The 57,671-nt window shown below is 59.6% G+C and carries 52 protein-coding genes and 2 tRNA genes (1 of these 54 running past the window's edge); 48 read left to right on the top strand and 6 right to left on the bottom strand.

What is annotated here, in order from left to right; genetic code table 11:
• The first annotated feature begins 4 nt into the window (after positions 1 to 4).
• The 3 genes from clpX to GGQ85_RS00295 all read left to right on the top strand — a co-directional run bounded on the left by clpX (position 5) and on the right by GGQ85_RS00295 (position 4,316).
• A complete protein-coding gene (clpX, locus tag GGQ85_RS00285) occupies positions 5 to 1,279 on the top strand; it encodes an ATP-dependent Clp protease ATP-binding subunit ClpX (RefSeq protein WP_040675983.1) in 1,275 nt (424 codons plus the stop codon).
• Positions 1,280 to 1,603: 324 nt separating this feature from the next.
• Positions 1,604 to 4,030, top strand: a complete 2,427-nt coding sequence (lon, locus tag GGQ85_RS00290) for an endopeptidase La (RefSeq protein ID WP_079446755.1) — start codon at positions 1,604 to 1,606, stop codon at positions 4,028 to 4,030.
• 209 nt (positions 4,031 to 4,239) lie between these two features.
• Positions 4,240 to 4,316 (top strand) — tRNA-Val (locus GGQ85_RS00295).
• Between the two features lie 57 nt (positions 4,317 to 4,373).
• On the opposite strand, the gene GGQ85_RS00300 is transcribed toward GGQ85_RS00295, so the two are convergent.
• Positions 4,374 to 4,592 carry a hypothetical protein gene (locus tag GGQ85_RS00300; RefSeq protein WP_079446691.1) on the bottom strand — a complete coding sequence of 73 codons (219 nt, stop codon included), beginning with the start codon at positions 4,590 to 4,592 and terminating at the stop codon, positions 4,374 to 4,376.
• Positions 4,593 to 4,785: 193 nt separating this feature from the next.
• Between GGQ85_RS00300 and GGQ85_RS00305 the strand changes: the two genes are divergently transcribed.
• Complete coding sequence (locus tag GGQ85_RS00305) at positions 4,786 to 5,643, top strand: class I SAM-dependent methyltransferase (RefSeq protein WP_309772625.1); 858 nt, start codon at positions 4,786 to 4,788, stop codon at positions 5,641 to 5,643.
• Positions 5,644 to 5,708: 65 nt separating this feature from the next.
• Here GGQ85_RS00305 and GGQ85_RS00310 read toward each other — a convergent pair whose 3' ends face one another.
• The 3 genes from GGQ85_RS00310 to GGQ85_RS00320 form a co-directional block, all read right to left on the bottom strand.
• Positions 5,709 to 6,020: a hypothetical protein gene (locus tag GGQ85_RS00310; RefSeq protein WP_309772629.1), complete on the bottom strand. Its 312-nt coding sequence runs from the start codon at positions 6,018 to 6,020 to the stop codon at positions 5,709 to 5,711.
• Between the two features lie 133 nt (positions 6,021 to 6,153).
• Positions 6,154 to 7,407 (bottom strand): peptidase T, encoded by a 1,254-nt coding sequence (gene pepT, locus GGQ85_RS00315; protein WP_309772631.1) that lies wholly within the window; start codon positions 7,405 to 7,407, stop codon positions 6,154 to 6,156.
• Positions 7,408 to 7,542: 135 nt separating this feature from the next.
• Complete coding sequence (locus tag GGQ85_RS00320) at positions 7,543 to 7,842, bottom strand: HU family DNA-binding protein (protein WP_079446753.1); 300 nt, start codon at positions 7,840 to 7,842, stop codon at positions 7,543 to 7,545.
• 217 nt (positions 7,843 to 8,059) lie between these two features.
• On the opposite strand from GGQ85_RS00320, the gene GGQ85_RS00325 reads away from it, so the two are divergent.
• Positions 8,060 to 8,136, top strand: a tRNA-Asp gene (locus GGQ85_RS00325).
• A gap of 118 nt (positions 8,137 to 8,254) precedes the next feature.
• Here GGQ85_RS00325 and GGQ85_RS00330 read toward each other — a convergent pair.
• Positions 8,255 to 8,449, bottom strand: a complete 195-nt coding sequence (locus GGQ85_RS00330) for a hypothetical protein (RefSeq protein ID WP_309772634.1) — start codon at positions 8,447 to 8,449, stop codon at positions 8,255 to 8,257.
• 317 nt (positions 8,450 to 8,766) lie between these two features.
• Between GGQ85_RS00330 and GGQ85_RS00335 the strand changes: the two genes are divergently transcribed.
• The 27 genes from GGQ85_RS00335 (at position 8,767) to GGQ85_RS00465 (ending at position 36,992) form a co-directional block, all read left to right on the top strand.
• Positions 8,767 to 9,132 carry an NADH-quinone oxidoreductase subunit A gene (locus GGQ85_RS00335; RefSeq protein WP_079446687.1) on the top strand — a complete coding sequence of 122 codons (366 nt, stop codon included), beginning with the start codon at positions 8,767 to 8,769 and terminating at the stop codon, positions 9,130 to 9,132.
• A complete protein-coding gene (locus GGQ85_RS00340) occupies positions 9,102 to 9,725 on the top strand; it encodes a NuoB/complex I 20 kDa subunit family protein (protein WP_087881145.1) in 624 nt (207 codons plus the stop codon). The genes GGQ85_RS00335 and GGQ85_RS00340 overlap by 31 nt, the downstream gene beginning before the upstream one ends.
• 11 nt (positions 9,726 to 9,736) lie before the next feature.
• Complete coding sequence (locus tag GGQ85_RS00345; protein WP_309772639.1) at positions 9,737 to 10,357, top strand: NADH-quinone oxidoreductase subunit C; 621 nt, start codon at positions 9,737 to 9,739, stop codon at positions 10,355 to 10,357.
• Entirely contained in the window at positions 10,357 to 11,565 is a 1,209-nt protein-coding gene (locus GGQ85_RS00350; protein WP_309772641.1) for an NADH-quinone oxidoreductase subunit D, read from the top strand. The genes GGQ85_RS00345 and GGQ85_RS00350 overlap by 1 nt, the downstream gene beginning before the upstream one ends.
• A complete protein-coding gene (locus tag GGQ85_RS00355) occupies positions 11,565 to 12,527 on the top strand; it encodes an FkbM family methyltransferase (RefSeq protein WP_309772886.1) in 963 nt (320 codons plus the stop codon). The genes GGQ85_RS00350 and GGQ85_RS00355 overlap by 1 nt, the downstream gene beginning before the upstream one ends.
• 14 nt (positions 12,528 to 12,541) lie before the next feature.
• A complete protein-coding gene (nuoE, locus tag GGQ85_RS00360; protein WP_309772643.1) occupies positions 12,542 to 13,297 on the top strand; it encodes an NADH-quinone oxidoreductase subunit NuoE in 756 nt (251 codons plus the stop codon).
• Positions 13,297 to 14,622: an NADH-quinone oxidoreductase subunit NuoF gene (gene nuoF, locus GGQ85_RS00365; RefSeq protein ID WP_309772644.1), complete on the top strand. Its 1,326-nt coding sequence runs from the start codon at positions 13,297 to 13,299 to the stop codon at positions 14,620 to 14,622. The genes nuoE and nuoF overlap by 1 nt, the downstream gene beginning before the upstream one ends.
• 4 nt (positions 14,623 to 14,626) lie before the next feature.
• On the top strand, positions 14,627 to 16,702 hold the full coding sequence (gene nuoG, locus GGQ85_RS00370) for an NADH-quinone oxidoreductase subunit NuoG (RefSeq protein ID WP_309772646.1): 2,076 nt from the start codon (positions 14,627 to 14,629) through the stop codon (positions 16,700 to 16,702).
• A 5-nt stretch (positions 16,703 to 16,707) separates the two neighbouring features.
• Positions 16,708 to 17,778 carry an NADH-quinone oxidoreductase subunit NuoH gene (nuoH, locus tag GGQ85_RS00375; protein WP_309772648.1) on the top strand — a complete coding sequence of 357 codons (1,071 nt, stop codon included), beginning with the start codon at positions 16,708 to 16,710 and terminating at the stop codon, positions 17,776 to 17,778.
• Positions 17,779 to 17,786: 8 nt separating this feature from the next.
• Complete coding sequence (gene nuoI / locus GGQ85_RS00380) at positions 17,787 to 18,275, top strand: NADH-quinone oxidoreductase subunit NuoI (protein ID WP_079446677.1); 489 nt, start codon at positions 17,787 to 17,789, stop codon at positions 18,273 to 18,275.
• Positions 18,276 to 18,395: 120 nt separating this feature from the next.
• Positions 18,396 to 19,034, top strand: coding sequence for an NADH-quinone oxidoreductase subunit J (locus GGQ85_RS00385; protein WP_309772651.1), 639 nt, complete (start codon positions 18,396 to 18,398; stop codon positions 19,032 to 19,034).
• Positions 19,031 to 19,339 carry an NADH-quinone oxidoreductase subunit NuoK gene (nuoK, locus tag GGQ85_RS00390; RefSeq protein WP_079446675.1) on the top strand — a complete coding sequence of 103 codons (309 nt, stop codon included), beginning with the start codon at positions 19,031 to 19,033 and terminating at the stop codon, positions 19,337 to 19,339. Before GGQ85_RS00385 ends, nuoK begins: the two co-directional genes overlap by 4 nt.
• A gap of 83 nt (positions 19,340 to 19,422) precedes the next feature.
• A complete protein-coding gene (nuoL, locus tag GGQ85_RS00395) occupies positions 19,423 to 21,489 on the top strand; it encodes an NADH-quinone oxidoreductase subunit L (RefSeq protein ID WP_309772654.1) in 2,067 nt (688 codons plus the stop codon).
• 2 nt (positions 21,490 to 21,491) lie between these two features.
• Positions 21,492 to 23,000, top strand: coding sequence for an NADH-quinone oxidoreductase subunit M (locus GGQ85_RS00400; protein ID WP_079446673.1), 1,509 nt, complete (start codon positions 21,492 to 21,494; stop codon positions 22,998 to 23,000).
• Between the two features lie 25 nt (positions 23,001 to 23,025).
• A complete protein-coding gene (nuoN, locus tag GGQ85_RS00405; RefSeq protein WP_309772656.1) occupies positions 23,026 to 24,462 on the top strand; it encodes an NADH-quinone oxidoreductase subunit NuoN in 1,437 nt (478 codons plus the stop codon).
• Positions 24,462 to 25,274 carry a biotin--[acetyl-CoA-carboxylase] ligase gene (locus tag GGQ85_RS00410; protein WP_309772658.1) on the top strand — a complete coding sequence of 271 codons (813 nt, stop codon included), beginning with the start codon at positions 24,462 to 24,464 and terminating at the stop codon, positions 25,272 to 25,274. The genes nuoN and GGQ85_RS00410 overlap by 1 nt, the downstream gene beginning before the upstream one ends.
• The gene (locus GGQ85_RS00415; RefSeq protein WP_309772888.1) at positions 25,274 to 26,944 is read left to right on the top strand and encodes a ribonuclease J; all 1,671 of its coding nucleotides are present in this window, start codon (positions 25,274 to 25,276) and stop codon (positions 26,942 to 26,944) included. Before GGQ85_RS00410 ends, GGQ85_RS00415 begins: the two co-directional genes overlap by 1 nt.
• 206 nt (positions 26,945 to 27,150) lie before the next feature.
• Positions 27,151 to 27,555: a methylmalonyl-CoA epimerase gene (mce, locus tag GGQ85_RS00420; RefSeq protein ID WP_079446670.1), complete on the top strand. Its 405-nt coding sequence runs from the start codon at positions 27,151 to 27,153 to the stop codon at positions 27,553 to 27,555.
• Positions 27,555 to 27,830: a DUF1467 family protein gene (locus GGQ85_RS00425; protein ID WP_079446669.1), complete on the top strand. Its 276-nt coding sequence runs from the start codon at positions 27,555 to 27,557 to the stop codon at positions 27,828 to 27,830. The genes mce and GGQ85_RS00425 overlap by 1 nt, the downstream gene beginning before the upstream one ends.
• A gap of 206 nt (positions 27,831 to 28,036) precedes the next feature.
• Positions 28,037 to 28,408 carry a DUF2946 domain-containing protein gene (locus tag GGQ85_RS00430; protein WP_079446668.1) on the top strand — a complete coding sequence of 124 codons (372 nt, stop codon included), beginning with the start codon at positions 28,037 to 28,039 and terminating at the stop codon, positions 28,406 to 28,408.
• Between the two features lie 90 nt (positions 28,409 to 28,498).
• Positions 28,499 to 30,697 carry a TonB-dependent receptor family protein gene (locus tag GGQ85_RS00435; protein WP_309772663.1) on the top strand — a complete coding sequence of 733 codons (2,199 nt, stop codon included), beginning with the start codon at positions 28,499 to 28,501 and terminating at the stop codon, positions 30,695 to 30,697.
• Positions 30,698 to 30,781: 84 nt separating this feature from the next.
• Positions 30,782 to 31,324 (top strand): copper chaperone PCu(A)C, encoded by a 543-nt coding sequence (locus GGQ85_RS00440; protein WP_309772665.1) that lies wholly within the window; start codon positions 30,782 to 30,784, stop codon positions 31,322 to 31,324.
• Positions 31,321 to 31,854, top strand: coding sequence for a YcnI family copper-binding membrane protein (locus GGQ85_RS00445; RefSeq protein WP_309772667.1), 534 nt, complete (start codon positions 31,321 to 31,323; stop codon positions 31,852 to 31,854). Before GGQ85_RS00440 ends, GGQ85_RS00445 begins: the two co-directional genes overlap by 4 nt.
• Before the next feature lie 12 nt (positions 31,855 to 31,866).
• A complete protein-coding gene (locus GGQ85_RS00450; protein WP_309772669.1) occupies positions 31,867 to 33,441 on the top strand; it encodes a copper resistance CopC/CopD family protein in 1,575 nt (524 codons plus the stop codon).
• Between the two features lie 171 nt (positions 33,442 to 33,612).
• Positions 33,613 to 34,932, top strand: coding sequence for a proline--tRNA ligase (gene proS / locus GGQ85_RS00455; RefSeq protein WP_309772671.1), 1,320 nt, complete (start codon positions 33,613 to 33,615; stop codon positions 34,930 to 34,932).
• Between the two features lie 73 nt (positions 34,933 to 35,005).
• Positions 35,006 to 36,286 (top strand): lipoprotein-releasing ABC transporter permease subunit, encoded by a 1,281-nt coding sequence (locus GGQ85_RS00460; protein WP_309772674.1) that lies wholly within the window; start codon positions 35,006 to 35,008, stop codon positions 36,284 to 36,286.
• Between the two features lie 7 nt (positions 36,287 to 36,293).
• Positions 36,294 to 36,992, top strand: a complete 699-nt coding sequence (locus tag GGQ85_RS00465; RefSeq protein WP_079446661.1) for an ABC transporter ATP-binding protein — start codon at positions 36,294 to 36,296, stop codon at positions 36,990 to 36,992.
• Between the two features lie 36 nt (positions 36,993 to 37,028).
• Here GGQ85_RS00465 and GGQ85_RS00470 read toward each other — a convergent pair whose 3' ends face one another.
• Positions 37,029 to 37,280, bottom strand: coding sequence for a DUF3551 domain-containing protein (locus GGQ85_RS00470; RefSeq protein WP_309772677.1), 252 nt, complete (start codon positions 37,278 to 37,280; stop codon positions 37,029 to 37,031).
• 231 nt (positions 37,281 to 37,511) lie between these two features.
• On the opposite strand from GGQ85_RS00470, the gene pyrF reads away from it, so the two are divergent.
• The 16 genes from pyrF to lpxB all read left to right on the top strand — a co-directional run.
• Positions 37,512 to 38,234, top strand: coding sequence for an orotidine-5'-phosphate decarboxylase (pyrF, locus tag GGQ85_RS00475; protein WP_079446659.1), 723 nt, complete (start codon positions 37,512 to 37,514; stop codon positions 38,232 to 38,234).
• Positions 38,235 to 39,054: 820 nt separating this feature from the next.
• Positions 39,055 to 42,561, top strand: coding sequence for a DNA polymerase III subunit alpha (dnaE, locus tag GGQ85_RS00480; RefSeq protein WP_309772679.1), 3,507 nt, complete (start codon positions 39,055 to 39,057; stop codon positions 42,559 to 42,561).
• A 190-nt stretch (positions 42,562 to 42,751) separates the two neighbouring features.
• Positions 42,752 to 43,750: a 30S ribosomal protein S2 gene (locus GGQ85_RS00485; RefSeq protein WP_079446657.1), complete on the top strand. Its 999-nt coding sequence runs from the start codon at positions 42,752 to 42,754 to the stop codon at positions 43,748 to 43,750.
• Positions 43,751 to 43,876: 126 nt separating this feature from the next.
• Positions 43,877 to 44,800, top strand: a complete 924-nt coding sequence (gene tsf / locus GGQ85_RS00490; protein ID WP_079446656.1) for a translation elongation factor Ts — start codon at positions 43,877 to 43,879, stop codon at positions 44,798 to 44,800.
• Between the two features lie 49 nt (positions 44,801 to 44,849).
• Positions 44,850 to 45,566 carry a UMP kinase gene (gene pyrH, locus GGQ85_RS00495; RefSeq protein WP_079446655.1) on the top strand — a complete coding sequence of 239 codons (717 nt, stop codon included), beginning with the start codon at positions 44,850 to 44,852 and terminating at the stop codon, positions 45,564 to 45,566.
• 51 nt (positions 45,567 to 45,617) lie between these two features.
• Positions 45,618 to 46,181 (top strand): ribosome recycling factor, encoded by a 564-nt coding sequence (frr, locus tag GGQ85_RS00500; RefSeq protein ID WP_079446654.1) that lies wholly within the window; start codon positions 45,618 to 45,620, stop codon positions 46,179 to 46,181.
• Positions 46,182 to 46,199: 18 nt separating this feature from the next.
• A complete protein-coding gene (locus GGQ85_RS00505) occupies positions 46,200 to 46,958 on the top strand; it encodes an isoprenyl transferase (RefSeq protein WP_079446653.1) in 759 nt (252 codons plus the stop codon).
• 188 nt (positions 46,959 to 47,146) lie between these two features.
• Positions 47,147 to 47,989: a phosphatidate cytidylyltransferase gene (locus tag GGQ85_RS00510; protein ID WP_309772686.1), complete on the top strand. Its 843-nt coding sequence runs from the start codon at positions 47,147 to 47,149 to the stop codon at positions 47,987 to 47,989.
• Between the two features lie 3 nt (positions 47,990 to 47,992).
• Positions 47,993 to 49,216: a 1-deoxy-D-xylulose-5-phosphate reductoisomerase gene (gene dxr / locus GGQ85_RS00515; RefSeq protein ID WP_309772688.1), complete on the top strand. Its 1,224-nt coding sequence runs from the start codon at positions 47,993 to 47,995 to the stop codon at positions 49,214 to 49,216.
• 45 nt (positions 49,217 to 49,261) lie between these two features.
• Entirely contained in the window at positions 49,262 to 50,413 is a 1,152-nt protein-coding gene (rseP, locus tag GGQ85_RS00520; RefSeq protein WP_309772690.1) for an RIP metalloprotease RseP, read from the top strand.
• A 284-nt stretch (positions 50,414 to 50,697) separates the two neighbouring features.
• Positions 50,698 to 53,226, top strand: coding sequence for an outer membrane protein assembly factor BamA (bamA, locus tag GGQ85_RS00525; protein WP_309772692.1), 2,529 nt, complete (start codon positions 50,698 to 50,700; stop codon positions 53,224 to 53,226).
• Positions 53,227 to 53,258: 32 nt separating this feature from the next.
• Complete coding sequence (gene lpxD, locus GGQ85_RS00530; RefSeq protein ID WP_309772694.1) at positions 53,259 to 54,335, top strand: UDP-3-O-(3-hydroxymyristoyl)glucosamine N-acyltransferase; 1,077 nt, start codon at positions 53,259 to 53,261, stop codon at positions 54,333 to 54,335.
• A gap of 31 nt (positions 54,336 to 54,366) precedes the next feature.
• The gene (fabZ, locus tag GGQ85_RS00535; RefSeq protein WP_079446649.1) at positions 54,367 to 54,822 is read left to right on the top strand and encodes a 3-hydroxyacyl-ACP dehydratase FabZ; all 456 of its coding nucleotides are present in this window, start codon (positions 54,367 to 54,369) and stop codon (positions 54,820 to 54,822) included.
• Positions 54,822 to 55,628, top strand: coding sequence for an acyl-ACP--UDP-N-acetylglucosamine O-acyltransferase (lpxA, locus tag GGQ85_RS00540; protein ID WP_309772699.1), 807 nt, complete (start codon positions 54,822 to 54,824; stop codon positions 55,626 to 55,628). Before fabZ ends, lpxA begins: the two co-directional genes overlap by 1 nt.
• Before the next feature lie 19 nt (positions 55,629 to 55,647).
• A complete protein-coding gene (locus GGQ85_RS00545; RefSeq protein ID WP_309772701.1) occupies positions 55,648 to 56,505 on the top strand; it encodes an LpxI family protein in 858 nt (285 codons plus the stop codon).
• Positions 56,505 to 57,671, top strand: the 5' portion of a protein-coding gene (gene lpxB, locus GGQ85_RS00550; protein ID WP_309772703.1) for a lipid-A-disaccharide synthase. Its footprint extends 27 nt past the window's final position; only the first 1,167 of its 1,194 coding nucleotides appear in the window; the start codon lies at positions 56,505 to 56,507; its stop codon lies beyond the right edge, outside the window. The genes GGQ85_RS00545 and lpxB overlap by 1 nt, the downstream gene beginning before the upstream one ends.

Here is a 57,671-nt window from a genome sequence, read left to right on the forward strand (position 1 = left end):
AGGAATGAGTAAGGTCGGTACGGGCGACTCCAAGAATACGCTGTATTGTTCGTTTTGCGGCAAGAGTCAGCACGAGGTGCGCAAACTGATCGCGGGCCCGACCGTGTTCATCTGTGACGAATGCGTCGAGCTCTGCATGGACATCATTCGCGAGGAGAACAAGTCCTCGCTGGTGAAGTCGCGCGACGGCATTCCGACTCCGAAGGAGATATGCAAGGTTCTGGACGACTACGTCATCGGGCAGGGCCACGCCAAGAAGGTACTTTCGGTTGCGGTCCACAATCACTACAAGCGGCTTAACCATCAGACCAAGCATAACGACGTCGAACTCGCGAAGTCGAACATCCTGCTGATCGGACCGACCGGATCGGGCAAGACGCTGCTTGCGCAGACGCTGGCGCGTATCCTCGACGTTCCGTTTACCATGGCGGATGCAACGACGCTGACCGAGGCCGGCTACGTCGGCGAGGATGTCGAGAACATCATCCTGAAGCTGTTGCAGTCGGCGGACTACAATGTCGAGCGTGCGCAACGCGGTATCGTTTATATCGACGAAATCGATAAGATCTCACGCAAGTCCGACAACCCCTCGATCACGCGTGACGTGTCGGGTGAGGGCGTGCAGCAGGCGTTGTTGAAGATCATGGAAGGCACAGTGGCTTCGGTTCCGCCGCAGGGCGGCCGGAAGCACCCGCAGCAGGAGTTCCTGCAGGTTGATACCACGAATATCCTGTTCATCTGCGGGGGCGCGTTCTCGGGCCTAGAGAAGATCATCTCGGCGCGAGGACGCACGACGTCAATCGGTTTCGCTGCGCAGGTGCTTGCGCCGGAAGACCGCCGCACTGGCGAAATCTTCAGGCATGTCGAGCCGGAGGATTTGCTGAAGTATGGCTTGATCCCGGAATTCGTCGGACGTCTGCCCGTCGTGGCCACGCTCGAGGATCTCGACGAAGCATCGCTGAAAAAGATTTTGACCGATCCCAAGAATGCGCTGGTGAAACAGTATCAGCGGTTGTTCGAGATGGAGAATATCGAGCTGACGTTCGCCGACGAGGCGCTCGGCGCGGTGGCCCGCAAGGCCATCGAGCGCAAGACCGGCGCGCGTGGGTTGCGCTCGATTCTCGAAAGCATCCTGCTCGAAACCATGTTCGATCTTCCGGGCCTGGAAGGGGTCGAGGAGGTCGTGATCTCGCGCGAAGTGGTCGAAGGAACCGCGCGACCGCTGTACATTTACGCCGACCGCTCTGATCGCGCGAGCGAAAGCAGCGCCAGCGCCTGATCCGACCGTTTTTCGGCTGTCTCGTGCCTCGCTGGCGGTTAGCCGCGAGGGGGTCTTGCTTTACAAGCCGATGGCTCCTGTAGGTTGCAAGCCGACGCTCCGTGTCGGTTACAAGCCGCTGATTTCCTTCACTTGACACGCTGGTGGTGGATGGCCACCTTATGCTGTCGGCGGCGGCGCATGTTCGCTAGCTGCTCACGACCTCGGGCAGGTGAGGCCTCGGTTCGCAAAGGCCCATTCTTCTCCAGGAAACTCGGCACCTTGTGGCGGTTGCGCATTGACATGCGGCTGCGAACAAGGGGGCGCAACAAAAGGAACAAGGCTATGACCGCCTCGAAACCCCGGCCAGCTATAGTCCACGGCGAAATCCATGCCTATCCGGTGCTTCCGCTTCGCGACATCGTCGTTTTCCCGCACATGATCGTGCCGCTGTTCGTCGGCCGCGAGAAATCGATCAGGGCGCTGGAAGAGGTGATGAAGAACGATGGGCTCATCATGCTAGCGACGCAGAAGAACGCGTCGGACGATGATCCTGTGCCAGATTCTATCTATAAAATCGGAACGCTCGCCAGCGTGCTGCAACTGCTGAAGCTACCCGACGGCACGGTGAAGGTGCTGGTGGAAGGTCTTGAGCGGGCGCGCGTCGAGACCTATTCCGACCGCTCCGACTATTATGAGGCGACCGCGGTCGCGCTGGCTGACACCGATACCAATAGCGTCGAAGCCGAGGCGCTGGCGCGTTCAGTCGTGTCGGATTTCGAAAGCTATGTGAAGCTGAACAAGAAGATCTCTCCCGAGGTTGTGGGTGTCGTGCAGGCGATCACGGATTTCGCCAAGCTTGGTGATACCGTAGCGTCGCACCTCGCCGCCAAGATCGCGGATCGCCAGGGCATTCTTGAGACGCTGTCTGTAACCGCACGTCTGGAAAAAGTGCTCGGTTTGATGGAGAGCGAGATCTCCGTTCTGCAGGTCGAGAAACGCATCCGTTCACGCGTCAAACGCCAGATGGAGAAGACCCAGCGCGAGTACTACCTCAACGAGCAGATGAAGGCGATCCAGAAGGAACTCGGCGATGACGAGGGCCGGGACGAGCTCGCCGATCTCGAAGAGAAGATCGCCAAGACAAAGCTTTCGAAGGAGGCTCGCGAGAAGGCCCAGCACGAACTGAAGAAGCTGCGGCAAATGTCTCCGATGTCCGCGGAGGCCACCGTGGTGCGCAACTATCTCGATTGGTTGCTGTCGATTCCGTGGGCCAAGAAGTCCAAGGTGAAGAAGGATCTCAACGCCGCCCAGGAAGTGCTGGACGCTGATCATTACGGGCTTGAGAAGGTTAAGGACCGTATCGTCGAGTATCTCGCGGTGCAGTCGCGCGCCAACAAGCTGACCGGACCGATTCTGTGCCTTGTCGGTCCGCCCGGCGTCGGCAAGACCTCGCTCGGAAAGTCGATCGCGCGGGCGACGGGCCGCGAATTCGTGCGCGTCTCGCTCGGCGGCGTGCGCGATGAGGCGGAAATCCGCGGTCACCGCCGGACGTATATCGGCTCGATGCCCGGCAAGATTATTCAGTCGATGCGCAAGGCCAAGACCTCGAACCCGCTGTTCCTGCTGGACGAGATCGATAAGATGGGCGCGGATTTCCGCGGCGATCCGTCGTCTGCCCTGCTTGAAGTCCTCGACCCCGAGCAGAACTCGACGTTCAACGATCACTATCTGGAAGTCGACTACGATCTGTCCAACGTGATGTTCCTCACGACCGCGAATACGCTGAATATTCCCGGTCCCTTGATGGACCGCATGGAGATCATCCGGATCGCCGGCTACACGGAGAACGAGAAGGTCGAGATTGCTCGCAAGCATCTCATCCCGAACGCGCTCACCAAGCACGGCCTGGATTCGAAGGAGTGGTCGATCGATGACGACTCGCTTCTGCTCATCATCCGTCGCTACACCCGTGAAGCGGGCGTGCGAAACCTGGAGCGTGAGCTTTCTACACTCGCCCGCAAGGCGGTGAAGGAACTGATGCTCTCGAAAAGGAAGTCGGTCAAAGTCACCGAGAAGGTCGTCGAGGAATTTCTCGGAGTTCCGAAATATCGCTACGGCGAGATCGAAACCGACGATCAGGTCGGTGTCGTGACCGGTCTGGCATGGACCGACGTCGGCGGCGAGTTGCTGACGATCGAAAGCGTAATGATGCCCGGCAAGGGACGCATGACGGTTACCGGCAACCTGCGCGACGTGATGAAGGAATCGATCTCGGCGGCGGCTTCCTACGTCCGCTCGCGCGCGATCACCTTCGGGATCGAGCCGCCGCTGTTTGAGCGACGCGATATCCACGTTCACGTCCCCGAGGGGGCTACCCCGAAGGATGGTCCTTCGGCCGGTGTAGCGATGGCGACGACGATTGTGTCGGTGCTGACCGGAATCCCGATCCGGCGCGATATCGCAATGACGGGCGAGATCACGCTGCGAGGCAGGGTTTTGCCGATCGGCGGTCTCAAGGAGAAACTGTTGGCAGCCGCGCGAGGTGGCATCAAGACGGTGCTCATACCGGACGAGAATGCCAAGGATCTCACTGAGATCTCCGAGTCTATCAAGGCTGGGCTGGAGATCATTCCGGTCGCGCGGATGGACGAGGTGATCGCCAAAGCGTTGGTGCGGCAGCCCAAGCCGATTGTCTGGGAGGAGGATACGAAGCTCCCGGTCACTCCCGATGCGGCTGACGAGGCGGCGGGCGGCCTGACCGCTCACTGATCGTCACGACATAATTGACGGAACGGCGCCTGCGAGGGCGCCGTTCTTGCATTATGATGCGACTATCGAGACGATGGTCATGGATATCGGGGGACAATGCGCCCGCGGGGCATCAAGATCGGCGGGCAGGTTGTATCCGATGGACAGGTACGTACGACCGCGACGGTGGCTTGCGTGCAGGGATGTGTCGGCGCTAAACAGGGAGCCGAGGGCGGCTAGCTCAGCTGGTTAGAGCATCTCGTTTACACCGAGAGGGTCGGGAGTTCGAATCTCTCGCCGCCTACCACAAACAAGCAGCTCAGGCTGACACAGTTATCGATCCCAGCTCCCCGACACGGGTCGATCATGACGAAACTTTACGATAGATCAAACCGGGGGCGATAAGGCATTCATTCCGGGCCAGCTGCGATGGCTCGAGCCCGCCGGCTCCTTCGAGAGCGATACGATCAAACTCAAACCGGGCGCCGCTCGAATCGACGATGTATTCGGGGATCGATTCCCGGCGATACTCACCGATGGAAGGACCTTGCTCGACGATCGTCTTATCTTCCTCATCTGCCATCTCTTCTCTCCATTCTGGTCCGAACCGCAGGCGGCATCTCCTCTGTCCCGCTGCGGCGGGATATCGCCCTCGGCTTGGGTGTGGTACGTTTTGACCTCGGCTTGTTACCAAGCCGCTAGATCGAGTGGTTTCCTCCATAAGCGGCGTCACGGATTTTGTGAAGGGCAATCGCTCGAATTGCGCGGGAGCGGTGATGGCAGGGGTTCCTCTGACGCGAAACGCGGACCAGATCGCCTATTGGAATGGACCCGGCGGCCAGCGCTGGGCTGATCGTCAGCGTATGCAGGATGAACTGCTGCAGCCGGTCTCCACCTTCCTGCTGGATCGTGCCAAAGCTATGCCCGGCGAACGCATCATAGATGTCGGCTGCGGCTGCGGTGCAACTACGCGGGCATTCGCGGAGAGGGTAGGCGCTTCCGGCTACGTCCTGGGAATCGATATTTCTGCACCGATGCTGGAACGGGCAAAGCAGATTGCGCCGAAGAACGCGTCGGTGGAATTTCTGCTCGCCGACGCCACCGTATATCCATTTGAGCCAGCGCGTTTCGATCTGGTGGCTTCCCGGTTCGGCGTGATGTTCTTCGACGAGCCGGTCGCGTCGTTTGCTAATCTGCGTCAGGCGCTGCGACCCGGTGGCCGCTTAGCATTCATTTGCTGGCGGGAGCCTCGCCTAAATCCCTGGCTCATGGTCCCGCTCCAGGCGGTCTACAACCATGTTCCGAAGCTCCCCGAGGTCGGGCCGGAAGACCCCGGTCCGTTCGCGTTCGCGTCCGAAGCGCGTGTCCATCGTATTCTCGGTGCTGCCGGTTTTTCCGATGTCGCAATGGAGGCCTATGACCTCACATTGGATATTTCGGTCGGCGGCGGAATTGAAGCCGCGGTCAAGTCCGCGCTTCAGCTCGGTCCCGCCAGCCGCGCGATTGAAGGCCAGCCTGTTGAAGTTATTGCTGCTGCGGCGAACTCGATCCGGGAAGCTCTTGCTCCGTTCGCCAGTGGGCAAACAGTGGTGCTTCCGGCATCGATCTGGATCGTAACCGCGCGCAACCTTTGATCGCTGCGCAGGCCCTGAGTTCGTCGACTCGCCGATTTAGAGATCCAAGTTTATCAGATCATGCCCTAGCAATATCCGTAAAGTCCGCAAGCGTACGGCAATCGGTCGAAATAGAACGAGATCACCGGCCGCTCCTCGTAGTACGGGCGATAGTAGAAATCGTTTGGCCTTCCGTAATAGCCCGGCACCGGCGGCGGAATCCGAAAACGGTAGAGCACGCTCTCCGGGTAGTCCTTCTCCTGCGCGACACGGACCGGCGGAGGTGCCGGTTCCGCGAAGATTTTGCCGATGCGGCTCTGCACTGGAAGGTCGGCGGCTGATCCCGTCGCTCCCATCATTGTAACTCCGATGACCGCAAGCGAGATGATGCGTAGCATTCTTGAAACCCCGATGATTCGAGGATCATATCTTCTGATGTTTAGGAAAGATTAACGATGTTCGCGCGGTCGTATCCCGCGATGACCGCGCGGCATCCGGACCTGCGGTCTCTTGCTCGCGATATCAGAAACGTCAGGCACGTTCTTCCCAGATCGCAGCGAGATGGACGATGGTGCGCACAGCGGCTTCCATGTCCTGTACGCTGACCCACTCGGTGCGTGAGTGGAAAGCATGTTCACCGGCGAAGATGTTAGGGCAGGGAAGTCCCATGAATGACAGCCGCGAGCCGTCCGTGCCGCCCCGAATGCTGCCTTTGGCTGGCTTGAGACCGGCGCGGCGGATTGCCTCCATCGCGTTGTCGACAACCTCCGGGTGACGATCCACAATCTGCTTCATGTTGCGATACTGGGGCTGAATGTCCAGCCGATACGTCGAATGTGGGAAGTCCGTCATGACATCGCGGATGATGCCCTCCAGCAAGGCCTCCTTCTCCGCCAGACCTGTTTCCGTGAAATCGCGCACGATGAAGTTTAGCGTCGCGTGTTCGAGCACGCCGCTGATTCCGGTCGGATGAAGAAAGCCTTCGCGGTCCTCGGTCGTTTCGGGCGAGCAAGTATTTTTCGGAAGCCGCTCCACAATGCGAGATGCGATCTTGATCGCATGTTCCATCTTTCCCTTGGCGAATCCGGGATGAGCGCTAACTCCCTTGATGGTAATAACCGCAGCATCGGCCGAGAACGTCTCGTCCTCGATATGACCTGCGGTCTCGCCGTCGACGGTGTAGGCGAAGTCCGCGCCGAGTTTTTTCAGATCGACCTTGTCGACGCCGCGTCCGATTTCCTCATCGGGCGTGAACAGGATTTTGATCACGCCATGCCTGATGTCTCGGTTGGCAAGAAGGACCTGCACTGCATCCATGATTTCGGCAACGCCGGCTTTGTTGTCGGCGCCAAGCAGCGTGGTGCCGTCCGACGTGATGATGTCGTTGCCGACCTGATCAGCCAGTGCCGGATTATCGGCCACGCGGATGATCTGCGACGGATCGCCGCATAGAACGATGTCGCCGCCGCGATAATTCCGGACAACCTGCGGTTTGACGTTAGCGCCTGAACAGTCCGGCGACGTGTCCATATGCGAACAGAAGCAAATAACCGGAACCTGCTTTGAGCTGTTTGCCGGAATGGTCGCGTACACGTAACCGTGCGGGTCGAGATGAGCATCGGCGGCGCCGATCTCCTGCAACTCCCTCACCAGCAGCCGTCCAAGATCCTTCTGCTTCCCGGTGGAAGGACAGCTGGAAGACGTCGGATCGGACTGGGTATCAATGGTGACATAGCGAAGAAAGCGCTCCGTCACCGTGTGATTGAATGTCATGGGAACAGCCATCGGGAATCCAGGGCAGGGCTGAGCAGTAAGAAATCAACCTCGCCAAATCCGCGATTGGGCTTTGCGTGGGCAACCGGTTCGTTGCGGCAAATCCTCGAGCGTTTGAACGGAGCGTCCTGGACCCGGCATTCCTGGTCAGATGGCTTCCTTGAGCTCTTTGGCGGCTCGGAACGCGACTTTCTTGGATGCTTTGATCTGAATTTCCTCGCCGGTGGCCGGGTTGCGTCCCTTGCGGGCGGCGCGTTTGCGGACCTGGAGGATGCCGAGGCCGACGATGCGGATACGATCGCCTTTCTTGAGGTGTTTGGTGATGCGGGTAACCATGTCGGTCAGGATGGCCTCGGAGGCCTTCTTGGACAATTCATGGTCCTCGGCCAACGCTGCCGCGAGATGTTTCAGGGTCACGGTGCTCGGGGTCGCTGCCTTCTTCGCCATAATATAGCTCTCCTCGTCATTGCCAGCGTCGAAAAGCAAGGCGTATCAGCCCTTGTTTGATTCGGGGAGATGCCGCTCGCGCCATTTTGCCTGCAAATAGCTGATTTTTTGCACCGACCCCTCAAAAAGCCTGATAGCAAAGGAGATCTGCAACTGCCTTGACTTGGAAAGGCCCCCCCTTTAAGCCATCACCCCTATGCGCGGATAAACGGCTTCCGCGGGAGTAGCTCAGTTGGTTAGAGCGCCGCCCTGTCACGGCGGAGGCCGCGGGTTCGAGTCCCGTCTCTCGCGCCATTCAGCGTGATCTCAGCTTCGGGTTTTGACGAGGGCTCGCAGCTCGGACCGGTTCCAGCCCGAGGTTTTCTCAATTGAGCGCCGCCAGATGGCGATTCGGTCACCGGCGAAATCAGGATCATCTAACGAGCGATGCTTCCGAACTGGATACCATCGTTGGTTGTCCGGCCTTTTTCACGTGAACAGTCTGGACGAAGTCGGTGCTTGGGTGAAGGGAAGTCCCGAAAGTCGTCAATACGGCACCCGCGACAAGCGCGACAATCACGATCTTCAGGTGGGTGGCGCGATCTGCGCTCTGGATCGAATGGTTCATGGTTTGCCTCCCGCCTCGTCACAACTCGTGGTCCGTAGGCAAGAGTAATAAAACCAGTTTGTTTCAGCGCGGCTTCGCGGCACTCCCGAAATGATTTCATTGGGTCTGATTTTTCGGGCCGTGGTTCGGCGGGTGAGCGAACAGCAGGTTGACCGCCCGGCCGCGGTCCTGGCTCCGATGTCAAGTCGCAAAATCTCCGTCCCGGTGCGTCAAATTAGGCTATCTTGCCACCCCTGTTTTGCTAGGCTAAAGCCTCTCAAAAGTTCCAATATCTAAACAAATCTGCGGGTAAAGCATCGCAGCGAGGGGAAGCGCCCATGAGCGGCATTTTGCAGAACTATCTTCCGCTTGTGGTGTTTATCGGGATAGCGGGTGTGATCGGCGCCGTGCTCCTGATTGCTCCATTTATCGTCGCATACAAGCAGCCGGACCCGGAAAAGCTTTCCGCTTATGAGTGCGGATTTAACGCATTCGACGATGCCCGGATGAAGTTCGACGTCAGGTTTTATTTGGTCGCTATTCTTTTCATCATTTTTGACCTTGAAGTCGCGTTTCTCTTTCCTTGGGCGGTCACGTTCGGCAAGCTCGGCGTGACAGGCTTCTGGTCGATGATCGTGTTTCTAGGGGTGCTGACGGTCGGTTTTGCCTACGAATGGAAGAAAGGCGCTCTCGAATGGGATTGAACTCTCCCACGGCAAAGGTCGCCTACGCCGGTAGCCCTCTCTCGGCTCCGTCGGGAGGCTCGATTTTGGACCCCAGCACCGGCCGGCCCGTCGGTGCGAGCGATCCGTACTTTCTCGAGGTTAATCACGAATTGTCGGACAAAGGTTTCTTTGTCGCCGCGGCCGACGACCTGATCACCTGGGCGCGTACCGGTTCGCTGATGTGGATGACCTTCGGCCTGGCCTGCTGCGCAGTCGAAATGATGCAGGTCTCGATGCCGCGTTATGACGTCGAGCGCTTTGGCTTCGCGCCGCGTGCATCGCCGCGGCAATCGGACGTGATGATCGTCGCCGGAACGCTGACCAACAAGATGGCGCCCGCGCTGCGCAAGGTCTACGACCAGATGCCGGAACCGCGTTATGTCATCTCGATGGGATCGTGCGCCAACGGCGGCGGTTACTATCATTATTCCTATTCGGTGGTGCGGGGTTGCGATCGCATCGTGCCGGTCGATATCTACGTGCCGGGCTGTCCGCCGACGGCTGAAGCACTTCTCTACGGCATTCTTCTCCTGCAGAAGAAGATCCGGAGAGTTGGAACTATTGAACGCTGAGGTTTAAAGGGATGGACGAGAGCAGGCTCGATGCCTTGGGCCAGATGATCGTCGCCACGCTTCCGGGCGCGGCCACGGATCATTCCGTGTCGTTCGGTCAACTGACCGTGACGGTTGAGGCGGCGAAGATTGTCGAGGTCGCTCGTTTCATCCGCGACGATCAGCGCTGCCGCTTCGTCAACTTCATCGACGTGACCGCGGTCGACTATCCCGGCCGTGAGAAGCGCTTTGATGTGGTCTATCATTTCCTGTCGCCGACGCTGAACGCGCGCATCCGCTTGCGTGCTCACGCTTCGGAGACCACCCAGGTTCCCTCGTTGATCGACGTGTTTCCCGGCGCGGACTGGTTCGAACGGGAGGCCTACGACCTTTACGGCGTGATCTTCACTGGCCATCCCGACATGCGGCGTTTGTTGACCGATTATGGATTCGACGGACATCCGCTGCGAAAGGATTTTCCGCTGACGGGCTTCGTCGAGGTGCGCTACGACGACGCCGAGAAGCGGGTCGTGTACGAGCCCGTGCGTCTCAACCAAGAATTTCGCAAGTTCGATTTCATGTCACCTTGGGAGGGCGCTGACTATCAGTTGCCGGGTGATGAGAAGGCGACGGGCGGCAAGGCGGGTAGCTGATGACGGAAGCACTTGGTGCCGTAACTCCCGGTATGCGTAACTTCACCATCAATTTCGGCCCGCAGCATCCGGCGGCCCACGGCGTTTTGCGCTTGGTGCTGGAGTTGGATGGCGAGGTGGTGGAGCGCGTCGATCCGCACATCGGCCTGCTTCACCGCGGCACCGAGAAGCTGATCGAGCAAAAGACCTATCTTCAGGCGATCCCGTATTTCGATCGGCTCGATTATGTCGCGCCGATGAATCAGGAGCACGCGTTCTGTCTCGCGGCCGAGAGACTGCTTGGGATCGCAGTGCCGCGACGCGGCGAGTTGATCCGGGTGCTCTATTGCGAGATCGGACGCATTCTTTCGCATCTCCTCAACGTCACCACGCAGGCGATGGATGTCGGCGCGCTGACCCCGCCACTGTGGGGTTTTGAGGAACGTGAGAAGCTCATGCTCTTCTACGAGCGCGCGTCCGGCTCGCGGATGCATGCCGCGTATTTCCGCATCGGCGGCGTGCATCAGGATCTGCCGCCAAAGCTGATCGATGACATCGACGCCTGGTGCGATCCGTTCCTCCAGGTTGTCGCCGACCTCGACAGGCTGTTGACCGCCAACCGCATCTTCAAGCAACGCAACGTCGATATCGGCGTGGTGACGTTGAAGCAGGCCTGGGAATGGGGCTTTTCCGGCGTCATGGTTCGCGGCTCCGGAGCGGCCTGGGATTTGCGCAAGGCGCAGCCCTACGAATGCTACGCCGAAATGGACTTCGATATTCCGATCGGAAAGAACGGCGACTGCTACGATCGCTATCTCATTCGCATGGAAGAGATGCGGCAGTCGGTTCGCATCATGAAGCAGTGCATCGCCAAGCTGCGCGCTCCCGACGGGCAGGGACCGGTAGCGGTCGAAGACAACAAGATTTTCCCGCCCCGTCGCGGCGAGATGAAGCGCTCGATGGAAGCTTTGATCCATCACTTCAAGCTTTACACCGAGGGTTTCCACGTTCCGGCAGGTGAGATCTATGCGGCCGTGGAAGCGCCCAAGGGAGAGTTCGGCGTCTATCTCGTCTCCGACGGCAGCAACAAGCCCTACAAGTGCAAGATCCGCGCGCCGGGTTTTGCGCATCTGCAAGCGATGGATTTCATCTGCAGGGGGCACCTGCTAGCGGATGTGTCCGCTATTCTTGGTTCGCTTGACATCGTGTTCGGAGAGGTTGACCGGTGATCGCACAGCCGCCGATCCAATTCGACCGAACCTCCGGCGTTCTTCAGGGAGCGAACGCCTGGGAGCGCGTGGCTGCGCTGGCGCTGGTGGCTGGCTCCAAGGTGTCGTCGCTGTTCTCGCATCGCGGCTACAACAGCTGCGCCAACCTGCTGCGCAAAACCTTGCCGGAGCGGGATATCGCCGTCAGGCTCAATCCCGATGCTACTTTCGCGTTTCCCTATGGCGACGGCTATTGGAGCAAGCTGCTCAATCGCTCCTTCAAGTATGAAGACGAACTTGAGTTGCTGTTTCGCGATTCCGCCGACGTCGATTACACGCTGCTCGATTGCGGCGCTAACTACGGTTACTGGTCGGTGCTGGTGTCCAGCAAGCCGTTCGGATCACGCAAGGCGATCGCGATTGAGCCGTCGTCCAAGAATTTCGCCAGGCTTTCGAACAATGCAAAGATCAATGGCAGTCGCTTCGAGGTGATGCAGAGCGCCATTGGCGCGACGCGCGGCACCGCGCGCCTGTCCGGCACCAAGCACGAGGCCTTCAGCATCGCCGGCGGCGCGGATGCCGGCGGCGAAGTTGTGCCAGTGGTGGCGCTAGATAATCTACTCGATGACGGCAAGATTTCACCTGACGGCAAGTACCTCATCAAGCTTGACGTCGAAGGCGTTGAGATCGAAGCCATCAAGGGCGGCACCCGCGTGCTGCAGGGTGATGCCGTGATCCTATGCGAGGAACACGGCAACGACCGAAATCACACCGTATCGCGCTATATTCTTGAGCAGACGCCGCTAGATCTGATCGTGCACGATCCGGCCAGTGATCGTTTCGAGACGTTAACCGAACTTTCCATTTTGGACCGCATCAAGGTTGCCTCCCACGTTGGATACAACGTGTTCGGAACCTCGAGCGCATTCTGGAAAGATCGTTTTCGTCGCCTGAACGCGACCGCGTCGCAACGTGTTCATTGAGAGACTAGAGTACGATGTCCGTTCGCCGCCTGGCACCGAAAGAACAACAGCCCGAGTGTTTCGCCTTCAGCGAGGAAAACCTCGCATGGGCCAAAAAGCAGATCGCGCAATATCCGAAGGGCCGCGAAGCCTCCGCATCCATCGCTATCTTGTGGCGCGCGCAGGAGCAGAATGGCGGCTGGATCTCCGAGGCAGCGATCCGCGTCGTCGCTGACATGCTCGACATGCCCTACATCCGGATGCTGGAAATCGCGACCTTCTACACGATGTTCCAGTTGCAACCGGTCGGCAAAAAGGCTCACATTCAGGTCTGCGGCACCACGCCTTGCCGGCTGCGGGGCGCTGAGGACATTCTCGCCGTCTGCAAAAGCCGCATCCATCACGAGCCGTTTCATCTTTCGAAGGATGGCGACTTCTCGTGGGAAGAGGTCGAGTGCCTCGGTGCCTGCGTCAACGCGCCGATGGTATTGATCTGGAAGGACACTTACGAAGATTTGACGAAGGAGAACTTCGGCAAGGTGCTGGACGGGTTTGCCTCGGGCCAGCCGCCGAAGCCCGGTCCTCAGATCGACCGCCAGTTTTCCGCGCCGGTCGGCGGTCCGACCACATTGAATACGGCGGCTGCGAAAGGCGAGGGAAGATCGCGCGGCGGTGTTCAGCCGGCATTGACGGATGCGGACGCCAAGAAGCCGACCGATTCCGCGAGCCGGCGGGAAAGCCCTGCGCCGAAGCCGCCCGCCGATGACGCGACCAAAAAGGGCAAGACCTGATGCTCGACGACAAGGATCGCATCTTCCGAAATCTCTATGGTCTCGATGACTGGCGGCTGGCCGGCGCGCGCCGCCGTGGTGCGTGGGACGGCACCAAAGCGATCGTCGACAAGGGCCGCGACTGGATCGTCAGTGAGATGAAGGCCTCGGGCCTGCGTGGCCGCGGCGGGGCCGGATTCCCGACCGGCATGAAATGGTCCTTCATGCCGAAAGACAACGCCGACGGCCGCCCGAGCTATCTCGTCGTCAATGCCGACGAGTCCGAGCCCGGCACCTGCAAGGACCGCGAGATCATGCGGCACGATCCGCATCTGCTGATCGAAGGTTGTCTGTTGGCCGGCGTCGGCATGGGTGCCCATGCTGGCTATATTTACATTCGCGGTGAATTCATCCGCGAGCGCGAACATCTTCAGGCCGCCATCGACGAGGCCTACGAGGCCCGGCTGATCGGCAAGGATAACATTCATGGCTTCCCGTTTGATCTCTACGTCGCACATGGTGCAGGGGCCTACATCTGCGGCGAGGAGACGGCGCTGCTGGAGAGCCTCGAAGGCAAGAAGGGTCAGCCTCGGCTGAAGCCGCCGTTCCCGGCCAATGTCGGTCTTTACGGTTGCCCAACCACGGTGAACAACGTCGAGTCGATCGCGGTGGCGCCGGATATCCTGCGCCGCGGCGCGGCCTGGTTCGCCGCCATCGGCCGACCCAACAATGTCGGCACCAAGCTGTTTTGTGTTTCGGGCCACGTCGAGCGCCCCTGCAATGTCGAAGAGGCGATGGGGATCACGTTCCGCGAATTGATCGATACCCATTGCGGTGGCATCCGCGGCGGCTGGAACAATCTCAAGGCAGTCATTCCGGGCGGCTCGTCGGTGCGCATGGTGCCGGCTGAGCAGATCATCGATACGCCGATGGATTTCGACAGCCTCAGCAAGCTGCGCTCCGGCCTCGGCACCGCGGCGGTCATCGTCATGGACAAGTCGACCGACTTGATCCGGGCGATCGCGCGCATTTCCTATTTCTACAAGCACGAGAGCTGCGGTCAGTGTACGCCGTGCCGGGAAGGGACCGGCTGGATGTGGCGGGTGCTGACCCGGATGGCTGACGGCCGCGCCCACAAGCGCGAGATCGACATGCTGCTCGAAGTCACCAAGCAGGTCGAGGGTCACACCATCTGCGCGCTGGGTGATGCGGCGGCCTGGCCGATTCAGGGTCTCATCGCGCATTTCCGGCACGAAATCGAGGCGCGCATCGACCAGTATTCGCACAAGGCCGACCGCGACGATCAGGGCATCCTCGATCCCGCCCATATGGTTGCGGCGGAGTAGAGCCATGACGAAGCTTATCATCGACGGCAAAGAGATCGACGTGCCGGCAGAGTATACGCTCTTGCAGGCGTGCGAGGCCGCCGGCGCCGAGATTCCACGCTTCTGCTATCATGAGAGGCTGTCGATCGCCGGCAACTGCCGGATGTGCCTTGTCGAAGTGAAGGGTGGTCCGAAGCCGGTCGCGAGTTGCGCCTGGGGCGTACGCGATTGCCGTCCCGGTCCCAACGGTGAACCGCCGCAAATCTCCACGCGATCACCGATGGTGAAGAAGGCGCGCGAAGGCGTGATGGAGTTCCTGCTGATCAACCATCCGCTTGACTGTCCGATCTGCGATCAGGGCGGCGAGTGCGATTTGCAAGATCAAGCGATGGGGTACGGCGTCGATACTTCGCGTTTCGCCGAGAACAAACGCGCGGTCGAAGACAAGTATCTCGGTGCACTGGTCAAGACTTCGATGAACCGCTGCATCCAGTGTACGCGCTGCGTTCGCTTCTCCGCCGAGATATGCGGCGCGCCGGAAATGGGCGCGACCGGCCGCGGCGAGGACATGGAGATCACGACCTACCTCGAAAGTGCGCTCACGTCGGAATTGCAAGGCAACCTCGTCGATATCTGTCCGGTCGGCGCTTTGACATCGAAGCCCTACGCATTCGCCGCCCGGCCATGGGAGCTCGGAAAGACTCAATCCATTGACGTCATGGACGCGGTTGGCTCAGCCATCCGCGTCGATACGCGCGGACGCGAGGTGATGCGCATCTTGCCGCGCTTCAACGGTGCCGTGAACGAGGAGTGGATCTCGGACAAGACCCGCCACATCGTCGACGGGCTTCGCACCCAGCGGCTCGATCGCCCCTACATTCGCGAGAACGGCGCGTTGCGCCCGGCCTCGTGGCCGGAAGCATTCAAGGCGATTGCTGCGAAGGTGAAGGGGACCGACGGAAAGCGGATCGGCGCGGTTGCCGGCGATCTTGCTGCTGTCGAGGAATTGTTCGCGCTTAAGGATCTGCTGTCAAAACTCGGCTCGGTCAACATGGCGGTGCAGGGAGGCGACGCCTTCAATCCCGCGCGGGGGCGGGCGTCCTACATCTTTAACCCAACCATCGCCGGCATCGAGCAGGCCGACGCGCTGCTGATCGTCGGGTCCAACCCGCGCAAGGAAGCGGCGATCCTCAACGCGCGCATCCGCAAGCGCTGGCGGACGGGTCAGCTCAAGATAGGTGTGATCGGAGAGCGAGCCGATCTGACCTACGAGTATGACTATCTCGGCGCCGGCGCAGATTCGCTTGCGGACCTCGCTGCGGGGAAGAACAAGTTCCTCGATGCACTAAAGGGCGCCAATTATCCGATCATACTGGTCGGCGGTGCTGCAACGTCCCGGCCTGACGGCGCGGCAATTCTCGCGGCAGCGGCCAAACTTGCCGTTGATATCGGTGGGCTGAACGACGACTGGAACGGATTTGCCGTTCTTCACGATGCGGCGTCGCGGGTAGGCGCGCTGGACCTCGGCTTCGTGCCGGGGAAGGGTGGTTTGAACGCAGGGCGGATGACTGCGCCGGGCGGGCTCGACGTTTTGTTTTCGCTCGGCGCAGACGAGATCAAAGTGCCGGACGGGGTATTCGTCGTCTATATCGGAACACACGGCGATGCCGGCGCTCACCGCGCGGACGTCATTTTGCCAGGCGCAGCCTACACCGAAAAGACCGGCATTTATGTCAACACGGAAGGCCGGGTCCAGATGGCGAACCGGGCGAGCTTCCCGCCCGGCGAGGCGCGAGAGGACTGGGCGATCATTCGTGCGCTGTCCGAAATGCTAGGCAAGACCCTGGGTTATGACTCGCTGGCCGCCCTGCGGCAGGCGATGTTCAAGACAGTGCCGCATCTGATGCGGATCGACCAGATCGAGGCCGGCGATATCCGCGCGATCAAAGATCTGGTGGGCAAGGGCGGCAGTATCGAGAAGTCGCCGTTCAAGCCTGCGATTGACGACTATTATCTGACCAACCCGATCGCGCGGGCCTCGGCCGTGATGGCCGAATGCTCGCGGCTTGCGTCGGGTCGTATGCTGACGGCAGCGGAGTAAGCGTGATGGCCGATTTCTTCGCAATGCCATTATGGACGGACTTTCTCTGGCCCCTGATCGTGATGGTGGCGCAGAGCCTGCTGCTGCTCGTCGTTCTGCTGATAGCAATCGCCTACATTCTGCTCGCCGACCGAAAAATCTGGGCCGCGGTGCAGATCCGGCGAGGTCCCAATGTTGTCGGACCGTGGGGTCTGTTTCAGTCGTTCGCCGATCTTCTGAAATTTGTGCTGAAGGAACCGATTATTCCCTCCGGCGCCAACAAGGGCGTGTTCCTTCTGGCGCCGCTGGTCTCCTGCGTGCTGGCGCTGGCGGCGTGGGCGGTGATCCCGGTCAATCTGAACTGGGTCATTTCCGACATCAATGTCGGGATTCTCTACATCTTCGCGATCTCGTCGCTGTCGATTTACGGCATCATCATGGGCGGCTGGGCGTCGAACTCGAAATATCCGTTTCTCGCCGCTTTGCGTTCGGCGGCGCAGATGGTCTCCTACGAGGTGTCGATCGGTTTCGTCATCATCACGGTTTTGCTTTGCGCAGGTTCACTGAACCTCTCTGCCATCGTCGAGGCGCAGCATACCCGCGGGTTGGCCAGCCTGATCGGATTGCCGTGGCTGACGTTCCTGAACTGGTACTGGCTGCCGCTGCTGCCGATGTTTGTAGTGTTTTACGTTTCGGCTTTGGCCGAGACCAATCGCCCGCCGTTCGATCTCGTCGAGGCGGAATCCGAACTCGTCGCGGGCTTCATGGTCGAGTACGGCTCGACGCCGTATCTGTTGTTCATGCTCGGCGAGTACGTCGCGATCACCACCATGTGCGCGATGGGAGCGATCCTTTTCATGGGCGGCTGGCTGCCGCCGGTCGACTTGCCACCGTTCAACTGGGTGCCTGGCGTCGTCTGGTTCTCGCTGAAACTGTTTTTTATGTTCTTCCTGTTCGCGATGGCGAAGGCGATCGTGCCGCGCTACCGCTATGATCAACTGATGCGGCTCGGCTGGAAGGTGTTTCTGCCGCTGTCGCTGGCGATGGTGGTGATCGTAGCTGGCGTGTTGCAGTTCGCTGGCATCGCGCCGAATTGAGATTTGTCATGAGTATCAATGCAACAGCCCGTTCGCTCCTGCTGACCGAATTCATCTCGGCGTTTTTCCTCACTATGAGGTATTTCTTCAAACCGAAGCCGACCATCAACTATCCCTTCGAGAAGAATCCGATCTCGCCACGCTTCCGCGGTGAGCACGCGCTGCGCCGTTATCCAAACGGCGAGGAGCGTTGCATCGCCTGCAAGCTGTGCGAGGCGATCTGCCCTGCGCAGGCCATTACCATCGAGGCCGGTCCGCGCCGCAACGACGGCACCCGCCGCACAGTGCGGTACGACATCGATATGGTGAAATGCATCTATTGCGGGTTGTGCCAGGAGGCCTGTCCGGTCGATGCGATCGTCGAAGGGCCGAATTTTGAATTCGCGACCGAGACCCGCGAGGAGCTTTATTATGACAAGGCCAAGCTGCTCGCCAACGGCGACCGCTGGGAACGTGAGATCGCGAAAGCGATCGAACTTGACGCGCCGTATCGGTAAGGTGGGTATGTTCAATCGCATTGTAGTATGGGGCGTTGCCTCCGTTCTCCCGCCCCGACAAGGGGGGAGGGGGTGTGTTCTCCGCGTGGCAAGGTTGCAACTGGCTGGCGGAGGTATCGCATGATCCTTCCAGCGCTGTTCTTCTATCTGTTCGCCGGCGTGTGCGTTGCATCTGCCGCGATGGTCATTTCGTCGCGCAATCCCGTGCACTCGGTGCTGTTCCTCATTCTGGCGTTCGTCAACGCCGCCGGTCTGTTCATCCTGTTAGGCGCGGAATTTATCGCGATGATCCTCATCGTGGTCTATGTCGGCGCGGTCGCGGTGTTGTTCCTCTTCGTCATCATGATGCTGGACGTCGACTTCACCGAATTACGAGAGGGCTTTCTTGAATATTTGCCGTTCGGTTTGGTGATCGCAGCGATCTTTTTGCTGGAACTGCTGCTCGTTGTCGGGGGCTGGACCCTCAATCCGACGGTCACGAAATCGATCACGGCGGCCATTCCGGGCGACGTCAGCAACACCGAGGCGCTCGGTCTCGTGCTCTACACGAAGTACATTCATTATTTCCAGCTCGCCGGCATGGTGTTGCTGGTGGCCATGATCGGCGCCATCGTCCTGACGCTGCGACACAGGGCCAGCGTCAAGCGTCAGGATATCAATGTCCAGAACGCGCGGACTCCCGAGATGGCTATGGGCGTGCGCCAGGTTGCCTCGGGGCAGGGATTGCAGGACGCTGACTCAGCGGAGTGGGTGAAATGACAATCGGCCTCGGACACTATCTGGCGGTTGGCGCGATCCTTTTCACGCTGGGGACTCTCGGCATCTTTCTCAATCGCAAGAACATCATCATCATCCTGATGTCGGTGGAATTGATTTTGCTGGCCGTCAATATCAACCTGGTGGCTTTTTCGGCGTTTTTGGGCGACATCGTCGGACAGGTGTTTACGCTACTAGTGCTCACGGTTGCCGCGGCCGAGGCGGCGATCGGCCTTGCTGTTCTCGTTGTGTATTACCGCAACCGCGGTTCGATCGCGGTTGAGGACGTCAATCTGATGAAGGGCTGAAGCATGATCCGGAAAAGTGAGGACCGGCTTTCTCCGGCCAATGGATGCATTGGTTGCGAGATCATGCTTCGTGAGGTGGATGCATGATCGAGGCAATCGTCTTCTTGCCGCTGATCGGCGCGATCCTCGCCGCGCTGATTGCATTGGTGGGCGCGCATGGGCGCAATCCCAGCGGTGATTCAGTCGATCATCACGACGACCATGGTCATGCTCACGCGGCGGCTGTGCATGATGAACATGGGCACGGTGACGCCCACGGTCACGACGACCATCATGTCAGCGAGCCTCCGGCTGCTGGATCGCGCGCCGCCGAACTGATCACGACCGCGTTTTTGATTGCATCGGCAGTCCTGTCATGGGCGACGCTGGTCGACGTCGGCTTCATGCATCATGACGCACGGATTGCGCTCTTCTCCTGGATTTCCTCCGGCGATCTTCAGGTGGGTTGGTCGTTACGGGTGGATACGCTGACGGCGGTGATGCTCGTTGTCGTCACCACGGTGTCGTCGCTGGTGCACTTCTATTCCATCGGCTACATGGACGAGGATCCCAACCGGCCGCGATTTTTCGGCTATCTGTCGCTGTTCACCTTCGCGATGCTGATGCTGGTGACGTCGGACAACCTGGTCCAACTGTTCTTCGGTTGGGAAGGCGTCGGTCTCGCTAGCTATCTGCTGATCGGATTCTGGTATCAGAAGCCGTCGGCTAATGCGGCGGCGATCAAGGCGTTCGTGGTCAACCGTGTCGGAGACTTCGGCTTTTCGCTCGGCATTTTCGCGGTGTTCATGCTGATCGGTTCGACTGATTTCGACACCATCTTCAGCGCGGCGCCGGGCTTGGCCGGGACGAAGGTTCACTTCCTTGCCTGGGACGTCAACGCCCTGACTTTAATCTGCCTGTTGCTGTTCATGGGCGCCATGGGCAAGTCGGCCCAGTTCCTGTTGCACACCTGGCTGCCCGACGCCATGGAAGGACCAACACCAGTATCGGCACTAATTCACGCAGCGACCATGGTGACGGCGGGGGTGTTCATGGTGGCGCGGCTGTCGCCCCTGTTTGAACTGGCGCCGGATGCGCAGGCTTTCGTGATGTTCATCGGTGCGACCACGGCGATCTTCGCGGCGACGGTCGGTCTCGTGCAAAACGACATCAAGCGCATCGTGGCGTATTCGACCTGCTCGCAGCTCGGCTACATGTTCGTGGCAATGGGAGCAGGAGCCTACACCGTTGGAATGTTCCACCTGTTCACTCACGCCTTCTTCAAGGCGCTGCTGTTCTTGGGTTCGGGATCGGTGATTTATGCGATGCATCATGAGCAGGACATCCGCAATATGGGTGGTCTGAAGGATCGCATTCCTTATACCTACTTCGTGATGGTGATCGGTACGCTGGCGCTGACAGGATTTCCGCTGACGGCGGGTTATTTTTCAAAGGACGCGATTATCGAATCCGCCTATGTGTCTCACAACCCCTTCGCGTACTACGGTTTCCTCATGACCGTGGTTGCTGCCGGCCTGACCTCCTTCTATTCGTGGAGGTTGATCTTCAAGACCTTCCACGGCCGGCCTCACGATCAGGCGCACTATAAGGCTGCGCATGAAAGCCCGATCTGGATGCTAATTCCGATCGGAATTCTTGCCGCGGGCTCGATCCTCGCAGGCTTTCCCTTCAAGGAACTATTCACCGGGCACGGGGTCGAAGAGTTCTTCCGGGAATCCGTGAAGATGCATCCGCACATCCTTGAGGAAATGCACCATATTCCAAAGGCAATCGCCTACCTGCCGACGGCGATGATGATTTTGGGGTTTGCGGTGGCGTGGCTGTTCTATATCCGTCGCCCCGACGTGCCGGTCCAACTCGCCCGCGAGCACCCGATGCTCTACCAGTTTCTGCTCAACAAGTGGTACTTCGACGAGCTCTATGAGGTGATCTTCGTGCGTCCGGCCAAGTGGCTTGGTCGCTTTCTGTGGAAGAAGGGCGATGGCTTCGTCATTGACGGATTCGGCCCCGATGGCGTCTCGGCGGGTGTGCTTGATGTCACCCGCAATGTCGTCAGGCTACAGACCGGCTACCTTTATCACTATGCGTTCGCAATGCTGATGGGCGTCGCCGGCCTGATCACCTGGTTCATGTTCTCGGGAGGCCGGTAAGAATGACGACCTGGCCCATTCTGTCTGTCACGACCTTTCTGCCGGCGGTCGGCGCGGTTCTGATTTACGTGATGGCTCGTGGCAGCGACGAAGCCGCCAACCGCACCGCGCGCTGGATTGCGCTGTGGACTACGATCGTCACCCTCGCGGTGTCGCTGATCCTGGTTGCGCGCTTCGATCCAACCGATACGGGATTCCAGTTCGTCGAGCAGGCGACCTGGCTTGCCACCGGCATTCGCTACCACATGGGCGTCGATGGCATCTCGCTGCCGTTCGTCATTCTCACCACGGCGTTGATGCCGCTATGCATCATCGCAAGCTGGAAATCGATTACCCGTCGCGTGCCTGCCTACATGATGGCGTTTCTGCTTCTGGAAACGCTGATGACTGGCACGTTCTCGGCGCTCGACCTGCTGCTGTTCTACGTATTCTTTGAAGGCGGCCTCATCCCGATGTTCCTGATCATCGGGATCTGGGGCGGTCCGCGCCGGGTCTATGCCACCTTCAAGTTCTTCCTCTATACGCTGCTCGGCTCGGTTCTGATGCTACTGGCCATCATGGCGCTCTACTGGAATGCAGGAACGACCGACATTCCGACGCTGATGCGCACATCCGTTCCGTACAATCTGCAGATGTGGGCGTGGCTTGCCTTCTTTGCATCGTTCGCGGTCAAGATGCCGATGTGGCCCGTGCACACCTGGCTTCCGGATGCACATGTCGAAGCACCCACGGCGGGATCGGTGATCCTTGCAGCTATTTTGCTGAAGATGGGGGGCTACGGCTTCCTGCGCTTTTCGCTGCCGATGTTTCCGCTTGCGTCGCATGACTTCGCGCCGCTGGTCTTCGTTCTCTCCGCTGTCGCGATCGTCTACACCTCGTTGGTGGCCCTGATGCAGGAGGACATGAAGAAGCTGATTGCTTATTCGTCGGTAGCTCACATGGGATTCGTGACCATGGGAATTTTTGCCGGCACCATGCAAGGAGTTCACGGCGGCGTATTCCAGATGGTGTCGCACGGGATCGTGTCGGGCGCGCTGTTTCTCTGTGTCGGTGTGGTTTATGACCGAATGCACACGCGCGAGATCGCGTCCTATGGCGGGCTTGTCAACCGGATGCCCCTTTATGCGATGGTGTTTCTCGTCTTCACGATGGCCAATGTCGGACTGCCCGGAACGTCCGGATTTGTCGGGGAATTCCTTGCGCTGATCGGCACCTTCAAGGTCAACATTCCCACAGCGGTCGCGGCAACGCTCGGCGTGATCCTGTCAGCCGCCTACGCTTTGTGGCTCTATCGCAAGATCGTGTTCGGGGCGCTGGTCAAACCGTCGCTTGCGACCATTAAGGATCTTACTTTCCGCGAGGGCTTGACGCTGGCGCCGCTTGTGGTGCTGACGATCCTGTTCGGCGTTTATCCGAAGCCGGTGCTCGATTTCTCGGCGGCTTCCGTACAAAATCTTGTCAATAATTACGCAAGCGCGACCGCCGCCATCAAGGCTGCGGCGCTGCCATGATCGCGGCAGGTCAGGGATGCCAGCTATGATGTTTGAGGCCGCTGGGTATCAACTGCTTCCCGTATTGCCGGAAATTATTCTGGCGGTCGGCGCGATGGTGTTGCTGTTGATAGGGGCATGGTGCGGCCAGCGTGCAGCCGGCCTCGTGACCGGTCTTGCGATCTGTTTTCTGATCGGGACCGGCGTGATTGAGTATCTGTTGCCGCACGGCAGGCTGATGACGTTCGGCGGCAGCTTCATCGTCGATGAGTTCGCTCGGTTTCTGAAGATACTTGCCTTGCTCGGCTCTGCGGCGACGCTCGTTCTGTCCCGGGAGTTTCTCGAGGACCAGTCCCGTCGGATGTTCGAGTTCGCAATTCTGGTGATGCTTTCGACGGTCGGCATGATGGTGCTGATTTCGGCGGCCGACCTGATCATGCTGTATCTCGGGCTCGAATTGATGAGCCTTGCGCTCTACGTGGTAGCGGCGAGCAACCGTGACAACGTCAAGTCAACCGAAGCGGGTTTGAAATACTTCGTCCTTGGCGCTCTGGCGTCCGGGATGTTGCTGTATGGCGCTTCGCTAATCTATGGCTTCACGGGAACGGTCAGCTTTGCTGGCATTGCAGCCGCTGCGAAGACCGGTAGCATCGGCGTTGTGTTCGGCCTTGTCTTTCTGCTGGCTGGCCTTTGCTTCAAGGTGTCGGTGGTGCCATTCCATATGTGGACGCCCGATGTCTATGAAGGAGCGCCGACGCCGGTCACGGCATTCTTCGCCTCGGCGCCGAAGATCGCGGCGATGGCTGTGTTTACCCGCGTGGTGCTGACGGCATTCTCCGGGGTCGTCGCCGAGTGGCAGCAGATCGTGGTTTTCGTGGCGATCGCGTCCATGGCGCTGGGGTCGTTCGGCGCGATCGGACAACGCAACATCAAACGCCTGATGGCTTATTCGTCGATCGGCCACATGGGTTTTGCACTGGTCGGTCTTGCTGCCGGCACGGTCGAAGGCGCGCAGGGCGTCGTGCTGTATCTGGTCATCTATACCGTGATGACGTTCGGGGCCTTTACTGTCATTCTCGCGATGAGCCGTAACGGTCAGGCCCTGGAGCAGATCAGCGATTTCGCGGGGCTATCGCGAACCAATCCGCTGCTGGCTTTTTTCTTTGCGATGCTGCTGTTTTCGCTCGCCGGAATCCCGCCGTTGGCCGGTTTCTTTGCCAAATTCTATGTTTTCAGCGCGGCCATCAAGGCGGGACTGTTTGCCCTATCCGTGATCGGCGTCATCACCAGCGTCGTCGGTGCGTTCTACTATCTCAACGTGATCAAGATGATGTATTTCGACGAGCAGGCCGAGGCGACAGACGCGGTGCACATCGAATTGCGTTCGGTGGTGGCGGCGACGGCGCTTTTTAACATGCTGTTCTTCGTGTATCCGGGACCCTTGGTCAGCGCAGCCACGGCGGCTGCGAAATCATTGTTCTAATGGCATTCTCGCTCGGTCCACGAGCTGCATCGGCTGGTTACCGACTCGCGGTTTTTGACCGCATCGGCTCGACTAACACCGAAGCGCTGGTGCGTGCGCGAACGGGCGAGACCGGTCCGATCTGGCTGGTAACGGCGGAGCAAACCGCGGGACGCGGTCGCCGGCAGCGTAGCTGGATCTCCCCTCAGGGCAATCTGGCCAGCAGCGTACTGGAGGTTATCGATACCTCGCCTGCCGTAGCGGCGACCCTAAGTTTTGCGGCAGGGTTGGCGCTCGAGGCTGCGCTTCAAGCAGTCAGCCTTGAAGCGCGCATGAGATCTCCAGTTTCGGAGAAGGTGACATTTCATTTGAAATGGCCGAATGACGTGTTGGCAGGTGGGAGGAAACTCGCGGGAATCCTGCTGGAGGCCGAGATGGTCGCACATGACCGTCTGGCCGTTGTTGTCGGCATAGGCACCAACGTGGTTGCTGCGCCTGAGGGAATGCCGTATCCGGCGGTTGCGCTGAGGGACCTCGGCATCGACATCGGCGCGGAGGATTTATTTCGCGCGCTGAGCGAGGCTTGGGCTGAATTTCGTGCGATCTGGGACATGGGTCGTGGCTTTGGCGAGATCAGGCGCCTGTGGCTCGATCGGGCGGCCGGCGTCGGCCAACAGGTCTCGGTCCAGTCCGGCCCGTCAACGGTATCCGGCCTGTTTGATACCATCGACAAAAACGGTTGTTTGATCGTTGCGACCTCCGACGGTACGCGAGTTGCCGTCTCCGCCGGTGATGTGCATTTCGGCACGGCAGCCTCGATCGGAGCAACATGATAGCGCGGCCTGATGAGTTGCTGTTCGCCCCGCTCGGCGGCGTGGGTGAGATCGGCATGAACCTGTCGATCTACGGGCTCGGTAATCGTCATCAGCGCAGCTGGCTAGCGGTCGATCTCGGTGTATCCTTCGGCGACGAGGAACATTTGCCGGGCATAGATCTCATCATGCCGGACATCCGGTTTCTCGAACAGGAACGAAAGAACCTCGTCGGTCTGGTGCTGACGCACGCCCATGAGGATCACTTCGGCGCAATCATCGATTTGTGGCCGCGTCTGAGATGCCCGATCTACGCGACCAAATTCAGCGCGGCTTTATTCGAGGCCAAATGCGCCGCTGAACGCAATTCGCCCGACATCCCTGTGACTATCGTACCTTCGGGAGGGCGTATCGGGATCGGTCCCTTTGGCGTGGAATTCATTCCGGTGGCGCACTCGATTCCGGAATCCCATGCCCTTGCGATCCATACGGAAGCTGGAATTGTTGTGCATACCGGCGATTGGAAGATCGATCCGACGCCCATCATCGGCCCGCCGACCGACGAACGGCGCTTTCGCGAACTAGGCGACGAGGGCGTGCTGGCGCTGATCGGCGATTCGACCAACGCGGTGCGGGATGGGCGTTCGCCGTCTGAAATCGAAGTCGCCAAAACCATCGCGGAATTGGTGAAGGCCGCCAAGGGCCGAGTTGCGGTGACAACGTTTGCGTCCAACGTCGGACGGCTGCGCGCGGTGGCCGATGCCGCGCGTGAGGCAGGACGCGAGGTCGTGGTGGTCGGCCGTGCAATGGCGCGCGTGGTGCAAGTCGCGCGCGAGACCGGGCATATGGACGGGGTACAGGATTTCCGTAGCGCCGAAGTCTATGGCCACCTTCCAGCGGACAAAGTATTGGCGTTGTGCACGGGCAGTCAGGGCGAACCCAGGGCGGCACTTGCCCGCATCGCCCGGGACGATCATCCGGAGGTGACGCTGAACGGTGGCGACACCGTGATCTTTTCCTCACGCACCATTCCCGGCAATGAGAAAGCCGTCGGCGCTATCATCAACGGTCTTGTGGCGCAGGGCATCAAGGTCATTACCGATCGCACCCGACTTGTTCATGTGTCCGGCCATCCACGCTGCGACGAGCTGCGGGACATGATTTCCTGGGTTCGTCCACGTCTGCTGATCCCGGTGCACGGCGAGGCTTTGCATCTCTCCGAACATGCGCAGTTGGCGCGTGCTTCAGGCGTGCCGAAAGTTCTGATCTGCAAGAATGGCGATCTGGTCCGGCTTGGGCCAGGAGACCCAGGCATCATCGATGAATTGCCGTCAGGGCGGCTTTACAAGGATGGCTCCATCCTGGAGGATTCAAAGTCGCGCGCGGTCGTCGAGCGGCGGCGCATGGCATTTGCCGGCTGCGTGTTCGTGGCAATTGCTGTCACGGACAAAGGTGAACTGGTTGAGGATCCCGAAGTTGATCTCGTTGGCATACCGGAGAAGAATATGGCCGGCGAGATACTCGACGACATCGTTTTCGACACGGTAGTCTCGACGGTGAAAGAGTTGCCGCGGACGCGGCGGCGCGATCCGGATGCGATGGCCGAGTCAGTGCGCCGCGCGGTGCGGGCAGCAGTCGCGGAAGAGTGGGGCAAGAAGCCGCTCTGCTATATTCACGTTCTGGTGATTTAGAGCCTTTCCGCTTCTGATGGAATCAGAAGCGTGGCTCCATGATTTTGATCTGACGCGTTTTCTTCACGCGAACCGGTATCCACTTCGCTCGAAAACGCTATAGTACAGTGGATTAACGTCTCCCCTTGACGGTGTTTCCCGGACATGGAGGTGGATGTGATGCAGGTGCGACGAAACTAAATCCAACCATTGCATTGCGGGATGACATGCTGGGTAGGCTCAATCATGTGGCTATCGCCGTCAGAGATGCTGAAAAGGCGGCAAAGATTTACGGCGTCGCCTTCGGCGCGGAAATTTCTGCCGCGCTGCCGTTGCCCGAGCATGGGGTGATCACAGTGTTCGCGGTTCTGCCAAATACGAAGATCGAGTTCATTCAGCCGCTCGGCGAGACGTCTCCGATTGCGAAGTTTGTCGAGCGTAATGCGGATGGCGGTATTCACCATGTCTGCTATGAGGTTCCTGACATCGTCGCGACTCGTGATATTCTCATAGCAGAGGGCGCGCGCGTTCTCGGCGACGGCGAGCCCAAGATTGGTGCGCATGGCAAGCCGGTGCTTTTCTTCCATCCGAAAGACTTTTCCGGCGCGCTTGTCGAGATCGAGCAATCCTGATGGTTTCCGCAATTTTCTCCGGTGTTGCGATCTATTTTGTCTTCTGGTGGATAACGCTGTTTCTGATGCTGCCGTTCGGCGTGCGAAGCCAGCATGAAGACGGCGAGCATGCTCCGGGCACCGATCCCGGAGCCCCTGTGCGGGCGTTGATGCTGCGCAAAGTGATTTGGACTACGATTATTTCACTGACGCTCTATGGTATCGCGGCCTGGTCGTATTATTCAGGCCTGCTGAATGTGGCGCGGTTGTCGCGACTGATGGGTTTTTCGGATTAGCTTTCGCGAAGCACTGCGCGCGCTGTCCCGGCGCCGCGTCGGATACTGGTGCATTCAAGAGAAAGGCCGGGCCAGCGTTAGAATACAAAACCGCTGAGCGTTGTGGTCTTGTATTCGCTCGTACACCCCTCCGCCGACCTGTAGGATATCGGCTCGACACTCGACTCCGGCCATGGTAGCTCTCAACGCGAACGGCTGAGGGGATCATGCGACGGCGGCTGGGAAGGCTTCTTCCGATCGTCATGTTTGCGATGCTGGTGCAGATTTTCGCACCAATCGCCGCCTGTCGGGCATTGAGCAACACGACGGGTGATCCGACTGCGGGCGCCATCTGTTCCCACGCCACTGACGGCAGCATTTCGCAAGACGGTCAGGCGGACCATCAAAAGGCAAGCGGCGCGTGCTGTACATTATGCTGTGTCGGTAGTAGCGCGACCCCGACTGCTGACCCGCAAGCCTCCATTGTCGAGGTCGAACGGAATGCCAATGCGGTCCGCTGGCGCGATCTGACCTTCGTCCTGCCGCCATCGGCGGTCGGCTCCAACGCGCAAGCGCGTGGCCCTCCCGTTATTTCCTGATCGGTGAGTTTTGAACGATTGCTGCGATCTTGCAGCGATCCGAATCCGTTCGAACGCTCCGGGCGCATGTCCGGTATCAGGTAAATTATCATGTTCAATTGCCTTGCCTCCGTCGGAGGCAGCGGGCTTCGCCGTGTGCTCGCGACGTCCGTTGCGATCATGTTGCCTTCCGCGGCTTTCGCGCAATCCGGAGTAACGCTGCCGGCGGTAACAGTCATGGCGGCCCAGCCCGACAAACCTCAGTTAAAGCCCGCCATGCGAAGCACGCCGCGGTCAAATCAGGCCGTTCGTCATGCACAGGCTCCTTCGCAGGCCGCTGCTCCGGCCGCCGTCCCCGGATCGTTGACGGTCCTCACCGCGCAGCAGGCGCTGCGGGAAATCCAACAGACGCCCGGCGGCGTCGCGCTAGTGATAGCCGATGCCTACAAGAACTCGACTGTCGCCAACACCATCAAGGACGTGCTGGAATACGTGCCCGGCGTGTTCGTCCAGCCGAAATGGGGCGACGACACCCGGCTGTCGATCCGAGGTTCGGGCTTGTCGCGTAACTTCCATCTACGTGGCGTGCAGCTCTATATGGACGGAATCCCGATCAACACGTCCGACGGCTATGGCGATTTCCAGGAAATCGATCCGACTGCCTATAAGTATGTCGAAGTCTTCAAGGGGGGCAATGCGCTGCGCTTCGGCGCTAACTCCCTCGGCGGCGCCATCAATTTTGTGACGCCGTCCGGCCGCGACCCGTTCATCAACGGCGTCAGCGTCGATGCCGGCGCTTTCGGCTTCCGGCGGTTGCAGGCCAAGGCCGGAGGTAACAACGGTCCGTGGGATGGCTTTATCACCGCCGCAACGCAGAGCAGCGATGGCTTTCGCGATCACAGCTTCGGCCAGGCGACGCGCCTCAGCGGCAACGTCGGCTATCAATTCTCGCCGGATTTCGAGACGCGGTTTTATCTCAACGCCAACAGTGTGCGGCAACGCATCCCCGGCAGCGTCAGCAAGTTTTCGGCGCTGACGTCACCTGAGACCGCCGCTGTCAACAACCTTACAGGCGACTGGCAGCGAAATATCGATTCCGTGCGTATAGGTAACAAGACCACCATGCGGTTCGATAATACGACGGTGGAGTTCGGTGCGTTCGGGATCGATCGCCATCTGATGCACCCGATCTTCCAATGGCTTGATTATCACTATCAGGACTATGGCGCGTTCGTGCGAGCGGTCGATGACCGCATGATCAATGGCTTCCGCAACCGGCTGGTGGCGGGCGTCAACGTGATCAATGGCAGGATCGACAATCAACAGTTCGCCAATCTCGCCGGCCAGAAGGGTGAGCTGCTGTGGTCGTCGATCGATCGCTCGAAGAACACTTCGGTCTATGCCGAGGATTCGTTCTATTTCCTGCCGAACGTCGCCGCGGTCGCGGGCACGCAGTTTCTTTACGCGACGCGCGACAGGCAAGACCGCCTCCTGAGCGACGGCGATCAATCGGGCCGGACGGAGTTCAGCCTGTGGAGCCCGAAAGGCGGGTTATTGTGGCAGATCGATCCGACCTGGCAGGCTTTTGCCAACATTTCGCGCAGCGCGGAGGTGCCGAGCTACGGCGAGAGTGCGATCGGTCCTGGGATTCCGACCATTCCTTTTACCAGCATTCGGCCGCAGCGCGCGACGACGTACGAGATCGGCACGCGCGCGGGGCGGCCTGACGCCACTTGGGAGCTGACGTACTACCGGGCGCAGATCGACAACGAACTGCTTTGTCTATTCAGCGCGTTCGGTAACTGCAACGTCACCAACGCTGATCGCACGATGCATCAGGGCATCGAGGCCGGCGCAGGCGCTGCGATCTTCCGCAATCTTTTCGTGCGCGGCGATCAGCCGGACCGGCTCTGGCTCAACATTGCCTATACCTTCAGCGATTTCCGTTTCAGCAATGATCCGGTGTTCGGCAATAATCTGCTGCCTGGAGCGCCGCGCCACTTCGTCCGAGGCGAGCTGCTCTACAAGCATCCGAACGGGTACTACATTGGTCCGAATATCGAATGGGTGCCGCAAGGCTATTATGTGGACAGCGCGAACACGCTGAGCACGGACGGCTATGCGATCTATGGACTGAAAACCGGTTTTGACGACGGCGGCAGATATTCCGGCTACGTCGAGGCCCGCAACATCGGCAACAAGGCCTACATCGCTTCCAGTTCGATCATCGATCGGGCCAACGCGAACTCACCATTGTTTGAACCTGGATTTGGGCGTGCGGTCTATGCTGGGTTCAAGGTGCGATGGTGAACGCCTGTACGCGCGCATCGGCATTTTTCGACCAGTGCTTATGATCGAACGGTCCTCTTGTGACAGAACCAAAAGGAGAATGTGATGAAATCATGTTTGGCGCTTCGCGGTATCATCGGCGCCGTGGCGGTCGCTGCGCTTGGCCTGGTGACGCCGGTCCACGCTGAATCCGCCAGCGTCGGCGATCTGGTGATTTTTCAGCCCTGGACTCGTGCCACGGCGGGCGGCGCCAAGGTCGGTACCGGATATCTCACCATCGAGAACAAAGGTGCGGTTGCTGATAGACTTGTCGGCGGTTCGACCGATGCAGCCGGCAAGCTCGAAATTCATCAAATGAGCATGAGCAACGGCGTGATGAAAATGCATCAGGTCGAGGGTGGCCTCGCCGTCGAGCCGGGCAAGACGGTCAAGCTGGAGCCGGGCGGCTATCACCTGATGTTGGTCGATCTCAAGCATCCCTTCAAAAAGGGTGAAAAGGTGCCGGTGACGCTCGAATTCGAAAAGGCCGGCAACGTCGCGGTCACGCTCGATGTGGAAGGCATCGGTGCGCGAGCGCCGGGCGTGCCGGCCGGTGGAGCGATGATGAAAAAGATGCCGGATCATTCACAGGATGGAGGCGAGAAGTGACGCGCGCGTTAGGATCGTGGATAGGTTCGGCCGTTGCGGTGGCTGCCGCAATCATCTCGTGTAACGCAGCGCTGGCGCATGTCACGGTCCAGCCGGCGGATGCACCCGCGGACAGCTATGCACATCTCACCTTTACCGTGCCGCACGGCTGCAACGGCAGCGCGACCACGGCGCTGCGGATCAAGCTGCCGGAAGGCATTCTGTCGGCGAAGCCGCAGATGAAGACGGGCTGGAATGTCGAAATCAAGAGCAAAAAGCTCGAAACGCCGGTGCAAGGACCACACGGAAATACCATCACAGATGTCGTGGATGAGGTCGCCTGGCGTGGGGGTCCGTTGCCGGACAGCCTCTATGATATGTTCGGTCTGGTCGTCCGACTCCCGGACCAGGCGGGGCAGAACCTTTATTTTTCCGCCGTGCAGGAGTGCGAACAGGGGGTCGAGCGCTGGATCGAAATCCCACAGGCCGGACAGGTCCTCGACGGACTGCACAAGCCTGCGCCGGTGGTTCGACTGAAAGCCAAACGCTGAGAATCGTCGTCGGTGAGACATTTCGCGCAGGTGGTGTGGTGCTGGCTGTTGATGACAGTGCTGTTGTCGTCGGCGGCCTGGGCCCACGCCAGCCTGATAGCCAGTGATCCCGCTGACGGCGCTCTGTTGGCACGTTCGCCGGCGACCCTGACGCTGACGTTCAACGAGCCCGTCGAGCCGCTGACGATCCGGATCGTCGATGAGAGCGGAGCGGCTGAGAGCGTCACGCGGATTCGCCGCGACGGCGCGCAGCTTATCCTCACGCCGGCGAAGCTGGACAACGGCGCGCACGTCATCAGCTGGCGTGTGGTTTCGGCCGATGGTCATCCGGTGGGCGGCTCCACGACATTTTGGATTGGCCAGCGTGGCGCGAATGCACCGCAAGCGATGCGCTCGGACGACGCGCTGCTTCGTGGCGCGATCTGGCTGACGCGGGTAACCGTCTATCTCGGCTTGTTCGTCGGCGTTGGCGGCGCGTTCTTCGTCGCATGGATGCAAGCACCGTCCGCGCCTGCCGCGCGCGTCATCGGTAACGTCATCGATCTGGTCGCATTGGGCAGTTTGGCAATTGGTGTAGGGCTGCGAGGGCTCGATGCCCTGGCGTTGCCGTTATCGTCGTTACCGGACCCGGAGGTGTGGATCGTAGGCGCTCACGGCTCGTTCGGGTTGTCGGTCGTGATCGCGGCTGCGGCCTTGCTGCTGGCCTCGCTATCGCATCGGGTCGGCGGGACCCGCGCCAGGGTGATGTCGCTCGGCGCTCTATTGGGTGTTGGATTGGCGCTGGCGACGACCGGTCATGCTGCCACGGCTTCGCCGCGATGGCTCACCGCGCCCGCGGTGTTTGTGCATGGCATTGCTCTGGCATTCTGGGTCGGGTCGCTGGCTCCGCTCGCGCTGGCGATGCGCGGGCCTCGCCAGGCCGCGATCGAGGTCCTGAAGCGGTTTTCGTGGGTCATCCCCTTCGCTGTCGCAGCGCTGCTGGCGAGCGGACTGCTGCTCGCCGTCGTGCAACTCGAGCGGCCGGACGCGTTGTGGACGACGAGCTACGGCCGCGTTCTCGCGATCAAGCTCATGCTGATAGCACTGTTGCTGGCGATAGCGCTCTGGAATCGGCTGTCTCTTACTCCGCAGGTCGGGGAGGGTCGGGACAAGTCTCGCCGTCTCATGCGACGGACGATCATTGCCGAACTGGTCCTGGTGGTCGGCATCTTCGGCGTCGTTGGACTTTGGCGTTTTACACCTCCGCCTCGCGCCCTTCTCGCCGCCCAACCCCTGTTTACGCACGTTCATACCGAACGCTTGATGGCGGACATTACCGTGTCACGTGGCCGGTCCGGTCCTGTCAGTATTGCCATCCAGTTGCGGACACCGGACGAGCAGGTGCTTGCCGCCAAGGCCGTTTCCGTGACGCTGTCCAGTCAGGAGAACGGTGTCGAGGCCTCGATTGCTGAAGCGAGGTCCTCCGGCGAAGGACAATGGCAGGTTTCGATGGCGATCCCGGTCGCCGGGCGATGGACTCTCGCACTCGATGTGCTGATCTCGGATTTCGATCAATTTCATGCCGAGGCAGAGATTCAGATCCATTAGAGTCCGTTTTAACTGCGTTGAATCAAACTCTGCTTTATTCTTTCGACTGACTCCGAAAACGTGAAATTCCGTCGCTTTTGCGCGGCTTGTCGTCTTGCAGACCTTGTATTTTGCTGGCCGATCCGGTTTCACTGCCAGCGTCCGTGTCCCCAAGCGATTCCAGGCCTGCCCATGCGATTGTCGCGGTTCTTTTTGCCGATTCTGAAGGAGACCCCGAAGGAAGCCGAGATTGTCTCGCACCGGCTGATGCTGCGGGCAGGCATGATACGCCAGGAGGCGGCCGGCATCTATGCTTGGCTGCCGCTGGGTCTTCGGGTGCTCAAGAAGATCGAGGCGATCGTGCGCGAGGAGCAGAACCGCGCCGGCGCGATCGAGCTATTGATGCCGACGCTGCAACTCGCGGATCTCTGGCGCGAGAGCGGGCGTTACGATGCCTATGGACCGGAGATGCTGCGGATTCAGGATCGCCACAAGCGCGAGCTGCTGTTCGGTCCGACCAACGAGGAAATGATCACCGAGATCTTCCGCGGCTATATCCGTTCCTATAAAAGCCTGCCGCTCAACCTCTACCATATCCAGTGGAAGTTCCGTGACGAGCAGCGTCCCCGTTTTGGCGTCATGCGCGGCCGCGAATTCCTTATGAAGGATGCCTATTCCTTCGATATCGATGAAGCTGGCGCGCGGCGATCCTACAACAGGATGTTCGTCGCTTACTTGCGCACATTCGCGCGTATGGGATTGAAGGCGATTCCGATGCGGGCGGAAACCGGCCCGATCGGCGGCGATCTCAGTCATGAATTCATCGTTCTCGCCGAGACCGGAGAATCCGGCGTCTATATCGACAAGGATGTTCTCGATCTTCCGGTACCTGACATGGATGTGGATTACGATGGCGATCTGACGCCGATCGTCAAGCAATGGACCACAGCCTATGCCGCGACAGAGGACGTTCATGATGGGTCGCGCTATGAGCGCGAGGTTCCGGAAGAGAGACGCGTTCATACCCGCGGCATTGAGGTCGGTCAGATCTTCTATTTCGGCACCAAGTATTCCGACTCGATGAAGGCGCTGGTGGCTGGCCCCGACGGCATTGAGCAGCCGATCCATGGCGGCTCCTACGGAGTGGGGGTCTCCCGTCTCGTCGGAGCGATCATCGAGGCCTGTCATGATGAGACGGGCATCAAATGGCCGGAAGCGGTGGCACCGTTCGCGGTGGCGATCCTGAATCTGAAACAAGGCGCCAGTGATACTGATGCGGCATGTGAACGGCTCTATCGCGAACTCTCCGCCAGGGGAGTTGACGTGCTTTACGATGACACCGACCAGCGGGCAGGCGCGAAGTTCGCAACCGCCGACCTGATCGGCATTCCCTGGCAGGTGATGGTGGGCCCGAAGGGGCTCGCCGAAGGCAAGGTCGAGATCAAGCGACGGAGCGACGGGGCGCGAGAGCATGTCGCGTTGGAGGATGCGATTGCGCGGTTGATGACGTAGCGATTATCCACCGCGCGCGGCATTCAATGCCATTCCGGCCACAATTGGCCGCGAATCATGGGATTATCGAAAGATGGATGAGACCATGAACGAGCCGCTCCGAACCAAGCCGTTTGCCGCCTTTGAGTGGATGCTGTCCGGGCGCTACCTGCGAGCGCGGCGGAAGGAAGGGTTCATCTCCGTCATAGCCGGCTTCTCGTTCCTCGGCATCATGCTCGGCGTAGCCACGCTGATTATCGTGATGGCCGTCATGAATGGCTTTCGCACGGAACTGCTTAGCAAGATCCTTGGCCTGAACGGGCACCTCTTGGTTCAGCCGCTGGAGTCGCCGCTCACCGACTGGAAGGACGTTGCGGACCGTGTCAGTCAGGTGCAGGGGATACGGCTTGCCGCGCCTGTCGTCGACGGTCAGGCGCTCGCGTCTTCGCCGTATAATGCCGCCGGTGTGCTCGTCCGGGGCATCCGGGCTAATGATCTCAACAATCTCACCTCCATCGCCCAGAATATCAAACAGGGGACGCTCGACGGGTTCGACGACGGACAAGGCGTGGCCATCGGCCGGCGTCTTGCTGATCAACTCTCGCTGCACGCGGGCGACAGCGTGACGCTGGTCGCACCGCGCGGGGCCGTAACTCCGATGGGCACGACACCGCGCATTAAGCCGTACAAGATCGCGGCGGTGTTCGAAATCGGGATGTCGGAATACGATTCCACCTTCATATTCATGCCGCTGGCTGAGGCGCAGGCCTATTTCAATCGCGCCAACGATGTCACCGCGATCGAGGTCTATACGGACAATCCGGACAAGATCGTTGAATACCGCGCGTCGGTGACGGAAGCTGCGGGCCGCCCGGTGTTTCTGGTCGACTGGCGGCAGCGGAATTCGACGTTTTTCAATGCGCTCCAGGTCGAACGCAATGTGATGTTTCTGATCCTGACGCTGATTGTCCTGGTCGCGGCGCTGAATATCGTTTCAGGGCTGATCATGCTGGTCAAAGACAAGGGGAGCGATATCGCCATTTTGCGCACCATGGGCGCTTCTCAGGGAGCGATCATGCGTATCTTCCTGATCACGGGGGCGGCAATCGGCGTGGTCGGCACGCTTACCGGCTTTGTGGTGGGGCTCGTGATCTGTCTCAATATCGAGTCGATCCGCGAATTTCTCTCATGGCTTACCAGCACGGAGCTGTTCTCACCTGAGCTTTACTTTCTGTCCAAACTGCCGGCCGAAATCGATGTTCGGGAGACCAGCGCCGTTGTGATCATGGCGCTGACGCTGTCGTTTCTCGCGACTCTTTATCCGTCATGGCGCGCGGCGCGGCTCGATCCCGTCGATGCCCTGCGGTACGAGTGAGCCCGACATGGAGCAAGAGACGAAGGAAGTACCGGTTGTTTATCTTCACGATATCAGGCGTCAATATACGCAGGGTGAAACGAGACTGACCATTCTGGACAGCACGAAGCTTGCCTTGTGGGCGGGCCAGTCCGTTGCGCTGGTGGCCCCGTCGGGATCGGGCAAGTCAACCCTGCTGCATATTGCCGGGCTGCTCGAAAGCCCTGATGCAGGGGAGGTCTATATCGGAGGAACCGCGACGTCCAGCCTTTCGGACGTTGAGCGTACGCAGATAAGGCGCACCGATATCGGGTTCGTCTATCAGTCGCACCGTCTTCTTCCGGAGTTCACCGCGCTTGAAAACGTTATGCTGCCGCAGATGATCCGCGGTCTCAAGCGCGCAGAGACGGTCAAGCGCGCACACGAAATTCTCGCTTATCTCGGCCTAGAGGATCGCGTCACCCATCGTCCGGCAGAGTTATCCGGCGGAGAACAGCAGCGGGTTGCGATCGCGCGTGCCGTTGCCAACGCGCCGCGGGTGCTGTTTGCGGACGAACCGACCGGCAACCTCGATCCCCAAACAGCAGATCATGTGTTCAATGCGCTGATGCAGCTTGTGAAAGCGACTCAGGTGGCAATGCTGATCGCGACGCACAACTTGGAACTCGCAGATCGGATGGACCGGCGAGTATCGCTTGAGAACGGTCACGTGGTCGAACTCGACTGAAGGGATTTGACCAGACGGCGCCGACTTTCGTCTTGATTATTGGTAGTGGTGTCGTCGTCGTGGTCGCCTCCGATCGTCTGGCGTGCCGGCGAAATAGGGGTTCTCCATGCATTGGGCGTACAAGCCCCTTGAGGACGCCCTACATTGCTCCATCGTTTCAAAGCGGCAGTCGCTCATCGTGACCGGTGAGTAAAGCATCTGGCAGACCGGATAACGGGGGTCCCAGTTCTGGGCGTTAGCTGTGGCGCACGAGAAAATCAGAGCTAGAGCGATGAAAGTTCCGCGCATCAAATGAGTCCTGAATGAATGAACTGATAAGCACTTTCGCTTTTTGGCCGCGTATCAAGTTATCAAGTCGCAAAGCTTGCAGGCGGGCGTGTGACTGCCCCGCATATTGATATATATCCTCGCCTGAAGTAGTTCCATCTCGCTAAACGCAAAACTTCAAAAGTTCGGTGTCAGGCTAACCAACCCTCGAACTTTCGAGGTCCTTTGACAAGCATTGAGGTGGCCCGCGGCATGACCGGCTCACACTATCTCGACCTCGCCCGTGAGAAGCTGATTGTCGCTCTCGATTACTGGAATATCGAGGATGCAAGGAAGCTCGTTCGGGACTTGGGCGACGAAGTCTCTTTTTACAAGGTCGGTTTAGGGCTGCAACTCGTCGGCGGAAACGAATTTGCCAGGGAACTCATTGCGGAGGGCAAGCGGGTTTTCCTGGATTACAAATATTACGACATCGCAGAGACCGTTCAACGCGCGGTCGCCCAGGCAGCCGAGTTGAAGATCACCTTCCTGACCGTGCATGGCGTTGCGAGCATCATGAAAGCTGCCGTCGCCGGTCGCGGCAACTCCGACATGAAGGTTCTCGGCGTCACTGTGCTCACAAGCATGGATGCCGAGGATATCAAGGAAATGGGATTCGAGTGCAGCGTCGAAGACTTGGTCGTTGCACGCGCGAAGAGGGCGCTTGAGGTTGGAGTCGATGGCGTCATCGCGTCGGCCCTGGAAGTCGCCGAGCTTCGCAAGCAGACCAGCAACAAGCTGATGATCGTGTCGCCTGGTATCCGCCCGAGCGGCGGCGCCAAGCATGATCAGAAGCGGGTGGCCACACCGTTTGAAGCCATGCGTGCGGGGGCGGATTACCTGGTGTTGGGCAGGCCGATCTACGCCGCGGATAATCCAAAAGCCGCCGCGCAAGCGATCATTCAGGAAATGGCGGATGCGTTGCGCCCGGATTAAGGCTTATCTCTCGAAAGCTGAAGCGTTTTTGAGCGAAGTGGAATCCGGTTCGCGTGAAGAAAACTCGTCAAATGAAAGACTCTTAGGAATCCCAACTCAGGCTTTTCCCGTTCGGCGGTAACCACGTGAGATACGGCAGGTTATTTCTTCTCAACTAAGCCGCGCCTGAACCTTTGGTAGTTTGTCTCTTCGCGGCGAACGAAACGACTTGCGGAGTGGACCAAGGAGCGCTATCGGCCCTTTATGGCTCAGAAACTCAAACCTGGCGTGCGAAGCCGCGACGGCGGTGAATATACCTGTTCTGGTTGCGGCGCCGTCTACGCAGTGACGGTCTATACCAGTCCGTTTAAGGACACGGGGCATGCAGATTGTGACGTCTGTAGCCTACCTATCAAAAGCTGGAACCACGCAACGGCTTGGTGGTCGTACAAATTGACCAAGCGGCCACGCAAGTGACGGTGGTCGGCAAAACCCGCGCCATTAACCAAGGGATTTGTTCCAAGGTCGTCCTTACTTGACTTTTAGAACATAAAGGGAACAATGTTCCTCATATGTTCTAGTCAGAGGAGGGCCTAACCATGTTGAGAATGTTTGTGGAGGAGGCGTCGGCGCTGGCGTCGATCGTGCTGTTCGTTGGAATGGTTGCCGTCTGGGCGCAGCTTATTCCTCAACTTTCGTGAGCGAGGTCCGGCGGACTGGGGAAAGCGAGAACAGCCGCGCGGGTGTGGGGGTTTCGGATGGACTCACCAGGTGCAAGCCCTCACCATTCATTCGCTGCGGGTCGGCCTGTGCCGATTCGCCCCGATGATTGCTAAAAGCCATGATCCAGAAAACAATCGCGGCTAACGCAGGTTTCGTTCACCTGCATGTCCATTCGGCCTATTCGTTGTTGAAAGGCTCGATCAAGATCCAGAAACTGGCGGAGCTCGCCAGGGCGGATCACCAACCGGCATTGGCGCTCACTGATACCGACAATATGTTCGGTGCGCTGGAATTCTCCGACAAGGTCGCGGGCCAGGGCATTCAGCCGATCATCGGCTGTGAACTGGCAGTGGATTTCGGAGATCAGGACGCCAATGCGCGGAATGCGCTTCCACCCGCCCGAATCGTCCTGCTGGCGACTCGCGAGGTCGGTTATCGTAACTTGATGAGACTGAACTCCCGGGCGTTCCTCGAAACGCCGGTGCATTACAGCCCGCACATCAGTTGGGAGTGGCTTCGGGATGAGAACGAAGGTTTGATCGCCTTGACCGGCGGGCCGGAGGGCCCTGTGGCGTTGGCGTTCACCGCCGATCATTCAGCGCTTGCGATTGCTCGCTGCGATCAACTCGCCAAGATTTTCGGCGACCGGCTCTACGTGGAGTTGCAGCGTCATGGCCTGGACAAGGAACGGCGAGTCGAAGGTGCGTTGATCGACCTCGCTTATGCGAAGGGTCTTCCGCTGGTTGCAACCAACGAGCCGTATTTTGCCAGCTCCGATGATTATGAGGCCCATGACGCCTTGCTGTGTATCGCCGGCGGTCGCCTGGTTGCGGAGACCGAACGCGAGCAATTGACTTCCGATCATCGCTTCAAAACCCGCGCGGAAATGGCTGTCCTGTTTGCCGACATCCCCGAAGCGTTGTCGTCCACGGTTGAAATCGCAGAACGTTGCGCGTTCCGGCCCATGACACGCAAGCCGATCCTTCCGAACTTTACAGTGGCCTCCGACGCCGCCGCGGCGGACGGCAAAAACGATGAAGCTGCTGAATTGCGGCGGCAGGCGGAAGAGGGGCTTGCGAAGCGGCTGGCGGTGCACGGCGTCTCGACTGGAATGATGGAGACCGACTACCACGCGCGCCTTGGTTTTGAACTCGACGTCATCACTCGCATGAATTATGCGGGCTACTTCCTGATCGTTGCGGACTTCATCAAATACGCCAAGTCCGAGGGAATTCCAGTCGGGCCCGGACGTGGTTCCGGCGCCGGCTCATTGGTAGCCTATGCGCTCACGATCACCGATCTCGATCCGATCCGGTTCGGCCTGCTCTTCGAGCGTTTCCTCAATCCCGAACGCGTATCGATGCCGGACTTCGACATCGATTTCTGCCAGGAACGGCGCGGTGAGGTCATCGACTACGTGCAGAAGCGCTACGGTCGCGATCAGGTCGCGCAAATCATCACCTTTGGCACGCTACAGGCGCGGGGCGTGCTGCGCGACGTCGGCCGCGTCCTGCAGATGCCTTACGGTCAGGTGGATAAGCTCACCAAGCTGGTGCCGCAAAATCCCGCAGCGCCGGTCTCGTTGAAGCAGGCGATCGAAGGGGAGCCGAAGCTTCAAGCGTTTCGCGATGAGGATCCTGTGGTAGCGCGCGCGTTCGATATCGCCCAGCGCCTCGAGGGGCTGACACGTCACGCCTCGACCCATGCGGCGGGCATCGTGATCGGCGATCGCCCCTTGAGCGAACTCGTGCCGCTGTATCGCGATCCAAAGTCTGACATGCCGGTGACTCAGTTCAATATGAAGTGGGTGGAGCCGGCAGGCCTCGTGAAGTTCGACTTTCTCGGCCTGAAGACGCTGACCGTTCTTGACGTTGCGGTGAAGTTGCTAAAGCAGCGCAATATCCACGTCGATCTCGCTACACTGCCGCTCGATGATGCACCCAGCTACCAGATGCTGGCGCAAGGCGACGTGGTCGGCGTGTTTCAGGTTGAAAGCCAGGGTATGCGGCGAGCGCTGGTGGACATGCGCCCGGACCGTTTCGAGGACATCATCGCGCTGGTCGCGCTGTATCGGCCGGGGCCGATGGCGAATATTCCGACCTATTGCGCGCGCAAGCACGGCGAGGAGGAGGCGGAGTTTCTTCATCCAATGCTCGAGCCGATCCTGAAGGAAACCTTCGGCGTCATCATCTATCAGGAACAGGTCATGCAGATCGCCCAAGTTATGGCCGGCTACTCGCTCGGAGACGCCGACCTGTTGCGGCGGGCGATGGGCAAGAAAATCCGCGCGGAAATGGAAAAGCAACGCGCGATCTTCGTTGCCGGCTCCGTAAAAAGCGGCGTTCCCAAAGGCCAAGCGGAAACGATCTTTGAGCTGCTGGCGAAATTCGCTGATTACGGATTTAACAAAAGCCATGCGGCGGCCTATGCGCTCGTCTCCTATCAGACGGCGTATATGAAAGCGCATTTCCCCGTCGAATTTCTGGCGGCGTCAATGACGCTCGACATGAGCAACACCGACAAGCTTTCGGAATTTCGCGCGGAAGCCCACCGCCTGGGCATCAAGGTCGAAGCGCCGTCGGTCAACCGCTCTGGCGCGACCTTCGAGGTGAGCGAAGGCGTTATTTGTTATGCGCTGGCCGCGCTGAAAGGGGTTGGCGCACACGCGGTCGAACTGATCGTCGAAGCCCGCAAGAACGGCTTTTTCACCTCGCTGGCCGATTTCGCCGCCAGGGTGCCGCCACGCGCCATCAACAAGCGCGTGATCGAAAGCCTCGCAGCCGCCGGAGCGTTCGATGCGCTCGAGCCCAACCGCGCCCGCGTGTTCGCCGGCGCCGAGGCGATCCTGGCCGCGTGCCAGCGCAGTCACGAGGCAACGATACTCGGTCAGAATGATATGTTCGGCGGCATGGCGGACGCGCCCGACATCATGCTGCCTCGGGCGGAGGCTTGGCTGCCTGCTGATCGGCTGAGGCGCGAATATGAGGCGGTTGGATTTTTCCTCTCGGGACATCCGCTCGACGACTATGCGACAGCGCTAAAGCGGTTGCGCGTCCAGTCCTGGATCGAATTTTCCCGCGCGGTGAAGGCTGGTGCGACCGCCGGCAAGGTGGCCGCGACGGTGCTTTCGCGGACGGAGCGGCGAACCAAGACCGGTAATAAGATGGGCATCATCGGCCTGTCCGATCCGACCGGCCATTTCGAGGCGGTGCTGTTTTCAGAAGGTCTGGCGCTATTTCGGGACGTACTTGAGCCGGGAGCAGCAGTGCTGTTGCAACTCGACGCGGAGTTGCAGGGAGAGGATGTGCGGGCGCGGGTGTCCCGTGCCGAGCCGCTCGACGATGCCGCGGCCAAGACACAGAAGGGGCTGCGGATTTTCCTGCGCGATTCCAAGCCGCTCGAGTCGATCGAAAAGCGTCTCCTGGCAAACGAAAGCGGTGACCCGGCCGGGGCCGCCGGAGTTTCAGCGTCAAGGCAAGCCGGCGACGGTGACGTCTCGCTGGTGATGTTGCTGGACCTTGAAACGGAGGTGGAGATAAAGCTTCCGGGCCGCTTTCGGGTTTCGCCTCAGATCGCGGGCGCGATCAAGGCGGTGTCGGGGGTCGTGGACGTTCAGGCCGTCTGACCGGCCCGGGCAGCGCAGGCGGCGGGGTCGGATTGCCTTGCGTATAGCGGGTACCCTCGCTATACAGGCCGCATCTCACACGGAAACATGGCCTAAAAAGCCGTCCGGTGGCTGCCGGACCGCATTCCTTTTGGTTTGACGGTTCGGTCTGCTCACACGTTTCCGGAGGAACCAACCGGAGAATTTTACCATGGCGCTACCTGAATTCACCATGCGTCAGCTGCTTGAGGCTGGCGTTCATTTCGGTCACCAATCGCACCGCTGGAATCCGAAGATGGCGGAGTACATTTTCGGTGCGCGTAACAACATCCATATCATCGACCTCGCGCAGACCGTGCCGTTGCTGCACCGTGCGTTGCAGGCCGTCAGCGATACCGTTGCCAAGGGCGGCCGCATCCTGTTCGTCGGCACCAAGCGGCAGGCGCAGGACGGCGTCGCCGAGTCGGCGAAGCGCTCGGCGCAGTATTTCGTCAATTCGCGATGGCTGGGCGGCACGCTGACCAATTGGAAAACGATCTCCGGTTCGATCAAGCGGTTGCGCCATCTCGACGAGGTGCTCAATTCCGGCGATGCCAATGCCTACACCAAGAAGGAGCGGCTGACGCTGCAGCGCGAGCGCGACAAGCTCGATCGTTCGCTCGGCGGTATCAAGGACATGGGCGGTCTCCCCGATTTGATCTTCGTGATCGATACCAACAAGGAAGACATCGCGATCCAGGAAGCCCAGCGGCTGAACATTCCGGTCGCGGCGATCGTGGACACCAACTGCGATCCGAAAGGCATCACATATATCGTGCCCGGTAACGACGATGCGGGCCGCGCCATCAGCCTGTATTGCGACCTCATTGCCCGTGCGGCGATCGACGGCATTTCGCGGGCTCAGGGTGATTCCGGCATCGACGTCGGCGCCTCGGTTGCGCCGGTGCAGGAACAGCTTCCGGATGCCGCGCAGCCTGCCGGCTTCCAGGGGCTCGCCGGGCCGCGAGGCGTCGCCGACGATCTCAAGAAGCTCACGGGCGTGTCAGGGGCGATAGAGAAAAAATTCAACGATCTCGGCATCTTTCACTATTGGCAGCTTGCCGAGCTCGATCACGATACCGCGCACAGGATTGGCGAAGAAGTTGGCCTTCCAAGCCGGGCCGACGGCTGGGTTGCCCAGGCTAAGGCAATGACCGCCGAGGCCGAATAACGTGACGCGCGGGCGGTGTTGCGGCCGGCCGCTTCACACCTGATTTTCTGACTTGATCCCTGAATAGAGGTGGCGGGGGCAGTAAGCCGTCCCGCAATCTCCCGACAGGCAAAGGACATTACAGCAATGGCGACAATCACCGCGGCGATGGTCAAGGAGCTGCGCGAAACCACTGGCGTCGGCATGATGGATTGCAAGCAGGCGTTGACCGAAAACAACGGTGACATGCAGGCTGCGATTGACTGGCTGCGCAAGAAGGGACTTTCCAAGGCTGCCAAAAAGGCGGGGCGTGTGGCAGCCGAGGGCCTGATCGGCGTCGTTACCAGCGGCAACAAGGGTGTCGTCGTTGAAGTCAATTCGGAAACCGACTTCGTTGCGCGCAATGAGCAGTTTCAAGGATTGGTCAAAATGGTGGCGCAGGTCGCCCTTAGCGTCGGTGCCAATGTCGAGGTGATCAAGGCCGCCAAGGTTGGTAGCGCCACCGTGGAGACGGCGATCTCGGATGCCATCGCTACCATCGGTGAGAACATGACGTTGCGTCGCGCGGATTCGCTGGAGGTCGCCAAGGGGGTCGTCGCGAGCTATGTCCACAATGCCGTGATCGACGGTGCAGGCAAATTGGGGGTGATCGTCGCTCTTGAGTCCGCCGGTAATGCCGACGAGCTCGCAGCGCTTGGCCGCCAGATTGCGATGCATGTCGCGTCCACGAATCCGCTGGCCATCGATCCCGCGGGAGTCGACCCGGATGTCGTCACACGTGAGAAGGACGTCCTCGCTGACAAGTTTCGGCAACAAGGCAAGCCGGAAGCGATGATCGAGAAGATCACCGAGTCCGGCCTGAAGACCTTTTTCAAGGAACAGACGCTGCTGGAACAGCCGTTTATCTTCGACGACAAGAAGAGTGTTGGCCAGGCGCTTAAGGAAGCCGAGGGCAGGGTTGGGGCGCCTGTGAAGATTACAGGCTTTGTGCGCTATGCTCTCGGCGAAGGAATCGAGAAAGCCGATTCCGATTTTGCGGCCGAGGTTGCTGCGGCGGCCGGACAGGGCTGACGCCGGATCTGAGGCGGGACAGTCTGACTCGCGACGGAGCTAACGCATCATGGATCAGCCGGCCTACCGTCGTGTTGTCGTGAAGCTGTCGGGGGAATATCTGGCGGGTTCGCAATCTTTCGGCATCGATCAGCCCACCATCGATCGTATTGCCGGCGATCTGACCGCGGCCCGCGCGCTGGGAGCTGAAATCGCGGTCGTTGTCGGCGGAGGAAATATATTCCGGGGCGTCGAGGTATCGTCCCGCGGCGTCTCGCGTCCGACCGGCGATACGATGGGAATGCTTGCAACCGTCATGAACTGCCTTGCGCTCGAGGCCGCCCTCGAACGCCGCGGGCAGTCGGCGCGCGCCCTCTCTTCGTTTGTAATGCCCGAAGTCTGTGAGCTCTTCACCCGCCGTGCGGCGCACAAATATCTTGCAGAGAACCGAATTGTTCTGCTCGCGGGCGGAACCGGAAATCCTTATTTCACGACCGATACGACGGCGGTGCTTCGTGCCGCCGAGATCGGTGCGCAAGCCGTGCTCAAGGCGACCAACGTGGATGGCGTATATAGTGCCGATCCGAAGAAGGACCCGTCGGCGAAACGGTTCGAACGGTTAAGTCACTCGCAGGCGCTCGAAGGCGGCTATAAGGTCATGGATGCGACGGCTTTCGCGCTTGCTCGCGAGACGTCACTGCCTATCATTGTGTTCTCGATCGCCGAACCGGACTCTATCGGCGCCATCCTGAGGGGGACCGGCCGCGGGACGATCGTCGCAAGTTGATCCGTGGCGTCGGATCGGATGTAGTTCAGGCAAGTTCCAGATGGAGGGCACATGGCGTCGGAAAACTTCGATATCGGCGACTTGAAGCGGCGAATGCAGGGAGCGATACAGTCCCTCAAGCATGAACTGGGGGGCTTGCGGACCGGTCGGGCGTCGCCGTCAATGCTCGACCCGGTGCAAGTCGATGCCTATGGCAGCCACATGCCGTTGAATCAGGTTGCAACGATCAGTGTCCCCGAGCCGCGCCTGCTGTCGGTACAGGTATGGGACAGATCGATGGTGAAGGCTGTCGAGAAGGCGATCGTCGATTCTAACCTCGGACTGAGCCCGGCTACCGAGGGACAGGTATTGCGACTGCGTATCCCCGAACTTAACGAAGAGCGGCGCAAGGAATTGGTAAAGGTCGCGCACAAATATGCGGAGGCGGCCAAGGTGGCGGCTCGTCATGTGCGTCGCGACGGCTTGGATACGCTCAAGAAGCTCGAAAAGAATCACGAGATTTCCGAGGACGACGAGAAACGCCTGGCGAACGATGTTCAGAAGGCTACGGACGGCGTAATCTCCGAAATCGATCAGTTGCTGGCGGGCAAGGAAAAGGAAATCCTTACCGTTTAGCAGGATTGGACTGGCCTGATGTCGAATGCTGTTGCGCCTGCAATCGAGGGATCGGACCAATCCGATACACCGTTGCACGTTGCGATCATCATGGATGGCAACGGCCGATGGGCGGCCGCTCGAGGACTGCCGCGCGCGGAGGGTCATCGCCGCGGCGTCGAGGCGTTGAGGCGCGTGGTCCGTGCTGCAAGCGAATTGAACATCCTTTATCTGACCATTTTTTCATTCAGTTCCGAGAACTGGTCGCGGCCTCCGAGCGAGATCGGCGATCTCTTCGGCTTGCTGCGAAGGTTCGTCCGTAATGATCTGGCAACGCTGCACCGCGACGGAGTGCGGGTGCGAGTTATCGGCGAGCGTGCCGGGTTGGAGCCGGATATCTGCGCGCTGCTGACAGAGGCCGAGGACCTGACGAAGAACAACAACCGGCTTAATCTTGTCGTTGCATTCAACTATGGCTCGCGACAGGAAATCGCAAAGGCTGCCCAGCGCCTTGCTCGTGAAGTCGCTGACGGCAAGCGCGACCCGGCCACGGTCGATGCCGATACGCTGGGTCGATATCTCGACGCGCCGGACATTCCCGATCCTGACTTGATCATTCGCACAAGCGGCGAGCAGCGGCTGTCGAATTTCCTGATGTGGCAAGCGGCTTACAGTGAGTTTGTATTCGTCCCGATTCACTGGCCGGATTTCGACAGAACGGCGCTCGAAGGCGCGATCGCCGAATATGCCAGACGCGAACGACGCTTCGGCGGGCTGGCTGCGAAAGCCGGATCGTGATCATAGCTTTTCGAACGAAGTGGTTATCGGTCGCGTGAAGAAGCGCGCCAATCAAAATCATAGAGTCTGCATCATCCATCAGAAGCGGAAAGATTCTAGACTATAAGATGTTAGTTTGCCTTTGATTCCGAAGTTCGTATCAAAGGTTGCTAGCTAAGGACATTCGAACTTGGACTCGGGACATTAGTGTGAATCAGGATCAACTCGCGCCGGTTGCCGCAAGCGGATCGCGAAATCTCCGGACGCGTATCATTGCGGCATTGGTGCTTGCGCCAGCTGCGATTGCGATCGCATGGGCTGGCGGACCGCTATGGATAGGTCTTGTGACCCTCGCGGCCATCGGCATGTACGTCGAATGGCTGACGATCGTCGGCACCGCGCAGGAAAGGCGGACGGTTGTCGCAGGGATCGCAGCCCTCGTTGTCTCCAGCCTGTGCCTGGCGCTCGGATACGACGCGGTTTCGCTGGTTGTTCTCCTGATCGGCGCCGCGGTGGTCGCAGCGATGTCGCAACAGTTGCGGCTCTGGTCAGTCGGTGGATTCTGTTATGCGGCGGCTGCCGCATTCGCGGCGGTTCAGGTTCGCCTCGACGGCGAATACCGATTTGTCGCGTTGATGTTTGTGCTCCTGGTGGTGTGGGTGACGGACATCGGGGGATACTTCGCGGGCCGCGGAATCGGCGGACCCAAATTGTGGCCTCGCGTCAGTCCGAAGAAGACATGGGCGGGTGCGGCAGGCGGTTTCGTCGCGAGCCTTGCAGTTGCCGCCGGATTTTCGGCTTTTGGTTTTGGAAATCTGACGTCTTTGCTTTTCCTTGGGGCGGTTCTGTCAATCGTGTCGCAATCGGGCGATTTGTTTGAATCCGCGGTCAAAAGGCGATTCGGAGTCAAGGATTCCAGTCAGATCATTCCCGGTCACGGCGGCTTGCTCGATCGTCTCGACGGCTTTGTTGCGGCGATCGTGTTCGCCATGTTTTTCGGATTTCTGCTTGGCGATGCCAATGGCATCGGTCACGCTCTTATGGGTTGGTGAGGTATGAGTGCTGTTCCGTTGAAAAACGACAAGCCGGTTGAGGCTGGCGTCAGGACCGTGACGGTTCTGGGAGCGACCGGATCGATCGGCGACAGCACCATGGATTTGTTGCGCGGCGCGCCCGGCCGCTATCGGGTCGAGGCCCTAACCGCGAACTCCAATGTTGAAGGCCTTGTCAAGCTGGCGCGCGAATTCGACGCGCGGTTTGTGGCGGTCGCGGATACCGCTCGCTTTGGCGAATTAAAGGATGCGCTTGCTGGTAGCGGTATCGAGTGTGGTGTCGGCGAAAGCGCGATCATCGAGGCCGCTTCGCGTCCAGCCGACTGGCTGATGGCCGCGGTGAGCGGCGCGGCTGGACTGAAGCCCGCGCTTGCAGCCGTCGATCGAGGGACGACGATTGCGCTTGCGAACAAGGAATGCCTGGTCTGCGCCGGCGATTTCTTCATGCAGCGCGCCGCGAAGGCGGGAGCTTGCATCCTGCCAGCGGACTCCGAACACAATGCCTTGTTTCAGGCTCTGAGTTCGGGAAATCGCGATGAACTCACGCGCGTCATCATCACCGCGTCAGGAGGACCGTTTCGCACCTGGGCGGCAGCTGACATCGAGAAGGCGACGTTGGCGCAGGCGTTGAAGCACCCGAACTGGAGCATGGGACAGAAGATCACCATCGATTCAGCGTCGATGATGAACAAGGGGCTCGAAGTCATTGAGGCCGCCTGCCTGTTTGCGCTGACGCCGGACGAGATCGACGTCCTGGTTCACCCGCAATCGATCGTCCACGGCATGGTCGAGTTCTCAGACCGATCCGTCGTCGCTCAACTTGGCACCCCCGACATGCGGACGCCGATCGCACATTGCCTCGGTTGGCCGGAACGCATTGCGGGACCGGCGGCGAAGCTCGATCTCGCTAAAATCGGACAACTGACTTTCGAGGCGCCGGATTTCGCCCGATTCCCGGCGTTGCGGCTCGCTTATGATGCGCTGCGGACCGGAAATGGCGCAACCACGGTCTACAACGCTGCAAACGAGATCGCCGTCGCGGCGTTTATCGCTGAGAAGATCAGATTTGGCGCCATCGCACGCCTGGTCGAAGCCACCATGAATGGCTGGGTCCGGGCAGGAAATCTCGCGCCCTTGGCGTCGGCTGATGACGCCATCGCCGTTGACCATAACGCGCGAAATATGGCTGCTTCACTATTGCCTCAAATTGCCGCAAAGGCATCTTAGGCGTGGACGGGAACAGGGCCACCGGCACTGGACGAGGGAAACGGAATGGCCGATTTTTTTCTTAATAGTTTCAATATGCTAAGCTCAGGTTTGATTGGCTACATCGTTCCGTTCCTGTTTGTCCTCACCATCGTTGTTTTCTTTCACGAACTTGGCCATTTTCTCGTTGCGCGCTGGACGGGCGTGAAGGTGCTGACATTTTCCGTGGGCTTCGGACCCGAGCTGGCGGGCTTCAACGACAGGCACGGAACGCGCTGGAAGCTCTCCGCGATTCCCCTGGGCGGATACGTCAGGTTCTTTGGCGATGATTCCGAAGCCAGCAATCCCTCGAACGCGACCCTTGCCTCCATGACGGCGGAGGAGCGCGAGAGCAGCTTTCATCACAAGAAGGTTGGTCCGCGCGCCGCGATCGTTGCTGCCGGCCCCATCGCCAACTTTATCCTCGCGATTGTTATTTTCGCTAGCCTGTTGATGTTTCTCGGTAAGCCCAGCACGACAGCTCGCGTAGACGGGATACAGGCCGGCAGCGCCGCTGAAGCCGCCGGTTTCAAGGCCGGCGATATCGTGGCCGCGATCAATGGCGGTAAGATCGACAGCTTTTCTGACATGCAGCGGATCGTCGGCACCAGTGCCGGCGAGACGCTGACATTCGCAGTGAAGCGAGGCGATTCCATCATTGATCTCAAAGGAGTGCCGGAGCTCAAGGAGATCAAGGACCGGTTCGGAAACATTTACCGGATCGGCGTTCTCGGAATCACGCGCGCGACCTCGCCAGGGGACGTCACCAGGGAATATGTGAACCCGGCGGTGGCACTATGGTTGGGAGTTAAGGAAACCTGGTTCGTGGTCGACCGCACGATGGCTTATATCGGCGGGATTTTCACCGGGCGCGAGGCCGCCGACCAGGTTGGAGGACCGCTGCGGATTGCTCAGATTTCCGGGCAGGTAGCCACGATCGGCTTCGCTGAGTTGATCCATCTTGCCGCCGTTCTTTCCGTATCGATTGGACTGCTAAACCTGTTTCCGGTTCCGTTGCTGGATGGCGGGCACCTTTTATTTTACGCGGCGGAAGCCGTGCGGGGTCGGCCGATATCCGAGCGTGCGCAGGAAGTGGGTTTTCGAATCGGGCTGGGTCTGGTGTTGATGTTAATGGTTTTCGCCACCTACAACGATATTCTGCACCTGGCTGGATCGTGAGTCGTTCGCTCCAGGGCGGGATGAGCAAAAATTCTTCGCGGTTTTCCGCCCGCACGTCGCCCTGAAATTTCTTGGAATCGATCACGTTCGATTCTGGCTGAGGCTTAATCCAGGATCGTTGTGATTCGGGCGTGACTTATGGGCAACGTCTTGGAATTAAATTAGAATTGCACTGCGAATGGCCGTTTGCCACTGAAGGAAAATTGGCTACAAACAGCGCGAATGGGAATCTGCCGCCTGAGGGGGAACTGGGCGGCGTCAGAATTGATAAGGGCGCGTTGCGCATGAATGTTGGAATGCGAGTGTTAAGGGGGACATTGCTCGCCGCCCTGATTTCCATTGGCGTGCCGGTCGCCGCTGTGATGACCGTCCCACTCGTGTCGTCTCCCGCTGCCGCCCAGACGCTGTCGTCGATCTCCGTCGAGGGGAACCGCCGCGTCGAGTTGGATACGATCCGTTCCTATTTCAAGCCGGATGCCAGCGGGCGCCTTGACCAGGCCAGCATCGATGACGCCTTGAAAGCGCTGATCGAAACCGGCCTGTTTCAGGATGTCAGGATCAACCGGGTGGGGAACGGGCTGGTGGTCTCGGTCGTCGAGAATCCGGTCATCAACCGGGTTGCCTTCGAGGGCAACAAGAAGGTGAAGGACGATCAACTGAAGTCGGAAATCCAGTCCAAGCCGCGCGGTACGTTTTCCCGGCCGATGGTTCAGTCTGACGTCCGGCGAATCGTCGAAATCTATCGCCATTCCGGCCGCTACGATGTGCACGTCACACCCGAGTTCATCGAACAGCCCAACAACCGCGTCGATCTCATCTTCACGATCGCTGAAGGAGACAAGACCGGCATCGCCTCGATTGAGTTTATCGGCAACCAAGCCTTTTCGTCCTACCGGCTGAAGGACGTCATCAAGACGCACGAATCGAACTTCCTTAGCTTCCTCGGCGGAGGGGACACCTATGATCCCGACCGCGTCGAGGCCGACCGCGACTTGCTGCGCCGCTATTATCTGAAGCATGGCTATGCCGATGTTCAGATCATCGCCGCCCTGACCGAATACGATCCCGGTCGCCACGGGTTCCTCGTGACCTTCAAGATTGACGAAGGCCAGCAGTACCGCGTCGGATCGGTGGCGTTTGAGTCGTCGATTCCGACATTCGACGGAAATTCGATGCGCAGTTTTTCTCGTGTCAACGTCGGATCGCTCTACAACGCCGAAGCACTGGAGAAGTCCGTCGAAGAGATGCAAGTCGAAGCGTCGCGGCGCGGGTATGCTTTCGCCGTCGTGCGCCCGCGAGGCGATCGTAACTTCGATGCCCATACCGTCTCAATCGTATTCGCGATCGACGAGGGTCCGCGAACCTATATCGAGCGCATCAACGTCAGGGGCAACACACGGACGCGAGACTATGTGATCCGGCGTGAGTTCGATATTTCGGAGGGCGATGCCTACAATAGGTCGCTGGTAGATCGTGCGGAGCGCCGCCTGAAAAATCTCGACTTCTTCAAGACGGTCAAGATCACGACTGAGCCTGGCTCTTCAAGTGACCGCGTGATTCTCGACGTCGAGGTCGAAGACAAATCGACCGGTGATTTCTCGGTGTCCGGCGGCTTTTCGACGACCCAAGGCGCGCTTGCGGAAGTCAGCGTCTCCGAGCGCAATCTGCTCGGCCGTGGTCTGTATGCGAAGGCCTCGGTCCAATACGGGCAGTGGGCGAGGGGATACTCGCTGTCGTTTGTCGAGCCGTTCCTGCTGGATTATCGCGTCGCGCTCGGGCTCGACCTTTACCAGCGCGAACAACTCGCCAACCAATGGATTTCCTATAACATGAAGACGCTCGGATTCAGCCCGCGGCTGGGCTTCGGCCTGCGGGAGGATCTGACGCTGCAACTGCGTTATTCGATCTTCCAGCAGGAGATCGGCCTGCCGAGCGCTCTGCGGAACTGTAACAACAACTTCGGCGACCCGAACTACAATCCCTCGCCAGCGTTCATGAATGCCAATGGAGTGTGGGATGGTTCGAGCCTCGGCTGCTACTCCGATGGCGAGGCCTCTCTGCCGATCCGCCGGGAGCTGGAGCGCGGCCGGACGCTGACCTCGATGCTCGGCTACACGCTGACCTACAACACCCTCGATAACAACAAGAACCCGACCGCTGGTCTGCTGATCGATTTCAGGCAGGATTTTGCCGGCGTCGGCGGCGACGTCAAATACCTTAAGACGGCGCTCGACGCGAAGTACTATCAACCACTGGTCTCCGACATTGTCGGGCTGATCCATCTGCAAGGCGGTATTCTGAACAATGTCGGCGCCTATGCCGGTCAGAACGGAATCCGCATGCTGGATAACTTCCAGATGGGACCAAATCTGGTGCGAGGCTTCGCGCCGTACGGCATCGGTCCGCGCGATATCAATTTCCTGAGCACGAGGGATGCTTTGGGCGGCACCAAGTACTGGGGCGCGTCGGTCGAGTTGCAGATGCCGTTCTGGTTCATGCCGAAGGAAGTGGGTTTGAAGGGCGCCGTTTACGCGGATGCCGGCTCGCTCTGGGGCTACCAGGGACCAACGTCGTACGCACTGACCAATGAAATCAATGCGCCCGGCTGTGTGCGAAGCACGTCGAGCACCAGTCCGGGTACCTGCGCGGGTCTTCAATTTGACGACACCAATGTGGTCCGAAGCTCGGTCGGCGTCGGCTTGATCTGGCAGTCTCCGTTTGGCCCGCTTCGCTTCGACTACGCCGTGCCGATCACGAAGGGTCAGTACGACCGCGTGCAGGAGTTCAGGTTTGGCGGCGGAACCACGTTCTGAGCGTGACCACTGCGCGAACCGCGACGGATGGAATGACGCAACCGGCATTCTTTAAGCGGCCGCCGCCGCTGACTTTGGCGGAGATAGCCTCATCGACGGGAGCGCAGTTGGTCGATGCGTCCCGGAGCGACCTTCGGATTGTCGGCTTGGCCTCACTCGATCAGGCCGGCCCTATGCATCTCGCGTTTTTTGACAACCACAAATATACCGCGCAACTTGCGGCGACCAAGGCCGGCGCCTGTTTGGTCGGTCCGCGTTTCGAAGCTGATGTTCCGGCTCATGTGGCGGTTCTGCGCTCGAAAGCTCCGTTTCGTGCGTTCGTAAGCATCGCTCGTGATTTTCATGACGATGTGTTGCGGCCGCAGTCCTGGTTTGATAACGCGGCTATCGCTGCATCCGCCGTCATACATCCGTCTGCGCATCTCGAAGACGAAGTCGTGATCGATCCGTTGGCGGTGATCGGTCCGGAAGTGCAGATCGGGACTGGTTCGGTTATCGGTTCTGGTGCTGTGATTGGCCCAGGCGTCCGGATCGGCAGAAACTGCAACGTCGGTGCAGGAACGACGATTCAGGCTGCCTTTATCGGCAACAATGTTCTCATCCACCCGGGCTGCCATATCGGGCAGGACGGTTACGGTTTCATTTTCTTTGGCTCGGAAGGTCATGTGAAGGTCCCGCAGACCGGACGTGTGCTGATCCAGAATGATGTCGAAATCGGCGCGGGTACGACCATTGACCGCGGCAGCCTGCGCGACACCGTCATCGGAGAAGGAACAAAAATCGATAATCAGGTTCAGGTCGGGCACAACGTGACGATCGGCCGGCGTTGCCTGCTGGCGGCGCAGATCGGCCTGGCGGGCAGCCTGACGATCGGCGACAACGTGGCGCTGGGCGCCAAGGTCGGAATCAACAACCACCTTCACATCGGTGACGGCGCGCAGGTCACTGCCATGAGCGGGGTCAAGGACGATATCCCCCCGAACGGTCGCTGGGGCGGTTATTTCGCGAAACCGACCAAGCAATGGTACCGCGAACTTTTTGCAGTGGAGCGCCTGGCGCGCAATAGTGCTCCTAATGCCGGATCGGCCAAAGCCGCTCCGAAGGATTGAATTACCGAATGAAGGATCGAGGTGCTGAGTAATGGAGTCGCCGGTCAGGTTCGAGCATGTGGACATTGCCACCATTCTCAAGACCCTTCCTCATCGTTATCCGTTTTTGCTGATCGACCGGGTTCTCAATATTCGGGCCGACCATAGTGGGGTCGGCGTGAAGAACGTCACGGTCAACGAGCCTGCATTCCAGGGGCATTTTCCGGAACGACCGGTTTATCCGGGAGTGCTTATGATCGAGGGGATGGCACAGACGGCGGGCGTCATCGGCATCATGTCGGTGGAGGGCACGGAAAAGCCGCGCGCGGTTTATTTTCTGACGATCGATAAATGCAAGTTTCGCAAACCAGTCATGCCCGGCGATATTGTCGAGTATCACATGCGCAGCATCGGGCGCCGTAAGACGATGTGGTGGTTTCACGGTGATGCCAAGGTGAACGGCGTGGTCGTCGCCGAGGCGGACGTCGGCGCGATGCTGACCGACTGATGGGCAGGATCGATCCTACCGCCCGGATTGAAGCTGGCGCCGTGATTGGAGAATCGACCGAGATTGGGCCGTTCTGCACGGTTGGTCCCCACGTCGTCCTCGGTCCGAACTGCCGCCTGATCTCGCATGTGTCCATCACGGGACACACAACTATCGGGGCCAATTGCACGATCTATCCGTTCGCGGCGCTTGGTGGCGCGCCACAGGATATGGGTTATGGGAACGAGCCGACGCGCCTTGAGATTGGCGACGGCTGCACGATCCGTGAAAGTGTGACGATGAACGTCGGCACACCCAAGGATGTCGGCGTTACACGCATCGGCGCGCGTGGGTTCTTCATGAGTTACAGCCATGTCGGCCACGACTGCCAGGTCGGCGATGACGTGATTTTTGCCAATTCGGCAACGCTGGGCGGACACTGCAAAGTCGGGGATTTCGTCTATATCGGCGGTCTTTCTGCCGTGCATCAATTCGCACGTATCGGCAGGCAGGCTATGATCGGCGGCCTCACGGGCATCCGTGGCGATGTTATTCCCTACGGCTTCGTCAATGGCCAGCATGGGCATCTTGAGGGCCTTAACGTTGTCGGCATGAGACGCCGCAAGTTCACCCGCGAGCGTCTCGTCAAGGTCAGGTCGTTCTATCAGGAACTGTTTTACGGGCCGGGTCTCTTTGCAGACCGTCTCCAGCGTGTCCAATCACGTGCGTCAGACGATCCTGCTATTGCGGAGATACTGACGTTTATTGGCGAGGATAAACATCGTCCTCTCTGTCTGCCGGAGGACGGCGCAAACAAATCCGCATAGCGGAGTCGGCGTGTTAGTCATGACTGATCGTGTTTCGGGTATTTCCTCGCCGATCGGCTTGATCGCCGGCGGCGGAGTATTGCCGTTCGCGGTTGCCGATTCGCTGACCGCGCGAGGTCTCAAACCCGTCTTCTTCGCGTTGAAGGGCGTATGCGACCCGGAAAAGGTGTCGCATTTCACACATCACTGGATCGCGGTCGGCCAGATCGGAAAGGTTGTGCGGCTGTTGCGCGCGGAAAACTGCCGAGATCTGATTTTCATCGGGACGCTGGTTCGCCCGGCGCTGTCGGAGATTCGCCTGGACTGGGGAACCGTCCGGGTGATGGGACATGTTTTGGCGGCGTTTCGGGGTGGCGATGACCATTTGCTGTCGGGGATCGGTCGCATTCTGGAACGTGACGGTTTCCGAATGGTGGGGATCAAGGACATCGCGCCGGATCTGCTGATGCCTGCCGGATGCCTGACCCGGAAAACTCCGGATCAATCCGCGGCCAGTGACATAGCTAAAGGGCTGGACATGCTGCGCGCCCTCAGTCCCTTCGACGTCGGGCAGGCTGTCGTTGTAATCGACGGTCATGTGGTCGGCGTGGAGGGAATCGAAGGAACGGACGCGCTTTTGGCTCGTATCGCCCAACTGCGTGCCAACGGACGAATCCGTGCCAAGGGCCAGCGCGGCGTGCTCGTAAAGGCACCAAAGCACGGACAGGACTTGCGCTACGATCTGCCGACGCTAGGTCCGCAAACCATCGAAAATGCGGCCGCCGCCGGGCTAGCCGGACTGGCCGTTGTCGCCGGGAATACGCTCGTCGCAGAACCACAGGCGCTGGTCGGCGAGGCGGACGCATCAAACCTGTTCGTTGTCGGGCTGTCTGCATAATGCCGGACAAGGCGTCAGCAGATCACTCCCGAAAAATATTTCTCATTGCAACGGAAGAGTCCGGCGACCGCCTCGGCTCCAGCCTGATGAAAGCTTTGCGGCGGCGGCTCGGCGACACTGTGCGGTTCGAAGGCGTCGGCGGTCAGTCAATGGCGCGCGAAGGTCTCGTGTCGTTGTTCCCGATCGAAGATCTGTCGATCATGGGATTCGCGGCCGTGGTGAAGCAGCTTCCCATGATCCTGCGGCGGATACGCGAGACAGCGGATGCCGTTATCGCGGCTGCGCCGGACATGCTCGTCATTATCGACAGTCCCGACTTCACCCACCGCGTGGCGCGACGCGTGCGCGCTCGGCGGCGCGGCTTGCCGATCGTGGATTACGTCTCCCCCTCGGTGTGGGCCTGGCGGCCCGGCAGGGCGCGGGCCATGCGTAGCTATGTCGATCACGTATTGGCGCTGCTACCATTCGAACCGGAAGCGTATCGCAGGCTTGAAGGTCCCCCCTGCACCTATGTCGGCCATCCGCTACTCGAGCAGGTTGGAGTGCTGCGGCCGGACGCCGAGGAACGTCGGCGGCGCGATGAGGTAGCTCCGACGCTTCTGGTATTGCCCGGGAGCCGGCGTAGTGAAATCCGCCATCACCTCTCCGTCTTCGGCGAGACCATCGAGGTGTTGCGACAGAGCGCCCCCGAGATCGATGTAATTTTGCCCACAATGCCGCATCTCGTCGACGAGATCACAATAGCCGTCGCGAACTGGCCGCGTCGGCCAAGGATCGTGGTCGGCGACGATGACAAGCGCGCCGCGTTTCGCGCGGCGCGCGCGGCACTCGCCAAGTCAGGCACCGTGACGCTCGAGCTTGCCTTGGCGGGCGTTCCGATGGTCGCTGCATATAAAGGGGGTAGGGTGGAAGCGTGGATCGCGCAGCGCGTCGTTCGTGTATCATCGGTCATTCTGGCCAATCTCGTGATCGGTGAGAATGTCATCCCGGAACTCCTCCAGGAAAATTGTACAGCCCGGAATCTTGCGCCGGCGCTGCGGGAGGTTCTGACAGATTCACCGATGCGGCAGCTTCAGCTCGAGGCTTTTGCCAAGCTCGATACGATCATGTCCACAGGGCAGCGTTCGCCGAGTGAGCGCGCGGCCGATATCGTGCTCGAGGTCATG

The organism is Nitrobacter vulgaris (assembly GCF_031453995.1).
In the GTDB taxonomy this organism is placed as follows: Bacteria; Pseudomonadota; Alphaproteobacteria; order Rhizobiales; family Xanthobacteraceae; genus Nitrobacter; species Nitrobacter vulgaris.

Coding starts and splice junctions, on each gene's coding strand:
- dxr (WP_309772688.1), top strand. CDS start 47,993: ATGAGTGCTGTTCCGTTGAAAAACGACAAGCCGGTTGAGGCTGGCGTC.
- pepT (WP_309772631.1), bottom strand. CDS start 7,407: ATGGCTGTTCCCATGACATTCAATCACACGGTGACGGAGCGCTTTCTT.
- GGQ85_RS00460 (WP_309772674.1), top strand. CDS start 35,006: ATGGATGAGACCATGAACGAGCCGCTCCGAACCAAGCCGTTTGCCGCC.
- GGQ85_RS00350 (WP_309772641.1), top strand. CDS start 10,357: ATGACGGAAGCACTTGGTGCCGTAACTCCCGGTATGCGTAACTTCACC.
- dnaE (WP_309772679.1), top strand. CDS start 39,055: ATGATCCAGAAAACAATCGCGGCTAACGCAGGTTTCGTTCACCTGCAT.
- GGQ85_RS00435 (WP_309772663.1), top strand. CDS start 28,499: ATGTTCAATTGCCTTGCCTCCGTCGGAGGCAGCGGGCTTCGCCGTGTG.
- GGQ85_RS00345 (WP_309772639.1), top strand. CDS start 9,737: ATGGACGAGAGCAGGCTCGATGCCTTGGGCCAGATGATCGTCGCCACG.
- GGQ85_RS00425 (WP_079446669.1), top strand. CDS start 27,555: ATGGTTTCCGCAATTTTCTCCGGTGTTGCGATCTATTTTGTCTTCTGG.
- nuoL (WP_309772654.1), top strand. CDS start 19,423: ATGATCGAGGCAATCGTCTTCTTGCCGCTGATCGGCGCGATCCTCGCC.
- mce (WP_079446670.1), top strand. CDS start 27,151: ATGCTGGGTAGGCTCAATCATGTGGCTATCGCCGTCAGAGATGCTGAA.
- clpX (WP_040675983.1), top strand. CDS start 5: ATGAGTAAGGTCGGTACGGGCGACTCCAAGAATACGCTGTATTGTTCG.
- GGQ85_RS00320 (WP_079446753.1), bottom strand. CDS start 7,842: ATGGCGAAGAAGGCAGCGACCCCGAGCACCGTGACCCTGAAACATCTC.
- lpxA (WP_309772699.1), top strand. CDS start 54,822: ATGGGCAGGATCGATCCTACCGCCCGGATTGAAGCTGGCGCCGTGATT.
- GGQ85_RS00440 (WP_309772665.1), top strand. CDS start 30,782: ATGAAATCATGTTTGGCGCTTCGCGGTATCATCGGCGCCGTGGCGGTC.
- GGQ85_RS00310 (WP_309772629.1), bottom strand. CDS start 6,020: ATGCTACGCATCATCTCGCTTGCGGTCATCGGAGTTACAATGATGGGA.
- GGQ85_RS00470 (WP_309772677.1), bottom strand. CDS start 37,280: ATGCGCGGAACTTTCATCGCTCTAGCTCTGATTTTCTCGTGCGCCACA.
- GGQ85_RS00340 (WP_087881145.1), top strand. CDS start 9,102: ATGGAAGAAAGGCGCTCTCGAATGGGATTGAACTCTCCCACGGCAAAG.
- rseP (WP_309772690.1), top strand. CDS start 49,262: ATGGCCGATTTTTTTCTTAATAGTTTCAATATGCTAAGCTCAGGTTTG.
- nuoG (WP_309772646.1), top strand. CDS start 14,627: ATGACGAAGCTTATCATCGACGGCAAAGAGATCGACGTGCCGGCAGAG.
- lon (WP_079446755.1), top strand. CDS start 1,604: ATGACCGCCTCGAAACCCCGGCCAGCTATAGTCCACGGCGAAATCCAT.
- GGQ85_RS00430 (WP_079446668.1), top strand. CDS start 28,037: ATGCGACGGCGGCTGGGAAGGCTTCTTCCGATCGTCATGTTTGCGATG.
- nuoF (WP_309772644.1), top strand. CDS start 13,297: ATGCTCGACGACAAGGATCGCATCTTCCGAAATCTCTATGGTCTCGAT.
- nuoI (WP_079446677.1), top strand. CDS start 17,787: ATGAGTATCAATGCAACAGCCCGTTCGCTCCTGCTGACCGAATTCATC.
- GGQ85_RS00465 (WP_079446661.1), top strand. CDS start 36,294: ATGGAGCAAGAGACGAAGGAAGTACCGGTTGTTTATCTTCACGATATC.
- nuoH (WP_309772648.1), top strand. CDS start 16,708: ATGGCCGATTTCTTCGCAATGCCATTATGGACGGACTTTCTCTGGCCC.
- GGQ85_RS00335 (WP_079446687.1), top strand. CDS start 8,767: ATGAGCGGCATTTTGCAGAACTATCTTCCGCTTGTGGTGTTTATCGGG.
- nuoK (WP_079446675.1), top strand. CDS start 19,031: ATGACAATCGGCCTCGGACACTATCTGGCGGTTGGCGCGATCCTTTTC.
- GGQ85_RS00545 (WP_309772701.1), top strand. CDS start 55,648: ATGACTGATCGTGTTTCGGGTATTTCCTCGCCGATCGGCTTGATCGCC.
- pyrF (WP_079446659.1), top strand. CDS start 37,512: ATGACCGGCTCACACTATCTCGACCTCGCCCGTGAGAAGCTGATTGTC.
- lpxD (WP_309772694.1), top strand. CDS start 53,259: ATGACGCAACCGGCATTCTTTAAGCGGCCGCCGCCGCTGACTTTGGCG.
- GGQ85_RS00485 (WP_079446657.1), top strand. CDS start 42,752: ATGGCGCTACCTGAATTCACCATGCGTCAGCTGCTTGAGGCTGGCGTT.
- GGQ85_RS00330 (WP_309772634.1), bottom strand. CDS start 8,449: ATGAACCATTCGATCCAGAGCGCAGATCGCGCCACCCACCTGAAGATC.
- GGQ85_RS00505 (WP_079446653.1), top strand. CDS start 46,200: ATGTCGAATGCTGTTGCGCCTGCAATCGAGGGATCGGACCAATCCGAT.
- GGQ85_RS00300 (WP_079446691.1), bottom strand. CDS start 4,592: ATGGCAGATGAGGAAGATAAGACGATCGTCGAGCAAGGTCCTTCCATC.
- pyrH (WP_079446655.1), top strand. CDS start 44,850: ATGGATCAGCCGGCCTACCGTCGTGTTGTCGTGAAGCTGTCGGGGGAA.
- tsf (WP_079446656.1), top strand. CDS start 43,877: ATGGCGACAATCACCGCGGCGATGGTCAAGGAGCTGCGCGAAACCACT.
- nuoN (WP_309772656.1), top strand. CDS start 23,026: ATGATGTTTGAGGCCGCTGGGTATCAACTGCTTCCCGTATTGCCGGAA.
- GGQ85_RS00410 (WP_309772658.1), top strand. CDS start 24,462: ATGGCATTCTCGCTCGGTCCACGAGCTGCATCGGCTGGTTACCGACTC.
- GGQ85_RS00305 (WP_309772625.1), top strand. CDS start 4,786: ATGGCAGGGGTTCCTCTGACGCGAAACGCGGACCAGATCGCCTATTGG.
- fabZ (WP_079446649.1), top strand. CDS start 54,367: ATGGAGTCGCCGGTCAGGTTCGAGCATGTGGACATTGCCACCATTCTC.
- GGQ85_RS00400 (WP_079446673.1), top strand. CDS start 21,492: ATGACGACCTGGCCCATTCTGTCTGTCACGACCTTTCTGCCGGCGGTC.
- bamA (WP_309772692.1), top strand. CDS start 50,698: ATGAATGTTGGAATGCGAGTGTTAAGGGGGACATTGCTCGCCGCCCTG.
- frr (WP_079446654.1), top strand. CDS start 45,618: ATGGCGTCGGAAAACTTCGATATCGGCGACTTGAAGCGGCGAATGCAG.
- nuoE (WP_309772643.1), top strand. CDS start 12,542: ATGTCCGTTCGCCGCCTGGCACCGAAAGAACAACAGCCCGAGTGTTTC.
- GGQ85_RS00385 (WP_309772651.1), top strand. CDS start 18,396: ATGATCCTTCCAGCGCTGTTCTTCTATCTGTTCGCCGGCGTGTGCGTT.
- proS (WP_309772671.1), top strand. CDS start 33,613: ATGCGATTGTCGCGGTTCTTTTTGCCGATTCTGAAGGAGACCCCGAAG.